50 protein-coding genes, 5 pseudogenes and 1 riboswitch (2 of these 56 cut by a window edge) are annotated in these 56,580 nt (G+C 72.1%); of the genes and pseudogenes, 39 read left to right on the top strand and 16 right to left on the bottom strand.

From position 1 onward, the window contains the following. Positions 1-998 carry the 5' portion of an ABC-F family ATP-binding cassette domain-containing protein gene (locus ACIBBH_RS10095; RefSeq protein WP_399404029.1) on the bottom strand. It extends 628 nt beyond the left edge of the window, so 998 of the gene's 1,626 nt are visible here — the first part of the coding sequence; the start codon lies at positions 996-998; the stop codon falls past the left edge of the window. Between ACIBBH_RS10095 and ACIBBH_RS10090 the strand changes: the two are divergent. Next, positions 901-1,404: pseudogene (locus tag ACIBBH_RS10090) on the top strand (hypothetical protein); the annotation flags it as partial. The gene ACIBBH_RS10095 and the pseudogene ACIBBH_RS10090 overlap by 98 nt on opposite strands. Positions 1,405-1,538: 134 nt before the next feature. Here ACIBBH_RS10090 and ACIBBH_RS10085 read toward each other — a convergent pair. Continuing rightward, a complete protein-coding gene (locus ACIBBH_RS10085; RefSeq protein ID WP_399403775.1) occupies positions 1,539-1,955 on the bottom strand; it encodes an SsgA family sporulation/cell division regulator in 417 nt (138 codons plus the stop codon). Between the two features lie 187 nt (positions 1,956-2,142). Here ACIBBH_RS10085 and ACIBBH_RS10080 point away from each other — a divergent pair, with 187 nt between their 5' ends. From ACIBBH_RS10080 to mmpA, 4 genes are all read left to right on the top strand, one after another. Further along, entirely contained in the window at positions 2,143-3,243 is a 1,101-nt protein-coding gene (locus tag ACIBBH_RS10080; RefSeq protein WP_399403774.1) for a WD40/YVTN/BNR-like repeat-containing protein, read from the top strand. Positions 3,244-3,314: 71 nt separating this feature from the next. Beyond that, complete coding sequence (locus ACIBBH_RS10075; RefSeq protein WP_399403773.1) at positions 3,315-3,644, top strand: plasmid stabilization protein; 330 nt, start codon at positions 3,315-3,317, stop codon at positions 3,642-3,644. A 47-nt stretch (positions 3,645-3,691) separates the two neighbouring features. Next, a complete protein-coding gene (locus ACIBBH_RS10070; protein ID WP_399403772.1) occupies positions 3,692-4,384 on the top strand; it encodes an endonuclease V in 693 nt (230 codons plus the stop codon). A gap of 144 nt (positions 4,385-4,528) precedes the next feature. Beyond that, positions 4,529-4,675, top strand: coding sequence for a morphogenic membrane protein MmpA (gene mmpA, locus ACIBBH_RS10065; RefSeq protein WP_399403771.1), 147 nt, complete (start codon positions 4,529-4,531; stop codon positions 4,673-4,675). 43 nt (positions 4,676-4,718) lie between these two features. On the opposite strand, the gene ACIBBH_RS10060 is transcribed toward mmpA, so the two are convergent. Next, a complete protein-coding gene (locus ACIBBH_RS10060; RefSeq protein ID WP_399403770.1) occupies positions 4,719-5,897 on the bottom strand; it encodes a saccharopine dehydrogenase family protein in 1,179 nt (392 codons plus the stop codon). Between the two features lie 295 nt (positions 5,898-6,192). Here ACIBBH_RS10060 and ACIBBH_RS10055 point away from each other — a divergent pair, with 295 nt between their 5' ends. Genes ACIBBH_RS10055 through ACIBBH_RS10045 form a run of 3 tightly spaced genes read left to right on the top strand, consistent with a single transcriptional unit; the run spans position 6,193 to position 10,832 of the window. Further along, positions 6,193-7,347, top strand: a complete 1,155-nt coding sequence (locus tag ACIBBH_RS10055) for a CaiB/BaiF CoA transferase family protein (RefSeq protein WP_399403769.1) — start codon at positions 6,193-6,195, stop codon at positions 7,345-7,347. A 40-nt stretch (positions 7,348-7,387) separates the two neighbouring features. Continuing rightward, positions 7,388-8,608, top strand: a complete 1,221-nt coding sequence (locus ACIBBH_RS10050; protein ID WP_399403768.1) for an acetyl-CoA C-acetyltransferase — start codon at positions 7,388-7,390, stop codon at positions 8,606-8,608. A gap of 40 nt (positions 8,609-8,648) precedes the next feature. Continuing rightward, positions 8,649-10,832: a 3-hydroxyacyl-CoA dehydrogenase NAD-binding domain-containing protein gene (locus ACIBBH_RS10045; RefSeq protein ID WP_399403767.1), complete on the top strand. Its 2,184-nt coding sequence runs from the start codon at positions 8,649-8,651 to the stop codon at positions 10,830-10,832. On the opposite strand, the gene ACIBBH_RS10040 is transcribed toward ACIBBH_RS10045, so the two are convergent. Then, positions 10,818-11,561: a MerR family transcriptional regulator gene (locus tag ACIBBH_RS10040; protein WP_399403766.1), complete on the bottom strand. Its 744-nt coding sequence runs from the start codon at positions 11,559-11,561 to the stop codon at positions 10,818-10,820. The two genes, ACIBBH_RS10045 and ACIBBH_RS10040, sit on opposite strands and share 15 nt — an antisense overlap. A 210-nt stretch (positions 11,562-11,771) precedes the next feature. On the opposite strand from ACIBBH_RS10040, the gene ACIBBH_RS10035 reads away from it, so the two are divergent. From ACIBBH_RS10035 to ACIBBH_RS10025, 3 genes and pseudogenes are all read left to right on the top strand, one after another. Further along, positions 11,772-13,238, top strand: a complete 1,467-nt coding sequence (locus ACIBBH_RS10035) for an amino acid permease (protein WP_399403765.1) — start codon at positions 11,772-11,774, stop codon at positions 13,236-13,238. Positions 13,239-13,297: 59 nt separating this feature from the next. Beyond that, positions 13,298-13,785: pseudogene (locus ACIBBH_RS10030) on the top strand (Appr-1-p processing protein). Next, a pseudogene (locus tag ACIBBH_RS10025) lies at positions 13,782-14,694 on the top strand (PfkB family carbohydrate kinase). The pseudogenes ACIBBH_RS10030 and ACIBBH_RS10025 overlap by 4 nt, the downstream one beginning before the upstream one ends. A gap of 27 nt (positions 14,695-14,721) precedes the next feature. On the opposite strand, the gene ACIBBH_RS10020 reads toward ACIBBH_RS10025, so the two are convergent. Further along, positions 14,722-16,215 (bottom strand): M1 family metallopeptidase, encoded by a 1,494-nt coding sequence (locus ACIBBH_RS10020; protein WP_399403764.1) that lies wholly within the window; start codon positions 16,213-16,215, stop codon positions 14,722-14,724. A 173-nt stretch (positions 16,216-16,388) separates the two neighbouring features. Between ACIBBH_RS10020 and ACIBBH_RS10015 the strand changes: the two genes are divergently transcribed. Further along, positions 16,389-18,344 (top strand): Xaa-Pro dipeptidyl-peptidase, encoded by a 1,956-nt coding sequence (locus ACIBBH_RS10015; RefSeq protein WP_399403763.1) that lies wholly within the window; start codon positions 16,389-16,391, stop codon positions 18,342-18,344. 18 nt (positions 18,345-18,362) lie between these two features. Here the strand turns inward: ACIBBH_RS10015 and ACIBBH_RS10010 are convergent, their stop codons facing one another. Beyond that, a complete protein-coding gene (locus tag ACIBBH_RS10010; RefSeq protein WP_399403762.1) occupies positions 18,363-19,301 on the bottom strand; it encodes an FAD-dependent oxidoreductase in 939 nt (312 codons plus the stop codon). Between the two features lie 66 nt (positions 19,302-19,367). On the opposite strand from ACIBBH_RS10010, the gene ACIBBH_RS10005 reads away from it, so the two are divergent. Together ACIBBH_RS10005 and ACIBBH_RS10000 are read left to right on the top strand one after the other, a co-directional pair. Beyond that, positions 19,368-20,396, top strand: coding sequence for an oxidoreductase (locus ACIBBH_RS10005; RefSeq protein ID WP_399403761.1), 1,029 nt, complete (start codon positions 19,368-19,370; stop codon positions 20,394-20,396). A 49-nt stretch (positions 20,397-20,445) separates the two neighbouring features. Continuing rightward, complete coding sequence (locus ACIBBH_RS10000; RefSeq protein ID WP_399403760.1) at positions 20,446-22,086, top strand: ABC-F family ATP-binding cassette domain-containing protein; 1,641 nt, start codon at positions 20,446-20,448, stop codon at positions 22,084-22,086. Here the strand turns inward: ACIBBH_RS10000 and ACIBBH_RS09995 are convergent. From ACIBBH_RS09995 to ACIBBH_RS09975, 5 genes are all read right to left on the bottom strand, one after another. Further along, positions 22,083-22,709, bottom strand: a complete 627-nt coding sequence (locus ACIBBH_RS09995) for a DUF664 domain-containing protein (RefSeq protein WP_399403759.1) — start codon at positions 22,707-22,709, stop codon at positions 22,083-22,085. The two genes, ACIBBH_RS10000 and ACIBBH_RS09995, sit on opposite strands and share 4 nt — an antisense overlap. 43 nt (positions 22,710-22,752) lie before the next feature. Next, positions 22,753-23,316, bottom strand: a complete 564-nt coding sequence (locus ACIBBH_RS09990; RefSeq protein WP_399403758.1) for a putative glycolipid-binding domain-containing protein — start codon at positions 23,314-23,316, stop codon at positions 22,753-22,755. A 61-nt stretch (positions 23,317-23,377) separates the two neighbouring features. After that, complete coding sequence (locus tag ACIBBH_RS09985) at positions 23,378-25,753, bottom strand: Tex family protein (RefSeq protein ID WP_399403757.1); 2,376 nt, start codon at positions 25,751-25,753, stop codon at positions 23,378-23,380. Between the two features lie 99 nt (positions 25,754-25,852). Next, the gene (locus ACIBBH_RS09980) at positions 25,853-25,984 is read right to left on the bottom strand and encodes an LPFR motif small protein (RefSeq protein ID WP_260844787.1); all 132 of its coding nucleotides are present in this window, start codon (positions 25,982-25,984) and stop codon (positions 25,853-25,855) included. Positions 25,985-26,080: 96 nt separating this feature from the next. Next, complete coding sequence (locus ACIBBH_RS09975; protein WP_399403756.1) at positions 26,081-26,950, bottom strand: hypothetical protein; 870 nt, start codon at positions 26,948-26,950, stop codon at positions 26,081-26,083. A gap of 111 nt (positions 26,951-27,061) precedes the next feature. Between ACIBBH_RS09975 and ACIBBH_RS09970 the strand changes: the two genes are divergently transcribed. Together ACIBBH_RS09970 and ACIBBH_RS09965 are read left to right on the top strand one after the other, a co-directional pair. After that, on the top strand, positions 27,062-28,021 hold the full coding sequence (locus ACIBBH_RS09970) for a GlxA family transcriptional regulator (protein WP_399403755.1): 960 nt from the start codon (positions 27,062-27,064) through the stop codon (positions 28,019-28,021). A gap of 19 nt (positions 28,022-28,040) precedes the next feature. Then, positions 28,041-28,676 carry a DJ-1/PfpI family protein gene (locus tag ACIBBH_RS09965; RefSeq protein WP_399403754.1) on the top strand — a complete coding sequence of 212 codons (636 nt, stop codon included), beginning with the start codon at positions 28,041-28,043 and terminating at the stop codon, positions 28,674-28,676. Here the strand turns inward: ACIBBH_RS09965 and ACIBBH_RS09960 are convergent. Continuing rightward, positions 28,663-29,418: an enoyl-CoA hydratase/isomerase family protein gene (locus tag ACIBBH_RS09960; protein WP_399403753.1), complete on the bottom strand. Its 756-nt coding sequence runs from the start codon at positions 29,416-29,418 to the stop codon at positions 28,663-28,665. The genes ACIBBH_RS09965 and ACIBBH_RS09960 overlap by 14 nt on opposite strands. A gap of 194 nt (positions 29,419-29,612) precedes the next feature. Between ACIBBH_RS09960 and ACIBBH_RS09955 the strand changes: the two genes are divergently transcribed. Then, positions 29,613-30,107 (top strand): ATP-binding protein, encoded by a 495-nt coding sequence (locus ACIBBH_RS09955; RefSeq protein WP_399404028.1) that lies wholly within the window; start codon positions 29,613-29,615, stop codon positions 30,105-30,107. A 9-nt stretch (positions 30,108-30,116) separates the two neighbouring features. Here the strand turns inward: ACIBBH_RS09955 and idi are convergent, their stop codons facing one another. The 3 genes from idi to galE form a co-directional block, all read right to left on the bottom strand. Further along, positions 30,117-30,710, bottom strand: a complete 594-nt coding sequence (idi, locus tag ACIBBH_RS09950) for an isopentenyl-diphosphate Delta-isomerase (RefSeq protein ID WP_399403752.1) — start codon at positions 30,708-30,710, stop codon at positions 30,117-30,119. Between the two features lie 148 nt (positions 30,711-30,858). Next, positions 30,859-31,800: a cation diffusion facilitator family transporter gene (locus tag ACIBBH_RS09945; RefSeq protein WP_399403751.1), complete on the bottom strand. Its 942-nt coding sequence runs from the start codon at positions 31,798-31,800 to the stop codon at positions 30,859-30,861. Between the two features lie 119 nt (positions 31,801-31,919). Next, positions 31,920-32,930 carry a UDP-glucose 4-epimerase GalE gene (gene galE, locus ACIBBH_RS09940; protein ID WP_399403750.1) on the bottom strand — a complete coding sequence of 337 codons (1,011 nt, stop codon included), beginning with the start codon at positions 32,928-32,930 and terminating at the stop codon, positions 31,920-31,922. A gap of 278 nt (positions 32,931-33,208) precedes the next feature. Here galE and ACIBBH_RS09935 point away from each other — a divergent pair, with 278 nt between their 5' ends. The 20 genes and pseudogenes from ACIBBH_RS09935 to ACIBBH_RS09840 all read left to right on the top strand — a co-directional run bounded on the left by ACIBBH_RS09935 (position 33,209) and on the right by ACIBBH_RS09840 (position 54,286). Continuing rightward, a complete protein-coding gene (locus ACIBBH_RS09935; RefSeq protein WP_399403749.1) occupies positions 33,209-34,996 on the top strand; it encodes a DUF5941 domain-containing protein in 1,788 nt (595 codons plus the stop codon). Then, entirely contained in the window at positions 34,993-35,745 is a 753-nt protein-coding gene (locus ACIBBH_RS09930) for a sugar phosphate nucleotidyltransferase (protein WP_399403748.1), read from the top strand. The genes ACIBBH_RS09935 and ACIBBH_RS09930 overlap by 4 nt, the downstream gene beginning before the upstream one ends. Further along, the gene (locus tag ACIBBH_RS09925) at positions 35,733-36,794 is read left to right on the top strand and encodes an iron-containing alcohol dehydrogenase family protein (RefSeq protein WP_399403747.1); all 1,062 of its coding nucleotides are present in this window, start codon (positions 35,733-35,735) and stop codon (positions 36,792-36,794) included. The genes ACIBBH_RS09930 and ACIBBH_RS09925 overlap by 13 nt, the downstream gene beginning before the upstream one ends. 13 nt (positions 36,795-36,807) lie before the next feature. Continuing rightward, entirely contained in the window at positions 36,808-37,551 is a 744-nt protein-coding gene (locus tag ACIBBH_RS09920; protein WP_399403746.1) for a CDP-alcohol phosphatidyltransferase family protein, read from the top strand. Then, entirely contained in the window at positions 37,548-38,432 is an 885-nt protein-coding gene (locus ACIBBH_RS09915) for a glycosyltransferase family 2 protein (protein ID WP_399403745.1), read from the top strand. Before ACIBBH_RS09920 ends, ACIBBH_RS09915 begins: the two co-directional genes overlap by 4 nt. Before the next feature lie 88 nt (positions 38,433-38,520). Beyond that, entirely contained in the window at positions 38,521-39,450 is a 930-nt protein-coding gene (locus ACIBBH_RS09910; protein ID WP_399403744.1) for an ABC transporter permease, read from the top strand. After that, a complete protein-coding gene (locus tag ACIBBH_RS09905; protein WP_399403743.1) occupies positions 39,443-40,222 on the top strand; it encodes an ABC transporter ATP-binding protein in 780 nt (259 codons plus the stop codon). The genes ACIBBH_RS09910 and ACIBBH_RS09905 overlap by 8 nt, the downstream gene beginning before the upstream one ends. A 331-nt stretch (positions 40,223-40,553) precedes the next feature. Then, positions 40,554-41,483 carry a squalene synthase HpnC gene (hpnC, locus tag ACIBBH_RS09900; RefSeq protein WP_399403742.1) on the top strand — a complete coding sequence of 310 codons (930 nt, stop codon included), beginning with the start codon at positions 40,554-40,556 and terminating at the stop codon, positions 41,481-41,483. Then, complete coding sequence (gene hpnD, locus ACIBBH_RS09895; protein WP_399403741.1) at positions 41,480-42,442, top strand: presqualene diphosphate synthase HpnD; 963 nt, start codon at positions 41,480-41,482, stop codon at positions 42,440-42,442. The genes hpnC and hpnD overlap by 4 nt, the downstream gene beginning before the upstream one ends. After that, positions 42,442-42,519 (top strand): annotated as a pseudogene (locus ACIBBH_RS09890) (DUF6380 family protein); the annotation flags it as partial. The gene hpnD and the pseudogene ACIBBH_RS09890, both read left to right, overlap by 1 nt. Then, on the top strand, positions 42,498-44,015 hold the full coding sequence (hpnE, locus tag ACIBBH_RS09885; RefSeq protein ID WP_399403740.1) for a hydroxysqualene dehydroxylase HpnE: 1,518 nt from the start codon (positions 42,498-42,500) through the stop codon (positions 44,013-44,015). The pseudogene ACIBBH_RS09890 and the gene hpnE, both read left to right, overlap by 22 nt. Next, complete coding sequence (locus tag ACIBBH_RS09880) at positions 44,015-45,148, top strand: polyprenyl synthetase family protein (protein ID WP_399403739.1); 1,134 nt, start codon at positions 44,015-44,017, stop codon at positions 45,146-45,148. The genes hpnE and ACIBBH_RS09880 overlap by 1 nt, the downstream gene beginning before the upstream one ends. 119 nt (positions 45,149-45,267) lie before the next feature. Next, positions 45,268-47,325: a squalene--hopene cyclase gene (shc, locus tag ACIBBH_RS09875; RefSeq protein WP_399403738.1), complete on the top strand. Its 2,058-nt coding sequence runs from the start codon at positions 45,268-45,270 to the stop codon at positions 47,323-47,325. Next, on the top strand, positions 47,325-47,966 hold the full coding sequence (locus tag ACIBBH_RS09870; protein ID WP_399403737.1) for a 1-hydroxy-2-methyl-2-butenyl 4-diphosphate reductase: 642 nt from the start codon (positions 47,325-47,327) through the stop codon (positions 47,964-47,966). Before shc ends, ACIBBH_RS09870 begins: the two co-directional genes overlap by 1 nt. A 5-nt stretch (positions 47,967-47,971) precedes the next feature. Further along, positions 47,972-48,994 carry an adenosyl-hopene transferase HpnH gene (hpnH, locus tag ACIBBH_RS09865; RefSeq protein WP_399403736.1) on the top strand — a complete coding sequence of 341 codons (1,023 nt, stop codon included), beginning with the start codon at positions 47,972-47,974 and terminating at the stop codon, positions 48,992-48,994. A gap of 4 nt (positions 48,995-48,998) precedes the next feature. Next, positions 48,999-50,114 carry a flavodoxin-dependent (E)-4-hydroxy-3-methylbut-2-enyl-diphosphate synthase gene (ispG, locus tag ACIBBH_RS09860; RefSeq protein ID WP_399403735.1) on the top strand — a complete coding sequence of 372 codons (1,116 nt, stop codon included), beginning with the start codon at positions 48,999-49,001 and terminating at the stop codon, positions 50,112-50,114. A gap of 36 nt (positions 50,115-50,150) precedes the next feature. Further along, positions 50,151-52,061 (top strand): 1-deoxy-D-xylulose-5-phosphate synthase, encoded by a 1,911-nt coding sequence (gene dxs, locus ACIBBH_RS09855; RefSeq protein WP_399403734.1) that lies wholly within the window; start codon positions 50,151-50,153, stop codon positions 52,059-52,061. After that, positions 52,058-53,443 (top strand): aspartate aminotransferase family protein, encoded by a 1,386-nt coding sequence (locus ACIBBH_RS09850; RefSeq protein WP_399403733.1) that lies wholly within the window; start codon positions 52,058-52,060, stop codon positions 53,441-53,443. Before dxs ends, ACIBBH_RS09850 begins: the two co-directional genes overlap by 4 nt. 76 nt (positions 53,444-53,519) lie before the next feature. Then, positions 53,520-54,167 carry a helix-turn-helix domain-containing protein gene (locus ACIBBH_RS09845; protein ID WP_399403732.1) on the top strand — a complete coding sequence of 216 codons (648 nt, stop codon included), beginning with the start codon at positions 53,520-53,522 and terminating at the stop codon, positions 54,165-54,167. Further along, on the top strand, positions 54,164-54,286 hold the full coding sequence (locus tag ACIBBH_RS09840) for a DUF6126 family protein (protein WP_399403731.1): 123 nt from the start codon (positions 54,164-54,166) through the stop codon (positions 54,284-54,286). Before ACIBBH_RS09845 ends, ACIBBH_RS09840 begins: the two co-directional genes overlap by 4 nt. An 18-nt stretch (positions 54,287-54,304) precedes the next feature. Here the strand turns inward: ACIBBH_RS09840 and ACIBBH_RS09835 are convergent, their stop codons facing one another. Continuing rightward, positions 54,305-55,102, bottom strand: a complete 798-nt coding sequence (locus ACIBBH_RS09835) for a tyrosine-protein phosphatase (RefSeq protein ID WP_399403730.1) — start codon at positions 55,100-55,102, stop codon at positions 54,305-54,307. Between the two features lie 374 nt (positions 55,103-55,476). On the opposite strand from ACIBBH_RS09835, the pseudogene ACIBBH_RS09830 reads away from it, so the two are divergent. Then, positions 55,477-55,689 (top strand): annotated as a pseudogene (locus ACIBBH_RS09830) (GH36 C-terminal domain-containing protein); the annotation flags it as partial. A 307-nt stretch (positions 55,690-55,996) separates the two neighbouring features. Beyond that, positions 55,997-56,156, top strand: a riboswitch (cyclic di-AMP (ydaO/yuaA leader). Positions 56,157-56,160: 4 nt separating this feature from the next. After that, a protein-coding gene (locus ACIBBH_RS09825) for a peptidoglycan DD-metalloendopeptidase family protein (RefSeq protein WP_399403729.1) crosses the window boundary here: on the top strand, positions 56,161-56,580 show its beginning. Its footprint extends 507 nt past the window's final position; only the first 420 of its 927 coding nucleotides appear in the window; its start codon is at positions 56,161-56,163; its stop codon lies off the right edge, out of view.

Genomic DNA, 56,580 nt, shown 5'->3' with positions numbered 1-56,580 from the left:
ACGGCCGTGTACGGCAGGTCGACGCGGATCTCGTCGTCGTCCCGTACGGCCTCCACCGCCTCGTCCAGCCGCTCCCTGGCCTCGGCGAGCTTCTCCTCGTGCATGATGCGGTGCTTGCCCGCGGACTCCTGCGCCGCGCGCTTGCGCGCCCCCATGACGATCTTGGGTTCGCGTTTGCTGTCCCACATCTTCTGCCCGTACCGCTTGCGGCGGGCCAGCTTCACCTGGGCGTCGGCCAGTTCGCGCTTCTGTTTGCGGAAGTCGGCCTCGGCGACGCGCACCATGCGCCCGGCCGCCTCCTGCTCGACGGCGACGGCCTCCTCGTACGCCGAGTAGTTCCCGCCGTACCAGGTGATCTCCCCGGCGCGCAGGTCGGCGATCTGGTCGACCAGGTCGAGGAGTTCGCGGTCGTGGCTGACGACGACCAGCACGCCCGGCCAGGCCGCGACGGCCGAGTACAGCCGCCTGCGGGCGTACAGGTCGAGGTTGTTGGTGGGCTCGTCCAGAAGCAGTACGTCGGGCCGGACGAGCAGCAGGGCGGCCAGGCGCAGCAGCACCGACTCGCCGCCCGAGACCTCGCCGACACTGCGGTCCAGGCCGAGGTGGCCGAGGCCGAGCTCGCCGAGGGCCGCCAGGGCGCGCTCCTCGACGTCCCAGTCGTCGCCGAGGGTCTCGAAGTGCTCCTCGGCCGCGTTGCCCGCCTCGATGGCGTGCAGCGCGGCCCGCCGGGCGGCGACGCCGAGCGCCTCGTCGACGCGGAGCGCGGTGTCCAGGGTGACGTTCTGGGGCAGGTAGCCGATCTCGCCGGCCACCCGGACGGCGCCGTCGGCCGGGGCGAGCTCACCGGCGATGAGCTTCAACAGGGTCGACTTTCCCGATCCGTTGACGCCGACCAGCCCGGTGCGGCCGGGGCCGAATGCGGCGTCGAGGCCGTCGAAGACGGCGGTGCCGTCGGGCCAGGCGAAGGACAGGGACGTACAGGTGAGGGAAGGAGACATACGGGCCTCGCGGTTGCTGGGTGCGGTCAGGGCGAACGCGGGTCGAGACACCGCGGGGCGGCAACCGTGTGGCCGGGGAGGGGCTCAGCCCTGTGCCGGAGGACGGCTCGGACGCCGAGGTCGCACGCGCGCGTACCCACCTCAGGTGGGGCGCGGTGTCTCAGGACCTCAGACGAGCAACGTCCTTCTCCGATCGACGGCAACAGAACCGCTGTACACCGTAGGAGGGCGGGTGGTGGCCGTCAACGGAATTCCGGGGGCTCACCTGTTCGTCCCCGGGGCCGTCGGCCCGGAGGCGGTAACGGCGCTCGCCGACGGAATCGACGGGCCGCTCAACGTGCTGACGGGCGCGGGCGCGCCCCCGGTCGCCGAGCCGCCCGCGCTCGGCTTCGCCCGGGTGAGCACGGGCTCGGGCCTGGCCCAGGCGGCGTACGCCGTGGCCCGCCGCGCCGCGCGGGAGCTGCTGGACGCGGGGACCCAGGGGTCGCCGGCCGACGGGCTCGACTACGGCGAGCTCGACGCGCTCCTGGCACAGGGGCGTCAGCAGGCGTCCCGCATCAGCTCCGCCAGGCCGTGGTCGAGGTCGAGCTGGAGGTGCTCCAGGCCGGCGGGCACCAGGTCGTTCGTCGCCTGCAGGAAACGGCGGATCTCACCGCTGCGCACGTGCACGACGGCGGTGCCCTCGGGGGCGTGGAACTCCAGGACGGTGCGGTCGTACCCGTACGGCCGCACCCGTACGTCGCCGTGGCCGTCCGGGACCTCGAGGCCGGCTGTCAGCAGCTCGCGGGCGAAGGTCCAGCAGACCTCGACGCCCTCCAGGGTGGCCGGGGCGGGGAAGGTCATGCGGACGGCGAACGGGTCGCGCCGGTCGTAGCGCAGTGTGGCGGGAATGCTCTGCATGCGCGGTGCGGCGGCGACGAGGCGGGCCTCTACGGGCTGCTCGATGACGGTGGACAACGCCTTGCTCCCTCGTGACGGCTGGACGAAGTTCCGGGCTGTGAGACCTGGCACTGGAAGAGACGACGGAATCGGCCACTCCGTGCACACGTGTCTCTAGTGACCTCAGTCACCGCGTTCATTCACGCCCGGGGCGGGACGGGGACCGTCTGGACGCGGCCGGGGGAGTGGGCTAGCTTCGCCCGCCATGAGGCGCTCGGGGAACGCGGGACGGACGGGAGTTACACGTCGACGGCTGGCCGCGGGGGTGTGCGGGGTGGCGCTGGCCGCGCTGACCGCCGTACCGGCCCAGGCGCACACGCCGGAGCAACGGGCGCCGCACTGGGCGCTCAAGGACAGCGGTGCGCCGCAGGCGCGCTTCCGCGGGCTCGCCGCCGTGAACCGCGACACCGCCTGGCTGGCCGGGACCGGCGGCACGGTCCTGCGCACCGCCGACGGCGGGGCGAGCTGGCGGAACGTCTCCCCGTCCGGCGCCGCCGACCTGCAGTTCCGGGACGTGGAAGCGTTCGACGCGCGGCGCGCGGTGGTGCTGGCCATCGGCGAGGGCGAGGCGTCCCGCGTCTACCGTACCGACGACGGCGGCGCGACCTGGACGGAGTCCTTCCGCAACACCGACCCGAACGCCTTCTACGACTGCCTGGCCTTCTTCGACCGCCGCCACGGCCTTGCGATGGGCGACCCGGTGGACGGCAAGTTCCGCATCCTGTCGACCGCGGACGGCGGCCGCAGCTGGCGGGTGCTGCCCGCCGACGGCATGCCGGCCGCGCTGGACGGCGAGGCGGGCTTCGCGGCGAGCGGCCAGTGCCTGGTCACCTCGGGGCCGAAGGACGTCTGGCTGGCCACCGGTGGAGGCGCACGCACGCGCGTGCTGCACTCCGCCGACCGGGGCCTGACCTGGACGGCCACCGACACCCCGATCCCGGCCGGCGACCCGGCGCGCGGCGTGTTCGCGCTCGCCTTCCGCGACCGCACCCACGGCCTCGCGGTCGGCGGCGACTACCGCGCCGACCAGCCCTCCCCGCAGGCCGCCGCGATGACCCGGGACGGCGGCCGCACCTGGCAGCCGGCGGCCACGCCCCCGCCCGCCTACCGCTCCGGCGCCGCCTGGCTCCCGCACGGCCCCACCACCGCCCTCGCCGTCGGCCCCACCGGCACCGACGTCACCACGGACGGCGGCCGCACCTGGAAGACGCTCGACACCGGCTCGTACGACACCGTCGACTGCACCCCCGACCTCGGCTGCTGGGCGGCCGGAGAGAAGGGACGGGTGGCCCGGCTGGAGAGTTGACCCGCGCGCGGGATGCCGCGTGGCGCGCGAACGGGGTACTCGGTCACCGTTACGTGAAAGGAGTGACCGACATGCCACGCGGTTCCAGCCCCAAGCGGGAACGTCAGTACGAGCACATCAAGAAGAGCGCGCAGGACCGTGGCGAGAGCACCGACCGGGCCAAGGAGATCGCGGCCCGGACGGTGAACAAGGAACGCGCCCGGTCCGGCGAGTCGAAGACCGCGAGCCGCACCTCGACCCAGGACATGTCCTCCGGCAAGCGCGGCGGCCAGCGGTCCGGCAAGGGCTCCCAGGGCCCGACCTACGACCAGCTCTACGAAGAGGCCAAGCGCCGCAACATCCACGGCCGTTCCGACATGAACAAGAGCGAGCTGCAGCGCGCGCTGGGCAACAAGGGCTGACCCGCGGCCCGTACGCCCGCCCCGCGGCCCGTACGCTCGTCACCATCATGACGACCGTACGGATTCCGGCGGGCTGGCCCGCCACCGAGGAAGAGGCCCGCGCCGTCCAGGACGAACTGCGCGAGCGGGTGGTCCTGGACGAGCCCGGGCCGCGCCCCGGCACCGGTCACGTCACCGGCGTCGACGTGGCCTACGACGACGAACGGGATGTCGTCGCGGCGGCGGCCGTCGTCCTTCACGCGGCCACCCTGGAGGTGGTCGCCGAGACGACGGCCGTCGGCCGCGTCTCCTTCCCGTACGTGCCCGGGCTGCTCGCCTTCCGTGAGATACCCACCGTCCTGGCCGCCCTCGACGCGCTGCCCTGCCCGCCGGGCCTGGTCGTCTGCGACGGCTACGGACTGGCCCACCCGCGCCGCTTCGGCCTCGCCGGTCACCTCGGCGTACTCACCGGACTGCCCACGATCGGCGTCGCCAAGAACCCCTTCACCTTCACCTACGACGACCCCGCTCCCCGGCGCGGCAGCGGCTCCCCGCTCCTGGCGGGCACCGAGGAGGTGGGCCGCGCCCTGCGCACCCGGGACGCCGTCAAGCCGGTGTTCGTCTCCGTCGGCCACCGGGTGAACCTCGACAACGCCTGCGCGCACACGCTGGCCCTGACCCCGGCCTACCGGCTCCCGGAGACCACCCGCAGGGCGGACGCGCTGTGCCGCCGCGCCCTCCGGGAGGCGACGACGCTTTGAGGCGCCGGCCTCCCGGCAATCCGATCAGCAGGCGCACAGGACGCGGCGGAAGAGGCGGGCCGGGGCGCGTACTCACGCGCCGAGTGCGTCGTCTGAGTACCTGTACGGATGTGGCCGCCCCGGGGCGACGGCAGGCTGTGCCGCATGACGACGCACCGCTCCCCGAAGCCCCTGACCGACCCCGACCGGCCGGTCGAGCGCGCCGTGACGGCCGTGCTCGTCCTGGCCGTGCTCGCAGGGGTCGGGTGGATCGGCGGCATGCTGTACACCGTCCTCGGGTGGTCGCTGTGAGCCCGCCCGCCGAAGGCGCACAGGAGTGCTGTCCGGACAGGCCCTAGAAGAACGCCGCTACCCGGAAGCCGATCCCCGCCCGCTGGAGCCGCTCCGTGAGCGCGTCGCCCATCGCCGCCGCCGTGGTGACCTGGCCGGCCGTCGGCGGCAGGTCGTCGAAGGCCAGGGACAGGGCCGCCTCGGCGAACATCTTGGCGGTCTCGTCGTAGCCGGGGTCGCCGCCCGAGACCTCGGTGAAGACGCGCCGGCCGCCGCCCTCGCCGACGAAGCGGACCGTGAACCAGCTCTTCGCCCGCTTCTCGGCGCTCGGCCCGTCCCCGGGCTTGAGCCGGTCGGACAGCCAGCGCCGGGCGGACGGGAGCTGTGCGGCGGCCGCCACCGCGCCGACGGCCGCGACGCCGCCCAGGGCGACGGGCAGATGGCTCACCGCCGCGTAGTGCCGGTAGCGGAAGTCGGGGCCGTACCGGTCCAGGGCCTTCGCCGACCGGCGGACGATCTGTGGGTCGATGGTCGGCAGCGGCAGCGCCCAGGCGCCGACCTCCTTGGCGAACCGGGGCACGCCCGCCGACGCCGTGACCCGGCGTTCCATCAGCCGCGGCTCGTGCCGGCCACGCTCCCGCGCGGCGGCCAGCAACTGCCGCCCGCGCGCGAACTGGTTCAGCGCCGAGGCGAGGGTACCGCCGGAGAAGGCCGCGTCGGCGCTCACGAACCCGTCCACGGTCAGCGGCACGCCCTCCGGCAGCTGACGGACGGTGAAGTACGCGCCCAGGTCGTGCGGCACGGAGTCGAAGCCGCAGGCGTGCACCAGCCGCGCGCCCGTCTCACGCGCGCGTGCGTCGTGGCGGACGTACATCAGGTCCACGAACTCCGGCTCGCCCGTCAGGTCGAGATAGTCGGCCCCCGCGTCCGCGCAGGCGGCGACCAGGGGCTCGCCGTGGCGGAGGTACGGGCCCACCGTCGAGGCCACCACGCGCGCGTGCTCGGCCAGTCGGCGCAATGCGGCCGGGTCGGTCACGTCGGCCTGCAGGACGCCGACGTCCGCGCCGCCCGGCAGCCGCTCGCGCAGCTTCTGAAGACGGTGCTCGCCGCGGCCGGCGATCGCCCAGCGCAGGTCCTCGGGCGCGTGCGCGGCGAGGTACTCCGCGGTGAGCGTGCCGACGAAGCCCGTGGCTCCGAAGAGCACGATGTCGTAGGGACGGTCCGTCCTGTTCAGCCTGCTCATGACACCCCTCGGTCGTGCAGCCCGCGCCGCTGTCGGTGGCTGAGGCTAGCGTGAGGAGTGCGGAGACCGACGACCAGCCCGGAGGCAGCCGATGGCGGTGCCCAGGAACACCGTGCGCAAGTGGGATGAACGGATCATGGCCGGACTCGATGCGCGCCGACCCGGGCACCGGGACGGCCGCGCCCTCGCCGGATACCTTGGCAAAGCGCTTGCTTGTCAGGCTCTTGTGTCCGGTGGAACGTGTTCTTAGCATCAGCGGTGTTACAGCAGTTGTGTCACAGTGACTGGGGGCGGCATGACCACGGCAGGGACGCCAGGACAGGGCCCGCTCACCGGCGTGCGCGTGGTCGAGCTGGCCGGCATCGGCCCCGGCCCGTTCGCCGCCATGCTCCTGGCCGACCTGGGCGCGGACGTGGTCCGGGTGGACCGTCCGGGCGGTTCCCCGCTCGCCGTCGACCCCGGGTACGACGTCACCAACCGCAACAAGCGCTCGGTGCTGGTCGACCTGAAGGCCGACAGCGGCCCCGCCCGCGTCCTCGACCTGGCCGAACGGGCCGACATCCTCATCGAGGGCTACCGCCCCGGTGTCGCCGAGCGCCTCGGCGTCGGCCCCGACGCCTGCCACGCCCGCAACCCCGCGCTGGTCTACGGCCGGATGACCGGCTGGGGCCAGCAGGGCCCCCTCGCCGACCGCGCCGGCCACGACATCGCCTACATCGCGCCGACCGGCGTCCTTGGCATGATCGGCGACCCGGACGGACCTCCGGCCGTCCCCGCCAACCTGCTCGGCGACTACGCGGGCGGCTCGCTCTACCTCGCCGTCGGCGTCCTCGCCGCCCTGCACCACGCGCGCGCGACCGGCACCGGCCAGGTCGTCGACGCCGCCATCGTGGACGGCACCGCCCACCTCTCCGCGATGATCCACGGCATGCTGGCGGCCGGCGGCTGGCAGGACCGGCGCCGCGCCAACCTGCTGGACGGCGGCTGCCCGTACTACGGCACCTACGAGACCGCCGACGGCACGTACATGGCGGTCGGCGCCCTCGAGCAGCAGTTCTACGAGGAGTTCCTGCGGCTGCTCGGCCTGGAGGAACTCGCCCCGGCCCGCAAGGACTGGACCCGCTGGGGTGAACTGCGCGAACGCGTCGCCGCCCGCTTCAAGTCCCGTACCCGGGAGGAGTGGACGGCCCTTTTCGAGGGCACCGACGCGTGCGTGGCGCCCGTCCTGTCCCTGCGCGAGGCCCCGCATCACCCGCACCTCGCCGCCCGGGGCACCTTCACCGAGCACGGCGGCATCACCCAGCCCGCGCCCGCGCCCCGCTTCTCCGCCACCCCCACCAGCGTCCGCACCGGCCCCGCCAGGCCCGGCGCCGACACCGCGGCGGTGGCTCGGCACTGGGACATACCCGGGCTCGCGCCCCACGAGGACCTCGCCCGGGACGGCGACTGACCCCGCCCCGCCCGGCCCACCACCCGCGAAAGGCATACCAGTGAGCACCGAAGCGTACGTGTACGAGGCGATCCGCACTCCGCGCGGGCGCGGCAAGGCGAACGGTGCCCTGCACGGCACCAAGCCCATCGATCTGGTCGTCGGCCTCATCCACGAGCTCCGCGACCGCTTCCCGGCCCTGGACCCGGCGGCCATCGACGACATCGTGCTGGGTGTCGTCAGCCCCGTCGGCGACCAGGGGTCCGACATCGCGCGGATCGCCGCGATCGCCGCCGGACTGCCGGACACGGTGGCGGGCGTGCAGGAGAACCGCTTCTGTGCGTCCGGCCTGGAGGCCGTCAACATGGCCGCCGCCAAGGTCCGTTCGGGCTTCGAGGACCTCGTCCTGGCCGGCGGTGTGGAGTCGATGTCCCGGGTGCCGATGGCCTCGGACGGCGGCGCCTGGTTCAACGACCCGATGACCAACCTCGCCGTCAACTTCGTGCCGCAGGGCATCGGTGCCGACCTGATCGCCACCATCGAGGGCTTCACCCGGCGCGACGTCGACGAGTACGCGGCGCTGTCGCAGGAGCGGGCGGTGACGGCCTGGAAGGAGGGCCGCTTCGACCGCTCCGTCGTCCCCGTCAGGGACCGCGGCGGCCTGGTGGTCCTCGACCACGACGAGCACCCGCGCCCCGGCACCACCGCCGACTCCCTCGCGAAGCTCAAGCCCTCCTTCGCCGACATCGGCGAGCTCGGCGGCTTCGACGCGGTGGCCCTGCAGAAGTACCACTGGGTGGAGAAGATCGACCACGTCCACCACGCGGGCAACTCCTCCGGCATCGTCGACGGCGCCTCGCTGGTCGCGATCGGCTCCCGGGAGGTCGGCGAGCGCCACGGCCTCACCCCGCGCGCGCGGATCGTCTCCGCCGCCGTCTCCGGCTCCGAGCCCACCATCATGCTCACCGGCCCCGCGCCCGCCACCCGCAAAGCACTCGCCAAGGCCGGGCTGACCATCGACGACATCGACCTGGTCGAGATCAACGAGGCCTTCGCGGCGGTGGTGCTGCGCTTCGTGAAGGACATGGGCCTGTCCCTGGACAAGGTCAACGTCAACGGCGGCGCCATCGCGCTCGGCCACCCGCTCGGCGCCACCGGCGCGATGATCCTCGGCACGCTCGTCGACGAACTGGAGCGCCAGGACAAGCGGTACGGCCTCGCCACGCTGTGCGTGGGCGGCGGCATGGGCATCGCGACGATCGTCGAACGCATCCAGTCGTAGTCCCCAGCGACCCCCTCAGACCTCAACGGAGACCCCTGCCATGACCGAGAGCATCACCATCCGCTGGGAACAGGACGACACCGGCGTCGTCACCCTCGTCCTCGACGACCCGAACCAGTCCGCGAACACCATGAACCAGGCGTTCCGCGACTCCCTCGCCGTCATCGCCGACCGCCTGGAGGCCGAGAAGGACTCCGTCCGAGGCGTCATCCTCACCTCGGCCAAGAAGACCTTCTTCGCGGGCGGCGACCTGCGCGACCTGATCCGGGTCACCCCCGAGACCGCCCAGGAGGTGTTCGACGGCGGCCTCGCCGTTAAGCGCGACCTGCGCCGCATCGAGACCCTGGGCAAGCCGGTCGTGGCGGCGATCAACGGCGCCGCCCTGGGCGGCGGTTACGAGATCGCTCTGGCCTGCCACCACCGCGTCGCCCTGGACGCGCCCGGCGCGAAGATCGGCTGTCCCGAGGTCACCCTCGGCCTGCTCCCCGGAGGCGGCGGCGTCGTCCGCACCGTCCGCCTGCTCGGCATCGCCGACGCCCTGCTGAAGGTCCTCCTCCAGGGCACCCAGTACAGCCCGCGCCGCGCGCTGGACAACGGCCTGATCCACGAAGTGGCCACCACGCCCGAGGAACTCCTCCAAAAGGCCCGCGCCTTCATCGACGCCAACCCCGAGTCCCGGCAGCCCTGGGACAGCCCCGGGTACAAGATCCCCGGCGGCACGCCCGCCGACCCGAAGTTCGCGGCCAACCTCCCCGCCTTCCCCGCCACCCTGCGCAAGCAGACGAACGGCGCCCCCTACCCGGCCCCGCGGGCCGTCCTCGCCGCCGCCGTCGAGGGCGCCCAGGTCGACTTCGAGACCGCGCAGGTCATCGAGGCCCGCTACTTCGTCGAACTGGCCGCCGGACAGACCTCCAAGAACATGATCCAGGCGTTCTTCTTCGACCTCCAGGCGGTCAACTCCGGCGCCAACCGCCCCCGGGGCATCGAGCCCCGCCAGGTCCGTAAGGTGGCCGTCCTCGGCGCCGGGATGATGGGCGCCGGCATCGCCTACTCCTGCGCCCGAGCGGGCATCGACGTCGTCCTGAAGGACGTGTCCCTGGAGGCGGCCGTCAAGGGCAAGGGCTACTCCGAGAAGCTGTGCGCCAAGGCCGTCGCGAAGGGACGTACCAGCCAGGAGAAGGCGGACGCGCTGCTCGCCCGCATCACCCCGGCCGCCGACGCGCAGGACCTCGCGGGCTGCGACGCGGTGATCGAGGCCGTCTTCGAGGACTCCGCGCTCAAGCACAAGGTGTTCCAGGAGATCGAGCACATCGTCGCCCCCGACGCGCTGCTGTGCACCAACACCTCCACCCTGCCCATCACCACGCTCGCCGAAGGCGTCGAACGCCAGGGCGACTTCATCGGCCTGCACTTCTTCTCGCCCGTCGACAAGATGCCGCTGGTGGAGATCATCAAGGGCGAACGGACCGGCGGCGAGGCCCTCGCGCGCGCCTTCGACCTGGTCCGGCAGATCAACAAGACGCCGATCGTCGTCAACGACTCGCGCGGCTTCTTCACCTCACGGGTGATCGGCCACTTCATCAACGAGGGCGTGGCGATGGTCGGCGAGGGCGTCGAGCCCGCCTCCGTCGAGCAGGCCGCCGCACAGGCCGGTTACCCGGCCAAGGTGCTGTCCCTGATGGACGAGCTGACGCTCACCCTGCCGCGCAAGATCCGGGGCGAGTCGAAGCGGGCCGTGGAGGAGGCGGGCGGCACCTGGACGCCGCATCCGGCCGAGGCGGTCATCGACCGCATGGTCGACGAGTTCGGCCGGACCGGCCGCAGCGGCGGCGCGGGCTTCTACGAGTACGGGGAGGACGGCAAGCGGGCCGGGCTGTGGCCCGGGCTGCGGGAGCACTTCACACGGGAAGGCGCCGAGATCCCGTTCGAGGACATGCAGGAACGCATGCTCTTCTCCGAGGCGCTGGACACCGTCCGGCTCCTTGAGGAGGGCGTCCTGACCTCGGTCGCCGACGCCAACATCGGCTCCGTTCTCGGCATCGGCTTCCCCGGCTGGACGGGCGGCGTGCTGCAGTACATCAACGGCTACGAAGGAGGCCTGCCCGGCTTCGTGGCACGCGCGCGTGAGCTCGCCGAGCGCTACGGCGAGCGGTTCACCCCGCCCGCGCTGCTGGTGGAGAAGGCGGAGAAGGGGGAGCGGTTCACCGACTCAGCCCGTCCGTGACCCAGTGAGCCACTCGCCCAGCTCTTCCCTCAGCGACCGCTGGAACGTCGTCAGCAGCGCCTGCACCACCAACGGGTGCATGTGCGCCGACAGGGACTTCACATCCCGGGCGTCACGCTCCGCCACCTCGCCGCGGAAGAGCTGGGAGAGCTCGTGGGCCGCGGCGCGCGAGTGCTCCACGAGCACCTCGCGCGCCGCGAGGATCGCCTCCTGGGACAGCGGTACGCCGAGGAGCTGGAAGCCGAGCCGGAGCAGCCCGGAGTCCACGCGGAAAACGTCCCCGTCCTGCGCCGTGACGACGTTCATCGCCGCCAGCCGCTCCACGTCCTCCTGGGCGAGCGGCCGTCCCGCCCGCCGCTCGAGCTCCCGCCGCGACACCGTCTCCACCGTCTCCGGCGCCCAGGACGCGACCACCGCCCGGTGGATGGCCAGTTCGTGCGGAGTGAGGTCGGCCGGCAGCTGCCGCAGGTACCGCTCGATCGCCGCCAGCGTCATGCCCTGCTGTCGCAGCTCCTCGATCAGGGCCAGGCGCGCCAGATGCCCGGGCCCGTAGTGACCCACCCGGCGCGGACCGATCACCGGCGGCGGCAGCAGGCCCTTGGTCGCGTAGAAGCGGACCGTGCGGACCGTGAGGCCGGCGCGGGCGGCCAGCTCGTCGACGGTGAGGGTCGGCTCCCCGGCACCCGTGTCGGTGCCGGTTCCCGCGTCGGTCTCGGCGTCGGTCGTCATGTGCAGCAGTATCGCTGTCTCACCAGTGCTGTGAAACATGTGACGACCATGTGAGAAGTGCCGCTCTGTGAGGTGGACCACCGCATATGGGGTGATCCGTCTGGGAAGCTGCTGCCTTGGTCTGTGCCGCGTCACAAGGGTGGTGCGGGCCGAGGCACGTTCGGACACCCGGGTCACGAATCCCGGGCGCACCAGAAAGTGGAACCACCCGTGAGCAAGGACGCCGTGCATTCGGCACACGTCGCCACCCACCCCCGGGCGACCGGAACGCCCGCGGACGCGGGCGACGCCGGCTACAGCAAGGACCTCAAGGCCCGCCACGTCAACATGATCGCCATCGGCGGGGCCATCGGCACCGGACTCTTCCTGGGCGCCGGCGGCCGCCTGCACAACGCGGGCCCGGCGCTCGCCCTGGCCTACCTGGTCTGCGGCGTCTTCGCCTTCTTCGTCGTACGGGCGCTGGGCGAGCTGGTGCTCTACCGGCCCTCGTCCGGATCCTTCGTGTCCTACGCGCGCGAGTTCCTCGGCGAGAAGGGCGCGTACGTCGCCGGCTGGATGTACTTCCTGAACTGGTCGACGACCGGTATCGCCGACATCACCGCGATCGCGCTGTACACGCACTACTGGAGCATGTTCACGTCCGTCCCGCAGTGGGTGCTCGCGCTGATCGCCCTCGCGGTGGTGCTGGCCGTGAACCTGATCTCGGTGAAGATATTCGGCGAGATGGAGTTCTGGTTCGCGATCATCAAGGTCGCCACCCTCGTCGCCTTCATGCTGGTCGGCATCTTCCTGCTGGCCACCCAGCACGACGTCGGCGGCCGGATCCCGGGCGTGAGCGTGATCACCGACAACGGCGGCATCTTCCCGCACGGCCTGATGCCGGTCGTCCTCGTCATGCAGGGCGTGATCTTCGCCTACGCCGCCCTGGAGCTGGTCGGCGTCGCCGCGGGCGAGACCGCCGAGCCCGAGAAGGTCGTCCCGCGCGCGGTGAACTCCATCATGTGGCGCGTGGGCCTGTTCTACGTCGGCTCGGTCGTCCTGCTGGCCCTGCTGCTGCCCGGCTCGGTGTACTCCGCCGACGAGAGCCCCTTCGTGACGGTGCTGTCGAAGATCGGCGTCTCGGGCGCGGGCGACGTGATGAACCTGGTCGTGCTCACCGCCGCCATGTCGTCGCTGAACTCCGGCCTGTACTCCACCGGCCGCATCCTGCGCTCCATGGCGGTGGCCGGGTCGGCGCCGAAGTTCACCGCCCGCATGAACCGCAGCCAGGTCCCCTACGGCGGCATCCTGCTGACCTGCGCGGTGTGCGTGGCCGGTGTCGTCCTGAACTACCTCATGCCGAGCGAGGCCTTCGAGATCGTGCTGAACGTCGCCTCCCTCGGCATCATCAGCACCTGGGTGATCATCATGGTCTGCCACCTGGTCTTCGTCCGGCGCGCCCGGGCGGGCGAGGTCACCCGGCCGCACTTCCGCCTGCCGTTCAGCCCGGTCACCGAGATCGCCACGATCGTCTTCCTGCTGGCCTGCCTCGGCATGATGGGGAACGACCCGGAGGTCGGCCGCAAGACCCTGTTCCTCATCCCGGTGATCGCCGTGCTGCTGGTCGCCGGCTGGTTCGGGGTGCGCCGCCGGGCCGGGCGGACCGCGGACCGGGAGCTGAGCGACCTCACGCAGTAGGCCCGCACGCGAAGCAGCAGGTCAGGGCCGCTGTCAGGGGCAGCGTCCAAGGTGGCGTCATGTCGGGGATCTCGTATGTCCGGGGTGACGCCACCGTGCCGTCGGTCGAGGGCGTCAAGGTGTCGCCCATGTCTGCAACGCCATCGGCGGCTGGGGGAAGGGCTTCGTGCCGGCGCTCTCGCGGCGTTGGCCGGAGCCGGAGGCGGCGTACCGCGCCTGGCACCGTGACCGCGCGGCGAACGACTTCGCCCTGGGCGCGGTGCAGCTCGTCCGGGCCGAGCGGTACGAGTGGGTGGCCAAGATGGTCGGCCAGCGGGGGCATACGGACCGGCAGCAAGGGCGTCCCCGTCCGCTACGAGACGATCGACACGGCGCTGGGCGGCTCGCGGACGAGGCGACGGAACCCGGCGCGTCCGTGCGCATGCCCCGCACAGGCTGCGGGCCGGCGGGCGGAAAGTGGTCCCGGATCGAGCCGCTGATCGAGGAGCGGCTGGTGCGGCGGGGGATCGCGGTGACGGTGTACGACCACGGGGAGGGGCCGGGATGAGCGGCGAGGCCGAGGTACTGGTCCTGGGCGGTGCGGGCGTGGACACCATCGTGCAGGTCCCCGAGCTGCCCCTGCCCTAGCCGACAGCTACCCGATCGACTCCGGGATCCGCACCCGGGCCGGGCAGACCGGCGACTTCGTCGCGCTGGGCCTGGCCGCGCTCGGCCTGCGCACCCACCACCTCGACCTGCTCGGCGACGACCCCGAGGGCGACCTGGTCCGCGCGCTGCACGAGGAGCGGGGCGTCGCGCTCACCGCACTCCCGCAGCCCGCCGGCACCAAGCGGGCGGTCAACCTCGTCGGCCCGGACGGGCGGCGGCTGTCCCTGTACGACACCAGCCGCGCCCACCCCGGCGACCGGTTCCCGGAGCCGCTGCTCCGCTCCCTGGCCGGGGCGAGCCGGCACGTTCACGTCACCCTCACCCATCCGGGCGCCCACGCCCTGCCCGTGCTGCGCGAGACGGGCGTGACCCTCTCGACCGACCTGCACGACTGGGACGGCGACAATCCCTACCACGAGCCGTTCGCCCACGCGGCCGACACGTCTTCCTCTCGGCGGCCGCCCTGCCCGACCCGGAACGGACCATGCGCCGCGTCGCCGAGCGCGGCCGGGCCGAGGTGGTCGTCGCCACCGCCGGGGCCGCGGGCGCGTATCTGCTGACCGGCGGCGAACTGACCCGCATACCGGCCGCCGTGCCGCCCGCGCCGGTGGTCGACTCCAACGGCGCGGGCGACGCGGCCGCCGCGTTCCTCTTCGGCCGCCTGACCGGCGAGCCGCCCCCGCGGTGCGCGCTGTACGGCGCGGTGGCCGGGGCGTATGCCTGCACCGTGCCGTCGACGCGAACGGACGCGATCAGCCGCGACGAACTCCTGGGGCGGGTGGCCGGGCCGGAGTCCGCCGCCCGCTGAGCCGGGCGTCAGCCGCTGAGCCGGTGGTCAGTGGCCGTGCACGTCGTTCGTCGCCTCGATCTTCTTCCACGACTCCGGCCGCACAGGAGCCGCCGAATACTTCGCGATCGACGCGGTACGCGCCGCGGACGCCGCCGGCTTCGAGGGCTGGAACAGCCAGGTGTCGAAGAGCGCCGCGAGGGGCTTGCCGGAGACCTGCTCGGCGTACTTCTGGAAATCGGCCACCGAGGCGTTGCCGTACGCGTGCTCCTTCGGCCAGCCCTTGAGGATGGCGAAGAACGCGTCGTCGCCGACCTCGCCCCGCAGGGCCTGGACGGCGAGGGCACCCCGGTCGTAGACGGCGATGTCGAACTGGTCGTCGGGGCCGGGGTCACCGGGCTTCACCGTCCAGAACGCGTCGTCGGCCGGGTGCGAGGCGTACACGTAGTCGGCCAACTCCTGCGTGGTGCCCTCGCCCTCGTGCTCGGACCACAGCCACTGCGCGTACCGCGCGAAGCCCTCGTTGATCCAGATGTCCTTCCAGCCCTTCAGCGACACGTCGTCGCCGTACCACTGGTGGGCCAGCTCGTGCACCACCACCGAGGTGTTGGAGCCGTTGGCGAACTGCTTCGGGCTGTAGTACACCCGGGTCTGCGTCTCCAGCGCGTACCCCGTGGTGGTGTTGGGCACGTATCCGCCCGCCGAGCTGAACGGGTACGGCCCGAAGCAGCCGCTGAGCCAGTCCACCAGCTCGCCGGTCCGCTCCACGCTCGCCCGCGCCGCCCCGTCGTTGTCGCCGAGGTCCTTGCTGTAGGCGTTGACGACGGGGACGCCGCCCTCGGAGGTGCTGGTCGTGATGTCGAACTTCCCGACGGCCAGGGTGGCCAGATACGTCGCCTGCGGCTTGTCCTCCCGCCAGTTGTAGCGGGTCCAGCCGAGCTTCGAACTCGTCGACCGCAGCGTGCCGTTGGAGATCGCCTGGGTGCCGTCCGGCACGGCCACCGACACGTCGTAGGTGGCCTTGTCCAGCGGGTGGTCGTTGCTGGGGAACCACCACCAGGCCGCCTCGGGCTCGTCCGCCGCGACGGCCCCGTCCGGGGTGCGGTGCCAGGTCGAGAAGCCGTACGCGCTCTTCGCCGACGGCACCCCGCTGTAGCGCACCACGACGGTGATCGGCGTGCCCTTCGCCAGCGGGGTCTTCGGGGTGATCTCCAGCTCGTGCTGGCCGGACCTGGCGAAGGCGGCCCGCACGCCGTTGACCCGCACCTCGCTCACGTCCAGCAGGAAGTCCAGGTCGAAGCGGGACAGGTCCTGCGTGGTGCGCGCCAGGACGGTCGCCGTGCCCTCCAGCTCGTCCGTCGCGGGCTGGTACTTCAGCCTCAGGTCGTAGTGCGAGACGTCGTAACCGCCGTTGCCGTAGTACGGGTGGTAGGGGTCGCCGATGCCCGGTGCGCCGGGTGCGTAGCTCGCGGCCGATGCCGGGATCGCCAGCAGCAGGGAGGCCGTCGCGAGGACACCCGGGGCGAGGATTCTGCGGTGCACGTCAGCTCCAAGTCGTAGGGACACGAAGTCTGTTCGGAGCCTATTCAGTCCCTGTGACCCCTGGCGTGTCCACGGCACCCGTTGTCACACGATCGCCATTCGGCCGTCATGAACCCTACGGCCACTCATATGCCCCCTTCTGCAGGAGAGTTGGCCGGGGGTACCGTCCGCGCATGCCCAAACGCATGCGCTTCACGATCTGGAGAACGTTCGCGACCGCGGCCGTCGCCGTCCTCCTGGCCGCCTTCCTCACCCCGGCGGCGGCCCGGGCCGCCCCCGCCCCGAAGGAGAGCCGGCCGGTCTACTCCTACGCCGACGCCATCCGCGAGTCCGTCTGGGTGGACACCGGCCTCGACGGCGACGGCGACGGGAAGTCCGACCGCGTCGCCGCCGACATCGTCCGGCCCCGCGAACCGGCGCGGCAGGGCCGCAGGATCCCCGTCATCATGGACGCCAGCCCGTACTACTCCTGCTGCGGGCGCGGCAACGAGAGCCAGAAGAAGACGTACGACGCGAGCGGTCACGTCCTGCAGATGCCGCTGTTCTACGACAACTACTTCGTACCCCGCGGCTACGCCTTCGTCGGCGTCGACCTCGCCGGCACCAGCCGCTCCGACGGCTGCGTGGACGTCGGCGGCCGCAGTGACGTCCAGTCCGCGAAGGCGGTCATCGACTGGCTGAACGGGCGCGCGAAGGCCTACACCAGCCGCAGCGGCACCACCACCGCCGAGGCGACATGGACCAACGGCCGCACCGGCATGATCGGCAAGAGCTGGGACGGCACCATCGCCAACGGCGTCGCCGCCACCGGCGTCAAGGGTCTGGAGACGATCGTGCCGATCAGCGCCATCTCCTCCTGGTACGACTACTACTTCGCCAAGGGCGCCCCGCTGTACGACTCCGGCCCCGACTGGCTGTCCGACGCGGTGGAGAGCGACGACAGCCACGCGCATTGTGCGGCCGTACAGCGAAAACTCGTCGACGGGGCTCCGCGCACCGGCGACTGGACCTCCCTGTGGACCGGGCGGAACTACGTCAAGGACGCGGCCAAGGTGAGGGCGAGCGTCTTCCTCGTGCACGGCCTGCAGGACCTCAACGTCCGCACCAAGCACTTCGGCCAGTGGTGGGACGCCCTCGCAGGGAACGGCGTCGAGCGCAAGATCTGGCTGTCCCAGACCGGGCACGTCGACCCCTTCGACTACCGGCGCGGGGCCTGGGTCGACACCCTGCACCGCTGGTTCGACCACGAACTCCTCGGCTACGCCAACGGCATCGACCGCGAGCCGATGGCCGACATCGAACGCCACCCCGACCAGTGGGTCACCTCGGCGGTCTGGCCCCCGCGCGCCACGCGGACGACCACCCTGCGCCCGGCCGCCGGCACCCAGGCGGGCGTCGGCAGCCTCGGCCTGCGGCGGGGCTCGGGCACCGAGACCTTCACGGACGACCCGCGGCTGAGCGAGACCGACTGGGCCGCGCGGATCGCCGAGCCGACACCGGAGAAGGCCGGTTTCGTCACCCGCCCGCTCACCCGTGACCTGCGCCTGTCCGGCTCCTCCAAGGTCACCGTCACCGCCACCCCGACCGCCCCGACGGCCCACCTGTCCGCCGTCCTCGTCGACCTCGGCCCCGACACCATCCGGGACTACGCGGACGATGCCGAGGGCATCACCACCCTCACCGACCGGACCTGCTGGGGCGAGAGCACGGCCGGGGACAGCGCGTGCTTCAAGGCCACGCGGGCCAGGACGAAGGCAGTCGGCTTCACGGTCTTCAGCCGCGGCTGGGCCGACCTCGGCAACCACGCCTCCGACCTGAAAGGCGTCCCGCTCACCCCGGGCAAGTCGTACACCATCACGCTCGACCTCGCGGCCACCGACCACGTCGTCCCGAAGGGACACCGCCTGGTGCTGATCGTCGCGGGTACGGACAAGGACCTCATCGACCCTCCGTCCAGCAGGCCGACGCTCACCCTGGACCTGGCCCGTACATCGGCCAGGGTGCCGCTCGTCGGCGGCGCCGCCGCGTTCACCCGCGCCACCTCGGGCGGCACGTCCGCCGCACCCACGGTCACGGATCTGGACGGCGTGCGGGTACCCCGCACCGTCCAGCGCGTCCCCGGCAGCTGACCGGCTCGGCCGACCGGTTCAGGCGGCCGGGCAAGCCCGCCCGGCCGCTTCTCGCGCGCACCCCCACGCCACCGTGACCCCCGCCCCGCCGTGCCCGTAGTTGTGCACCAGCACCCGTCCGCCCGGCAGCGGCCGCCGCTCCAGCCGTACCGCGTTCCGCGCAGGCCGCAGCCCCACCCGGTGCGCCAGCACCCGCGCGCCGGCGATCTCCGGCCGCACCGCCGCGCACCGCGCGACGATCGCCTCCGCCACCGCCGGATCGGGCACCGGGGACCAGGCGTCCTCCTCGGCCGTACCGCCCAGGACCAGTCCGCCCGGCTGCGGGAAGAAGTACGTCGAGACGCCCGAGGAGTGATCGACGGACGTCAGCCAGGTCGTGATCCCCGGGTTCTCCACGACCACCAGCTGCCCGCGCACCGGCCGCACCGCCGGATCGGGCACGAGCCAACGAGCGCCGATGCCCGTGCAGTTGACCACGACGGGGGCGGGTACCGCCGCCAGGTCCGTCACCACGCGCTTCTCCACCGTCCCGCCCGCCTTCAGCAACCGCTCCCGCAGCCACGGCAGATGAGTCGACATGTCGATGAGCGGCAGCCGCGCCCGCAACCCGTCGGCGTCCTCGCGCAGCCCCGGCACCCGCGTCGCCCACGGACCCAGCCCGTCCAGCCGCATGTGGGCGTGTAAGCCCTCGACCATGCGTACGCCGGTTTCCTCGGCACGCCCCGCCAACTCCACGTACACGGCCAGGGACTCCAGGGCCCACGCACCCACGAGCGGCTCCGGCTCGATGCGGTACGGCCACCACAGCGCGCCCGCGACCGCCGAGGTCGAGCGCTCGGCGGGCTCCCGCGCCCACACCCGCACCCGCCTGCCACCCTCGGCCAGCAGTACGGCGGTCGTCAGCCCGACGACCCCGCCGCCGACCACGATCACCTCGTCGCCCGGACCGTGCTCCATGCGGCGACGGTAGCGGAATATGTCATGCCGCGCTCACATCCGTCCCGTTCTGGGAATACTCACCGCATGTCTGCCGCACACGCGACCTTCGGCCTGGCACCGGCGACACGCGTCGGCGGTGTCCTCGCCGACGGCGGCTACCAGGTCCACCGGGACTTCATGGACTTCGTCGTCGACGGCCGTCCGCTGCTCTACCAGCTCTCCGACCTGGACGCCGTCTCCCCGCTCGCCTCCGACGTGCCGCCCGCGATCCTCACCGCGCAGGTCCGCAGCCTGCTGCTGGAGACCGAGGCGCCGTTACCGGCTGGCCGGTACGTCATCTACGCCTGCCCCGAGTGCGAGGACCTGGGGTGCGGCGCGGTCACCGCCGTCATCGAACGGGACGGCGAGGACTACATCTGGCGGGACTTCGCCTGGCAGACGGACGTCTGCGCCGACCCGGAGCTCAACGGCTACCACGGCATCGGCCCCTTCCGCTTCCACGGCCCCGAGTACCGCGCGGCCCTGGGCGCCCTGCTCGACGGCGCCGCCGCCCCGCCCGCGACCGGCCGCCGCGTCCTGCTGATCGGCGCCCGCGTCGCCCTGCTCGCCAAGCTCGCCGCCGCCCTGCGCACCACCGGCATCGGCGCCGACATCACCCGCGACGCCGACGACGTGCCCGCCGAGGAACTGCGCCAGTACGGCGCCGTGGCCTTCGGCCCCACCGTCGGCGAGGGCGAACGAGCCGCCGTACGCCGGGCGTTCGAGCAGGCGAGAGCCGACGCGGCCTTCGTCGACGGCCTCGCCCCGATCGTCCCGCTCCTCGTCGCGCAGATCGAACACGCCCTGGACCGCAGCCCGCTCCAGCAGCGCCGGCTCACCCGGCTGGTCGCCGCCGACGGCGAGGCGTGCGTCGAGGTCACCTCGCCCTGCCGGGTGCGCCTGACCGCGTACCGGCTCGACCGGCTCTCCCGCACCCGGGCCCAGGAGGTCTTCGACGGGGTGCTGGAGCCAGGGCGGCACCGCATCGCCCTGGACGCGAAAGCGGTGAAGGGGGAGTCCTTCCTGATGGCCCGGACCTCCGGGAGCGTGCTGGTGGAGGCGATGGCGCGCTGAGAAACCCGGCTGAGCGGCGGGCGGCCCGGCCGTTAGGATCGGCGTCCTGATGACTGCCACTCTCGTCGCCAAGAACCTCGCCGCCGGCCACGGCGACCGCTCGCTCTTCTCCGGCCTCGGCCTCGTCGTAGCCCCCGGGGACGTGATCGGGCTGGTCGGTGCCAACGGCGCGGGCAAGTCCACGCTGCTGAGGATGCTCGCCGGACTGGCCGCACCGGAACAGGGCGAGCTGAGGCTCTCCCCGCCGACGGCGACCGTCGGACACCTCCCGCAGGAGCCGGAACGCCGCCCGGGCGAGACGGTGCGGGAGTTCCTCGCCCGCCGCACCGGCGTCGCCGAGGCCCAGCGGGTCATGGACGAGGCCACCGAGGCGCTGGTCGAGGGCGCCCCCGGCGCCGACGACGCCTACGCGGCGAGCCTGGAGCGCTGGCTCGGCCTGGGCGGCGCGGACCTGGACGAGCGGGCCGAGGAGGTCGCCGACTCCCTGGGCCTGGCCGTCGACCTGGACCAGCCGATGACCTCCCTCTCCGGCGGCCAGGCGGCCCGCGCCGGCCTCGCCTCGCTGCTGCTGTCCCGCTACGACGTCTTCCTGCTCGACGAGCCCACCAACGACCTGGACCTGGACGGCCTGGAGCGTCTCGAACGCTTCGTCACCGGCCTGCGCGCCGGCACGGTCGTCGTCAGCCACGACCGCGAGTTCCTCACCCGCACGGTCACCAAGGTCCTCGAACTCGACCTAGCCCAGGGCGAGATCAACCTCTACGGCGGCGGTTACGCGGCCTACCTGGAGGAGCGCGAGGTGGCCCGCCGGCACGCCCGGGACGACTACGAGGAGTACGCCGACAAGAAGGCGGCCCTGCAGGACCGGGCGCAGACGCAGCGCTCCTGGATGGACAAGGGCGTGAAGAACGCGCGCCGCAAGGCCGGCAACGACAACGACAAGATCGGCCGCAAGTTCCGCAGCGAGGCCAGCGAGAAGCAGGCCGCGAAGGCCCGGCAGACCCAGCGCATGATCGAACGCCTCGAGGTCGTCGACGAGCCCCGCAAGGAGTGGGAGCTGCGCATGGAGATCGCGGCGGCCCCGCGCTCCGGCGCGGTCGTGGCCACCCTGCGGGACGCGGAGGTACGGCGCGGCGACTTCACCTTCGGCCCGGTCTCCCTGCAGATCGACTGGGCGGACCGGGTCGCGGTCACCGGGGCCAACGGTGCCGGCAAGTCCACCCTGCTCGGCGCTCTGCTCGGCCGCGTCCCGCTGGACGCCGGGCACGCCGCGCTCGGCTCGGGCGTCCTGATCGGCGAGGTCGACCAGGCCCGCGAGCTGTTCCACGGCCCGGAGCCCCTGCTGGACGCCTTCCGCGCGGCCGTCCCCGGCACCGAGCCGGCCGAGGTGCGCACCCTGCTCGCCAAGTTCGGCCTGAAGTCGGACCACGTCCTGCGCCCGGCCGCGACCCTCTCCCCGGGCGAACGCACCCGCGCCGCCCTGGCCCTGCTCCAGGGCCGGGGCGTCAACCTCCTCGTCCTCGACGAGCCGACCAACCACCTCGACCTGCCCGCCATCGAACAGCTGGAGTCGGCCCTCGACTCCTACGAGGGCACCCTGCTCCTGGTCACCCACGACCGGCGGATGCTCGACGCGGTACGGGTGACCCGCCGCCTGGAGGTCGCCGACGGCAAGGTGACCGAGCGCTAGGAGCTCTCGGACCGGCCCCCGGCCCCCAAGCCCTCGGCCCCCGGGCCCCCGGCCTCCTTCGCCGCGCGTTCCACGCGGTCGACGTGCGCCTGACGCGAAGCCGCGTCGCCCGGAGCCACGTTGGGGCTCGCCGCGCGCTGCCCCACCGCCCCGTCGATCAGCTCCCGGACGATGTCGGCGTGCCCGGCGTGCCGCTGGGTCTCGGCGATCATGTGCGCGAGGCTGTGGTGCAGGGTCAGCCCGTTCCGGGCACCCGGCACCCGGCCGACCGCGTCCAGCGGCAGCGAGGCGATCGTCTCGTCCGAGTGGACCCACACCCGCCGGTAGAGGCCGGTGATCTCCTCCCGCGTCTCGTCGGGCCGCGCCCACAGGTCCGCGTCCGGCTCGGCGTCCCCGGCGATCCACAGGGCGGGCCCGTCGTCGAAGGGCCGCCCGAAGGTCGTGCCGAAATACAGCGCCTCCGCGCCGGTCAGGTGCTTGACCAGCCCGAGCAGGTTCGTACCCGTGGGGGTCATGGGGCGCCGGATGTCGTACTCCGGCAGGCCCTCCAGCTTCCACAGCAGCGCGTCGCGGGCATCCTGCAGGTACACCTGGAGGTCCGCCTTGGGATCAGATCCGATCATGGGAGCAGTCTGCTGACAGCCTGCGCCCTGTGCATCCGTTTTCCTACCGCAGGCGCCTGGCCAGCCCCGGGTAGTCGGCCACGAAGCCGTCCGCGTCGAACTCCAGGTCGGCGCTGAACCCGCCGGAGGCGTAGCGGACGCGCGCGCCGTGCCGGGTGCGGCCGAGGTGGGTGTACGTCTGCCGCGACGGCCGTACGGTCAGCTGCGGCACGGACACCCACGCCATGACGAACTCCCGCTCGCCGGGCATCCGGTGCAGCCCGTGCCGGAGCACCGGCATGGTGTGGGTGAGCGGGCACAGCCCCAGGTCGCAGTCGAGAGCGCCGTCGACGTCGGGCAGCGGCACGCCGCCGGTGGTCCACCGGCCTCCGCCGTCGTGCCGCAGGTCCAGCGTGCGGGTCCCGCTCGCGGAATCGGCCGTCACGGTCAGCCGCCGGGTCACAAGGCCGTCGGCCGTGTCGAGCTCGTAGGCGATCCAGTACGGCTCCGGCACGGTCCCGACCGCCCGGCCGCGCGCCCGCAGCACACCTTCGCCGCGCTCGACCCAGGCGGTCTCGTACCCCCTGCTCGCGATGACGTCCCACGTGATGACGTGTGTCGTCGTCATGCCACCACCCTACGGGCGAACCAGGGCCCCGGTACCGTACCGGAGCCCGGACCCTGATGCCTCAGCGCCGCCCGTTCTTCGGGTCGACCAGCCCCGCCCGCCGCAGCGCGTCGGCCATCGCGTTGTTGGCCGGCGGGGGAGCCTGGCGGGAGCCGCCGCCCCCGCCGCCGCGGCCCTGGCGCTGCTGCGGCGGACGCCCGCCGCGCTGCCGCCGCTCGCCACCGCCCTGCTGCCGGTCCTGCGGGGCCGCCTCGTCGTCCAGGCGCAGCGTGAGCGAGATCCGCTTGCGCGGGATGTCGACGTCGAGGACCTTCACCTTGACGATGTCACCGGGCTTGACGACGTCCCGCGGATCCTTGACGAACGTCTTCGACATCGCGGAGACGTGCACCAGACCGTCCTGGTGGACGCCGACGTCGACGAACGCCCCGAAGGCCGCCACGTTCGTGACCACGCCCTCCAGGATCATCCCGGAGGAGAGGTCGGAGATCTTCTCCACGCCCTCCCTGAAGGTGGCCGTCCTGAAGGCGGGACGCGGGTCGCGCCCGGGCTTCTCCAGCTCCTTGAGGATGTCGGTGACGGTCGGCAGACCGAAGGTGTCGTCCACGAAGTCGGCCGGCCTCAGCGACCGCAGCACGCCGGTGTTGCCGATGAGCGAGGCCACCTCCTGCCCCGTGGTCTTCACCATGCGGCGCACGACCGGGTACGCCTCCGGGTGCACGCTGGAGGCGTCCAGCGGGTCGTAGCCGCCGCGGATCCTGAGGAAGCCCGCGCACTGCTCGTACGCCTTCGGGCCCAGCCGGGCCACCTTCTTCAGTTCGGAGCGGGACTTGAACGGGCCGTTCGCGTCGCGGTGCGCCACGATGTTCTCCGCGAGACCGGAGGAGATACCGGACACTCGCGAGAGCAGCGGCACGGACGCGGTGTTGACGTCCACGCCCACGCCGTTCACACAGTCCTCGACCACCGCGTCCAGCGAGCGGGACAGCTTCACCTCGGACAGGTCGTGCTGGTACTGGCCGACACCGATCGACTTCGGATCGATCTTGACCAGCTCGGCCAGCGGGTCCTGCAGCCGGCGCGCGATGGAGACCGCGCCGCGCAGCGACACGTCCATGTCGGGCAGTTCCCGGGAGGCGAAGGCGGAGGCCGAGTACACGGACGCGCCCGCCTCGGACACCATCACCTTGGTGAGCTTCAGCTCCGGGTGCTTCGCGATGAGTTCGCCGGCGAGCCTGTCGGTCTCCCGGGAAGCCGTGCCGTTGCCGATCGCGACCAGCTCGACCGCGTGCTCCTTCGCCAGGCGGGCCAGCTTGGCTAGGGCCTCGTCCCACTTGTTGGCCGGGACGTGCGGGTAGATCACGTCGGTGGCCACCACCTTGCCGGTCGCGTCGACCACGGCCACCTTCACGCCCGTACGGAAGCCGGGGTCCAGACCGAGCGTCGCGCGCGTGCCGGCCGGGGCGGCCAGCAGCAGGTCCCGCAGGTTCGCCGCGAACACGTTCACCGCCTCGTCCTCGGCGGCCGTACGCAGCCTCAGGCGCAGGTCGATGCCGAGGTGCACCAGGATGCGGGTGCGCCAGGCCCAGCGGACGGTGTCCAGCAGCCACTTGTCGGCCGCGCGCCCGCGGTCGGCGATCCCGAAGCGGTGCGCCACCATCCCCTCGTACGACGAAGGACCCTCCGTGGGCTCCTCCGGCTCCAGGACGAGGTCCAGGACCTCCTCCTTCTCACCGCGCAGCATGGCGAGGACGCGGTGCGAGGGCAGCTCGGTGAACGGCTCGGCGAAGTCGAAGTAGTCGGCGAACTTGGCGCCCGTCTCCTCCTTGCCCTCCCGCACCTTGGCCGCCAGCCGGCCGCGCACCCACATCCGCTCGCGCAGCTCGCCGATCAGGTCGGCGTCCTCCGAGAACCGCTCGGTGAGGATCGCCCGGGCGCCGTCGAGGGCGGCCTGCGGATCGGCGACACCCTTGGCGGCGTCGACGAACGCGGCGGCCGCCGCGAGCGGCTCCACGGCCGGGTCGCCGAGCAGCCCCTCGGCGAGCGGCTCGAGCCCCGCCTCGCGCGCGATCTGCGCCTTGGTGCGCCGCTTGGGCTTGTACGGGAGGTAGATGTCCTCCAGGCGCGCCTTCGTCTCGGCGCCCCGGATCCGCGCCTCCAACTCGCCGGTGAGCTTGCCCTGCTCGCGCACCGACTCCAGGATCGCCGTCCGCCGCTCCTCCAGCTCCCGCAGATAACGCAGCCGCTCCTCGATCGTGCGCAGTTGCGCGTCGTCGAGCATCTCGGTCGCTTCCTTGCGGTAGCGGGCGATGAAGGGCACCGTCGAACCGCCGTCGAGCAGCTCCACCGCGGCCTTCACCTGCCGCTCCCGCACGCCGAGCTCCTCGGCGATCCTGCCTTCGATGGACCCTACTTCGAGGGACCCGGGTGTCGTCACGATCCCGTACCGCCTTCTCCACTGAGGTTGCGCGGCAATTGTGGCAGGTGGCACCGGCAACCGGGGATCTGGGCGGCCGGCGGGGCGGGCGCGGCGCCGTCAGGCCCGGTGGCCCCGCGCCGAGCCCGAGGCACCGCCGAAGAGCCGGGCCAGGGCCCGGAACGGCAGCGTCACAACGGTGGCGATGGCCCCACCGATCTGGCGCAGTACGTCTGCGATCGCACGGAACACGAACTTTCCCCTTTCGTCTCCCGGCCGCGCCGGCCGGGAGAGCGCGGGTACCTCGGCGGCGGCCCGGCATGCCTGCTCCCGGGCCCCGCCCGCGGCTCAGCCCTTGCCGATCAGGTCCGCCGGGAAGGCGCCGGCGGCCAGCGCCGCGCCGGCGAGCGCCTTGCCGAGCTCCGTCAGCCGCGCGACGCCCTCCGCGCCCAGGTGCTCGTACGGGGCCCGGTCGAGCCGGTCCGTCTCGCGCTCGATCTCCTCGCGCAGCGCCACGCCCCGCCCGGTCAGCTCGCCCTCGCCGTCCAGCAGCCCGCGCTCCCGGAGCCGCCCGGTCGCCGCGTCCCACTCCTCCCGGCTCCAGCCGCGGGTGCCGAAGACCCACTCCGGCGTCATGCCCTTGCCGGTTGCGGTGTGGGTCACCAGCGCCTCCAGCCCGTCGAGCCCGGCGGCCGTCAGAACCGCCAGGTGCCCGTCGCCCCGGTGTTCGCGCAGCAGTGTGGCCGCGTGCCAGTAGGCGAGGTGCGGCTCCTCGGGGACCGGCTGGTCGGCGTGGGCGGCGTACAGCGGGCGACCGGCGCGGCAGCAGGCCTCGGCGGCACGCAGGGCCAGCCGCGCGGCCTCGCCCATCTCCGCGGAGGTCACGGCCTCCTCGCCGAGCAGGCGGCGCAGCGTCGCGTCGACGGCACGCGCGCGTGCCGCCAGCACCTGTCCGGGCGTGGCGGTCTCCCACACGGCGGGCACGTGGCGCACCACGAGCTCGTACTTGTAGTTGTAGAAGGTCGCGGTCACCGTGCCGGCGCCGACCGGCCCCAGGGCGGCGGCCCGCACCGCGAAGTTCACCGCCCGGGGGTCGGTGATTCCCAGTGTGCCCAGCTCACGCCCCAGGTCGGGCGAGAAGTAGTGGGTGGCGTGCAGGGTGTTGAGCACGGCGTGGCAGCGGCGGCCCGCGCGCGGGTCGAGGGCGACAGTAGTCATGACCGCAGGGTACCGACCGGTCGGTACCTCGGGCAGGCGGTCGGGTACATGGCAGAAAAGGTGGGAAGCTCGTCATTGCGGCCATCGGCGCGCCCCCGAAGAATCGACGGCATGACCCAGCGATCCGTTCTCGTGCTCCTCTTCGACGGTGTCCAGAGCCTGGACGTCACCGGCCCGGTGGAGGTCTTCGCCGGGGCCGAGAAGCACACTGCGGGCAGTTACCGCATCCGGACCGCCTCCCTGGACGGCGCGCCCGTGCGCACCACCAGCGGCCTGACCGTCGTACCGGACCAGGCTCTTCCGGAGGTGGCCGAGGCGCACACCCTGCTCGTGCCCGGCGGGCAGGGCACCCGCGAGCCCGATCCGCGGCTGACCGGCTGGCTGCGGGAGAACGGACCGCGCGCCGCACGCCTGGTCTCCGTGTGCACCGGCGCGATCCTGCTGGCCCGCGCGGGCCTGCTGGACGGCCGCCGCGCTACAACGCACTGGGCGTACTGTCACAAGCTCGCCCGCGACCATCCGGCCGTGCGGATCGACCCCGAGCCCATCTACGTGCGCGACGGACAGGTCTCCACCTCCGCCGGCGTCACCTCCGGCATCGACCTCGCCCTCGCCCTGGTCGAGGAGGACCTGGGCCGGGAGACGGCGCTCGTGGTCGCCCGCCATCTGGTGGTCTTCCTGCGCAGGCCCGGCAACCAGGCCCAGTTCAGCGCCCAGCTCGCCGCCCAGACCGCACAGCGCGAGCCGTTGCGGGAGGTCCAGCGGTGGATCACCGAGCACCCCGCCGACGACCTCACCGTCGAGTCCCTCGCCGCCCGCGCCCGCCTCTCGCCCCGCCACTTCGCCCGCGCTTTCCGGCACGAGACCGGCGCGACTCCCGGCCGCTACGTCGACCGCGTCCGCCTCGAACACGCCCGCCGCCTGCTGGAGGACACCGGCGACGGCGTCAAGGAAATCTCCCGCGCCAGCGGCTACGGCACCCCCGAGGCCATGCGCCGCGCCTTCGTCAGGGCCCTCGGCGTGTCCCCGGCCGAGTACCGCCGCCGTTTCCGGCCCGTGCCCGCGTCCTGAGCCTCCCGAAAGGAATGCCATGCGCATAGCCATGGTCGTCTACGACCGTTTCACCGCCCTGGACGTCGTGGGGCCGTACGAAATCCTCAGCCGCCTCCCGGACGTGCGCGTCGACTTCGTCGCCGAGCGGCCGGGACCCGTGCGCACCGAGACGGGATTCCTCGCCGTCACCGCGGACAAGGCTCTGCACGAGGTACCCCGCCCCGACGTCATCGTGGTGTCGGGCGGTCCCGGCACCCTCGCCCAGATCGGGAACGAGGCCCTCCTCGCCTGGCTGCGGGCCGCCGACGCGACCAGCACCTGGACGACCTCCGTCTGCTCGGGCTCCCTGCTGCTCGCCGCCGCGGGTCTCCTCGACGGCCGCCGCGCCACCTCCCACTGGCTCACCCTCGACTTCCTGCCGCAGTACGGCGCCGAGCCGACCGGCGAGCGGGTGGTGACCGACGGCAAGTACGTCACCGCCGCCGGGGTTTCGTCCGGCATCGACATGGGCTTCACTCTGCTCGGCCGGATGGCGGGCGACGAACACGCCCAGGCGGTCCAGCTGCTGACGGAGTACGACCCACAGCCGCCCTACGACGCGGGATCGCCGGCCAAGGCGCCCGCCCACCTCGTCGAGGAGTTCCGCACCGGCAGCCGCTTCACCCTGACGTAGGCACACTCCAGGTGAAGCGCGGCGGCCGGCGCTCCAGGAACGCGGCGACCCCCTCCGCGGTGTCCCCGCTGCCGCGCATCCGTTCGGTCCAGTACGCGTCGCGGTCCGTGCGCCCGTCCGCGAATTCCTTCGCCGCGGCCTGCGTCAGCTGCGAGCGGGAGACCAGGGTCCGGGTGAACTCCGCAACCCGCTTGCCCAGTCCGCCCTCCGGCAGCACCTCGTCGACCAAACCCGTACGCAGTGCGCGCTCCGCGCCGATCAATTCGCCCGAGAACAGGAGGTATTTGGCGGTGGCCGGACCCACCAGCGACACCAACCGCCGCGTCGCCGAGGCCGAGTAGACGATGCCGAGCTTCGCGGGCGTCACCCCGAACAGCGCCCCTTCCTCGGCGAACCGCAGGTCGCAGGCCGCCGCGAGCTGCGCCCCGCCGCCGACGCAGTGCCCGCGGACCGCGGCCAGCGTCGGCTTCGGGAACGCCGCGAGGGCCTCCTCGGCGCGCACGGCGAGCCCCTGCGCCTCCTCCGGCGAGTCCCGCAGCGTGGAGATGTCCGCCCCGGCGCAGAAGGTGCCGCCCTCGCCGGTGAGCACCAGGGCCCGTACGGCCGGATCGGCGGCCAGGGCGTCCAACAGTGGCGGCAGCGCCCGCCACATCGCGGCCGTCATGGCGTTGCGCTTGGCGGGGTGGTGGACGACGACGGTGGCGACCGAGTCGGTGACGCCGTACAGCAGCTGGGGCTCCATGCGCCGGATGCTATCCAGTCGCGGCGCACCAGCTTCTTCCGGCTCCGCCCCGTCAAAGACGTACAGCGTGGCTAACCCAACGGTCAGAAAGCATCCGAAATCCGCTGACTTGTGTTCAGTTCCGCGGGTCGGAGCGGATCGTTACCAACACTCGACGTGTGGTGACAATCGAGCGCAAGGGTGGCGACCGGACGATGGAGAACCACGGGCGTGGGGCGGCCCCGCGCCCAGAGGGAGGCGACCGGCGTCCGCCGGACCCGCTGCCGTACGAGGGAGTCTGGCGGTTCACCGCGGCCGCCGTCGACGCCTCGGTCCCGCAGGCGCGGCACGCCGTACGGGACCTGCTCCACCGCCAGGGCGTGCCGGTCCCGGACGACCTGGTCCACGGGCTGTTACTGATCGTCTCCGAACTGGTCACCAACGCGGTCAAGCACGCGGCGCTGCTGTCGCCGGTGCTCGCCGTGGAGGTCGCCGTCGGCGCCGAGTGGGTCCGGGTGTCCGTGGAGGACAACCATCCCTACCGCCCGACCGCCCTGGAAGCCGACCACGGCCAGACCGGCGGCCGGGGACTGCTCCTGGTCCGCGAGGTGGCCCGGGAGGCCGGCGGGGTGGTCGACGTGGAGCACACGGCGACCGGCGGCAAGGTGATCTGGGCCGCCCTGCCGCTCAAACCCGCGCGGCTCCCGTGAGCCGCCGTCTCACCAGCCCGCGGACGGCCCCGTCAGCTCCCTGATCGCCGGGCGGGCCGCGTCCAGCACGGTCATGAACCAGGCCGAGAACGCGTCCGCCGCGTGCCGCTCCCTCAGCTCGCCCGGGGTCACGAAGGCGGTCGAGCCGACCTCCTCCGGGTCCGGCGCGGGCGGGGTCTGCACCAGGCCGACGAACAGGTGGTTGTACTCCTGCTCGACCAGCCCCGAGGCCGGGTCCGGGTGGTTGTAGCGGACCGTGCCCGCCTCGGCCAGCAGCGACGGGGAGACGCCGAGCTCCTCGTACGTCCGCCGGGCCGCCGCCGCGAAGGGCGCCTCGCCGGGGTAGGGGTGGCCGCAGCAGGTGTTGGACCACACGCCGGGGGAGTGGTACTTGCCCAGCGCCCGCTGCTGGAGCAGCAGCCGGCCTCGGGAGTCGAAGAGGAACACCGAGAACGCGCGGTGCAGCTGTCCCGGCGGCTGGTGGGCGGCGAGCTTCTCCGCGGTGCCGATCGTCACGCCGTCCTCGTCGACCAGTTCCAGCAAAATCGCCTCTGCGGTGCCGTTCGACGAACTGTGCGTCGCGGTGGCAGGTGTGATCGGCATACCCATCCTTCGCCTCGGTCTTGGCACCCCAAGTCTGCCGTACGGCTCCGGCACTCCCGTCACTTCCCGGCACGTCCGCATGTCCCGCGCGCGGCGCGGCCCCCGGTCGCCCCGGCCGATCACCGGAGGCGGGACCTCGCAGGTGCCGTCAGTGGCACAGCCGCGCCTCGTGCTCCGCGTGCCCGCCCGGCTCCAGCTGGAAGGTGCAGTGCTCGACGTCGAAGTGGTCGCCCAGGCAGTGCTGCAGCTCGTGCAGCATCTTCTCGTGCCCGATGGCGCTCAGCGCGTCCGAGCGGACGACCACGTGCGCGGAGAGCACCGGCAGCCCGGAGGTGATCGTCCAGGCGTGCAGGTCGTGTACGTCCTCCACACCGTCCAGGGCCAGGATGTGGGCCCGCACCTCGGCCATGTCGACGTCCTTCGGCGCCGCCTCCAGCAGCACGTCGAGGGTCTCGCGCAGCAGCTTGACGGTGCGCGGGACGATCATCACCCCGATGGCCAGCGAGGCGATCGGATCGGCGGCCTGCCAGCCGGTGGCCAGGATCACCACCGCCGAGACGATCACCGCTCCCGAGCCCAGCGCGTCCGCGGCCACCTCCAGGAACGCCCCGCGCACGTTCAGGCTCTCCCGCTGGCCCCGCATCAGCAGCGTGAGCGAGATCATGTTGGCGGCCAGGCCGATCGCGCCGAACACGACCATCAGCCCGCCGTCGGTGCCGGCGGGGGTGAGGAACCGCTGGACCGCCTCGTACAGCACGTAGCCGCCGACGCCGAGCAGCAGCAGGCAGTTGGCCAGGGCGGCGAGGATCTCGGCGCGGGCGTAGCCGAAGGTGCGGTTGGTGCTCGGGGGACGGTTCGCGAAGTGGATGGCCAGCAGGGCCATGCCCAGGCCCAGCGCGTCCGTGGCCATGTGCGCGGCGTCCGCGATGAGCGCGAGGGAGTCGGCGACCAGACCGCCGACGATCTCGACCACCATGACGGCGAGCGTGATCGACAGCGCGACGCGCAGCGTGCCGCGGTACGCCGCTGCCGCCGTCCCGGTGGGCGGCGCATGCGTGTGCGCGTGCCCGTGATCGTGCCCTGCCCCCATGGCGTCAGCCCTTCCGTGTGTCCGCCCGGGCTCACAGTCAACTACGGGTGGGGGGTATCCGGCAACGCGGCACTGAACACCGTTGTCATGTGCCCTGACCTGCGGAAACGATTCCCAGCTCAGGGCACCCTCAGTTCACCGGCAGCGGAGGTCGCCCGTTCGCCGCCGCGGTGCAGCTGCCAGCCCTGCCAGGCCGACTCCACCATCGCGCGCACCCCGAGCCGCGCCCGCCAGCCCAGTACCTCGGCGGCCCGCTCGGCCGAAGCGACCGCGCGCGGCGCGTCCCCGGGGCGCCGCCCCTCCACGACGGGCGGTCGCCGGTCGCCGGTGACCTCGCCGATGAGGGAGACCAGTTCGCGGACCGAGACACCCTCGCCGCGGCCGATGTTCACCGTCAGGTCGCCGGCCAGGTCCCCGTCGGCGAGCCGCCGGGCCGCCGCGAGGTGCGCCTCGGCCAGGTCGGCGACGTGGATGTAGTCCCGGACGCAGGTACCGTCCGGCGTCGGGTAGTCGTCGCCGAAGATCCGCGGGGCCTCGTCGCGGGTGAGCCGGTCGAAGACCATGGGCACGATGTTGAAGACGCCGGTGTCCGCCAGCTCCGGCGCGGCGGCGCCCGCCACGTTGAAGTAGCGCAGGCACACGGTCGCGATGCCGTGCGCCCGTCCCGCCGCCCGCACCAGCCACTCCCCGGTGAGCTTGGTCTCGCCGTAGGGGTTCACCGGCGCGCACGGGGTGTCCTCGGTGATCAGGCCGACGTCCGGGTTGCCGTAGACGGCCGCCGAGGAGGAAAACAGGAACCGCTCGACACCGGCCTCGGCGACCGCCTCCAGTAGCGTGGCGAGACCGCCCACGTTCTCCCGGTAGTAGCGCGTCGGCCGGGCCACGGACTCGGCGACCTGCTTGCGCGCCGCGAGGTGCACCACACCCGTCACCGCGTGTTCGGCGAAGACCCGCCCCAGCAGGTCCCGGTCCGTCACGCAGCCCTCGACGAGCGGCACGTCCGCCGGGAGCCGCGCGGGCACCCCGGCCGAGAGGTCGTCCAGCGCGACGACGCGCTCCCCGGCGCCGGTCATGGCCCGCGCCACATGAGCCCCTATGTATCCGGCCCCGCCGGTGATCAGCCACGTCATGGTTGCCCACCCTATGCCGACGCCCCGCGGCCCATCCCCTGTGTCCCGGATGCCCGGGCCGGCCCGGACGCGGTTTGTGGGCCGGCCCCCGGATCACCGATGATGACCGCGGCAAAGGCCGGTGCAGCCCGCGTCGACCGGCCCGTGAACGGGCGGTGAACACGGGCTTGTCGTCATCCGATAGCCTCTGCCGACATGCCGCCCGGGTGCCAGGCAAGCGGTGCCCCACCATGCAGACGACCGGCGCTCACGCGTCGGCACCCAGGGAGTGAGTTCGGTTGTCGACCGCCATCGTGACCGGTCAGCCGGTCCCCGGATCGTCGCTCGAGAGCGATCTGCGGTCCCTCGGCTTCGAGGTGCGGACGGCCACCGACGCCTCCGACACCGAGACGCTCCTCGCGGCCGTCCCCGCCCAGGAGCGCGTGGCCGTCGTCGACGCCCGCTTCGTCGGCCACCCGCACGCCCTGCGCCTCGGCCTCACCGACCCCCGCTTCCCGCTCGCCGCGGTCCCCGGCGCGGTCACGGCCCAGCCCGCCGGCCGCCAGGCGCTGACCCGGGCGGTGGCGCGCGAGACCTCCGCCGGCGGCGGCACCGCCCTCGCCGTGGACAGCCTCGCCGACCGGCTCGCCCTCGCCCTCGACGCCGACGGCGCCGAGGTGCACCGGCCCGCACTCGGCAGCCTGGTCGCCACCGTCCCCGCCGGGCCACAGGCCCGCAACGAGGCACGGCAGGCCGTCGCCGCCGTCGACGACGAGGCCGTACGCCTGAAGTCCGCGGTGAAGGCCCGCGACGGCTTCTTCACCACCTTCTTCATCAGCCCCTACTCGCGCTACATCGCCCGCTGGTGCGCGCGCCGCGGCCTGACCCCCAACCAGGTCACCACCGCATCCCTGCTCACCGCACTGATAGCGGCGGGCTGCGCGGCCACCGGCACCCGCGCAGGATTCATCGCCGCGGGCGTGCTGCTCATCGCCTCCTTCGTCCTGGACTGCACGGACGGGCAGCTCGCCCGCTACTCCCTGCAGTACTCCACGCTCGGCGCCTGGCTGGACGCCACCTTCGACCGGGCCAAGGAGTACGCCTACTACGCCGGCCTCGCCCTCGGCGCGGCCCGCGGCGGCGACGACGTATGGGCCCTCGCGCTCGGCGCCATGGTCCTGCAGACCTGCCGGCACGTCGTGGACTTCTCCTTCAACGAGTCCAACCACGACGCCACCGCCAACACCAGTCCCACCGCCGCCCTCTCCGACAAGCTCGACAGCGTCGGCTGGACGGTCTGGGTACGGCGGATGATCGTCCTGCCGATCGGTGAGCGCTGGGCCATGATCGCCGTCCTGACGGCGGCCACCACCCCCCGCATCACCTTCTACGCCCTGCTCATCGGCTGCGCCTTCGCGGCGACGTACACCACGGCCGGCCGCGTCCTGCGCTCGGTGACCCGCAAGGCACGGCGCACCGACCGGGCGGCGCAGGCGCTGGCGGACCTCGCGGACAACGGGCCGCTCGCCGCCTTCGTGGCGCGGGTGACGCGCGCCCGCCTCGGATTCCCTCTCCTGGTGGCGCTGGCCGGCGCGGTGGTCCTCGCCGTGTCCCTCTTCTCCGGCGTGACCTGGGCGCCCGTCGCGGGCGCCGTCGTCTACGCCGTCACCTCCGGCCAGGCGCTGTACCGGCCCCTCAAGGGCGCCCTCGACTGGCTGGTCCCCCCGCTGTTCCGGGCCGCCGAATACGGCACCGTCCTGGTACTGGCGGCCCACGCCGACGTGAACGGGGCGCTTCCTGCGGCTTTCGGGCTGGTGGCCGCCGTCGCCTACCATCACTACGACACGGTGTACCGCATCCGCGGAAACGCCGGAGCGCCCCCGGCCTGGCTGGTGCGCGCCATCGGGGGGCAGGAGGGACGGACGCTGCTGGTCGCGGTTCTGGCCGCGCTGCTCACCGCCTCGCAGTTCAAGGTCGCGCTCACGGTCCTCGCCGTGGCCGTCGCCCTGGTGGTGCTCGTCGAGAGCATCCGCTTCTGGGTGTCCGCAGGGGCGCCCGCCGTACACGATGAAGGAGAACCCGCATGATCGGCCTCGTGCTGGCGGCCGGCGCCGGACGGCGCCTGCGCCCCTACACCGACAGCCTTCCCAAGGCTCTGGTGCCGGTGGGGCCCGCGGGCATAGAGGGCGAACCCACGGTCCTGGACCTGACGCTCGGCAACTTCGCCGAGATCGGTCTGACCGAGGTAGCGATCATCGTCGGCTACCGCAAGGAGGCCGTGTACGAGCGCAAGGCGGCCCTGGAGCAGAAGTACGGGCTGCAGCTCACCCTGATCGACAACGACAAGGCCGAGGAGTGGAACAACGCCTACTCCCTGTGGCGCGGCCGTGACGCCCTCAAGGACGGCGTGATCCTCGCCAACGGCGACACCGTCCACCCGGTCTCCGTCGAGAAGACCCTGCTCGCCGCCCGCGGCGACGGCAAGAAGATCATCCTGGCGCTGGACACCGTGAAGTCCCTCGCCGACGAGGAGATGAAGGTCGTCGCCGACCCCGCCAAGGGCGTCCAGAAGATCACCAAGCTGATGGATCCCGCCGAGGCGACCGGCGAGTACATCGGCGTCACCCTCATCGAGGGCGACGCGGCCCCCGAGCTGGCCGACGCGCTGAAGACCGTGTGGGAGACCGACCCGCAGCAGTTCTACGAGCACGGCTACCAGGAACTGGTGAACCGGGGCTTCCGGATCGACGTGGCACCGATCGGCGACGTGCCGTGGGTCGAGATCGACAACCACGACGACCTCGCCCGGGGACGGGAGATCGCGTGCCAGTACTGACCCGGCTCATCCCCTCGCCGGTCGTCGTGGACATCCGCCCGGGTGCCCTCGACGACCTGGCGTGCGTGCTCGCCGACGAACGCATCTCGCAGTCGGGCAAGCTCGCCATCGCCGTCAGCGGCGGTTCGGGAGCCCGTCTGCGCGAGCGGATCGCTCCCTCGCTGCCCGGCGCCACCTGGTACGAGGTCGACGGCGGCACCATCGACGACGCGGTCCGGCTGGCGAGCGACATAAAGGCCGGCCACTACGACGCGGTCGTCGGCCTGGGCGGCGGAAAGATCATCGACTGTGCCAAGTTCGCCGCGGCACGCGTCGGCCTGCCGCTGGTCGCCGTCGCCACCAACCTCGCGCACGACGGCCTGTGTTCGCCGGTCGCGACCCTCGACAACGATGCGGGCCGCGGCTCGTACGGTGTGCCGAACCCGATCGCGGTCGTCATCGACCTCAATGTGATCCGTGAGGCTCCCGTCCGTTTCGTGCGCTCCGGCATCGGCGACGCCGTCTCCAACATCTCCGCGGTCGCGGACTGGGAGCTGTCCAACCGCGTCAACGGAGAGAAGATCGACGGCCTCGCCGCCGCCATGGCCCGGCAGGCCGGCGAGGCGGTGCTGCGGCACCCGGGCGGAGTCGGCGACGACGGCTTCCTGCAGGTCCTGGCCGAGGCCCTGGTCCTCACCGGCATCGCCATGTCCGTCTCGGGCGACTCCCGCCCGTCCTCCGGGGCCTGCCACGAGATCAACCACGCCTTCGACCTGCTCTACCCGAAGCGGGCGGCCGCCCACGGCGAGCAGTGCGGGCTCGGCGCCGCCTTCGCGATGTACCTGCGCGGTGCGCACGAGCAGTCGGCGTACATGGCCGAGGTGCTGCGCCGGCACGGACTGCCGGTGCTCCCGGACGAGATCGGCTTCACGACCGAGGAGTTCGTCAAGGTCGTCGAGTTCGCCCCGCAGACCCGGCCCGGCCGCTACACGATCCTCGAACACCTCGACCTCAAGACCGAACAGATCAAGGACATCTACGCCGACTATGTCAAGGCCATCGGTAGCTGAACTCCGTCCGGTCGTGCACCCCGCGGGGGTGAAGGACCGGCGCAGCGGTGAGCACTGGATGGGACGCCTCTACATGCGTGAGGTGTCCCTGCGGGTCGACCGCTACCTGGTGAACACCAGGGTCACGCCCAACCAGCTCACGTATCTGATGACCGTCTGCGGTGTCCTCGCGGCCCCGGCCCTGCTGGTGCCGGGGATCACGGGCGCCGTCCTCGGCGTGGTCGCGGTCCAGCTGTACCTGCTGCTGGACTGCGTCGACGGCGAGATCGCGCGCTGGAAGAAGCAGTACTCGCTCGGTGGCGTCTACCTGGACCGGGTCGGCGCGTACCTGACCGACGCGGCCGTCCTGGTCGGGCTCGGCCTGCGCGCCGCCGACCTGTGGGGCTCCGGGCGGATCGACTGGCTGTGGGCCTTCCTCGGCACCCTGGCCGCCCTGGGCGCGATCCTGGTCAAGGCCGAGACCGACCTCGTCGGCGTCGCCCGGCACCAGGGCGGGCTGCCACCGGTGAAGGAGGCCGCGGCGGAGCCGCGCTCCTCCGGCATGGCGCTGGCCCGCCGGGCCGCCGCGGCGCTGAAGTTCCACCGGCTGATCCTCGGCATCGAGGCGTCCCTGCTGGTCCTGGTCCTCGCCATCGTGGACCAGGTCAGGGGCGACCTGTTCTGCACGCGGCTCGGCACCGCCGTACTGGCCGGGATCGCCCTGCTGCAGACCGTGCTGCACCTGGTGTCCATCCTCGCCTCGAGCAGGCTGCGATGAGCGCGGGCACGAAGGTCGGCGCGGTGATCATCACCATGGGCAACCGCCCCGACGAGCTGCGCGCGCTGCTCGACTCGGTCGCCAAGCAGGACGGCGACCCGGTCGAGGTGGTCGTCGTCGGCAACGGCTCGCCGGTGCCGGACGTCCCCGAGGGCGTGCGGACCATCGAGCTGCCGGAGAACCTCGGCATCCCGGGTGGCCGGAACGTCGGCGTGGAGGCCTTCGGACCGAGCGGCCGCGATGTCGACATATTGCTCTTCCTCGACGACGACGGCCTGCTCGCCCGCCACGACACCGCCGAGCTGTGCCGCCAGGCCTTCGCCGCGGATCCGAAGCTCGGCATCATCAGCTTCCGCATCGCCGACCCGGAGACCGGCGAGACCCAGCGCCGGCACGTGCCACGGCTGCGGGCCTCCGACCCGATGCGCTCCTCCCGGGTCACCACCTTCCTCGGCGGCGCCAACGCCGTCCGTACCCAGGTGTTCGCCGAAGTCGGCGGACTGCCGGACGCATTCTTCTACGCCCACGAGGAAACCGACCTGGCATGGCGGGCCCTCGACGCGGGCTGGATGATCGACTACCGGTCCGACATGGTGCTGTACCACCCGACGACCGCGCCCTCCCGGCACGCGGTCTACCACCGCATGGTCGCCCGCAACCGCGTCTGGCTGGCCCGCCGCAACCTCCCCGCCCTCCTGGTCCCGGTCTACCTCGGCGTCTGGATGCTGCTCACCCTGCTGCGCCGACCGTCCCGCCCGGCCCTGAAGGCCTGGTTCGGCGGGTTCAAGGAGGGCTGGAGCACGCCGTGCGGCCCCCGTCGGCCAATGAAGTGGCGTACCGTGTGGCGGCTGACGCGACTGGGCCGGCCCCCGGTGATCTGACAAGCTCGACCGTGAGAGGTCGCGCGTCTGTGACACGCGCCCCGAAGACGCACCCTGAAGACGAACTCGAGGACGAAAGCTTCCACCTGTGAGTGAGACAACGCACGACGGCGGCATCGCGGTGAGCGCGGCCCCGTCGCCCGACGAGGGACTGACGGCGGACCGGCTCGCCGCCAAGTACGGGCTGACCGTCAGCGGCGCCCGGCCCTCGCTCGTCGAGTACGTCCGTCAGCTGTGGGGGCGGCGGCACTTCATCCTCGCCTTCTCCCAGGCGAAGCTGACCGCCCAGTACAGCCAGGCCAAGCTCGGCCAGCTGTGGCAGGTGGCCACCCCGCTGCTGAACGCGGCGGTGTACTACTTCATCTTCGGCGTCATCCTGCACGCCAGCCGCGGCATGTCCAAGGACGTGTACATCCCGTTCCTGGTCACGGGGGTGTTCGTCTTCACCTTCACGCAGAGCTCGGTCATGTCCGGCGTCCGCGCGATCTCCGGCAACCTGGGCCTGGTGCGTGCGCTGCACTTCCCGCGCGCCTCCCTGCCCGTCTCCTTCTCGCTGCAGCAGCTGCAGCAGCTGCTCTTCTCGATGATCGTGCTGTTCGTCGTCGCGATCGGCTTCGGCAGCTACCCGGGCCTCTCCTGGCTGCTCATCGTGCCGATCCTGCTGCTGCAGTTCCTGTTCAACACCGGGCTCGCGCTGATCGTGGCCCGCACGGGCGCCAAGACACCGGACCTCGCCCAGCTGATGCCGTTCGTCCTGCGGACCTGGATGTACGCCTCCGGAGTCATGTTCTCCATCAACAAGATGATGGAGGGCCGTCCCGAGTGGGTGGTCCGCCTGCTGCAGGTCAACCCCGCCGCGATCTACATGGACCTGATGCGCTTCGCGCTGGTCGACGGCTACGGCGCCTCGAACCTGCCGCCGCACGTGTGGGCCATCGCCCTGTTCTGGGCCGTGGTCGTCTTCGCCGGCGGTTTCGTGTACTTCTGGAAGGCGGAGGAGCGGTACGGCCGTGGCTGAGCAGCACACCGGGGAACGCGTCCCCACCGTCATCGCGGACGACCTGCACATCGTCTACCGGGTCAACGGCGCCAAGACCGGCAAGGGCAGCGCCACCGCGGCCCTCAGCCGCATCCTCAAGCGGGGCGAGGAGCGCGGGGTGCGCAAGGTGCACGCCGTACGGGGCGTCTCCTTCGTCGCCTACCGGGGCGAGGCCATCGGACTGATCGGCTCCAACGGCTCCGGCAAGTCGACGCTGCTGCGCGCCATCGCCGGCCTGCTCCCGGCGGAGAAGGGCAGGGTCTACACCGACGGCCAGCCCTCGCTGCTCGGCGTCAACGCGGCCCTGATGAACGATCTCACCGGTGAGCGGAACGTCATCCTGGGCGGTCTCGCCATGGGTATGACCCGCGAGGAGATCAAGGAGCGCTACCAGGACATCGTCGACTTCTCCGGCATCAACGAGAAGGGCGACTTCATCACCCTGCCGATGCGCACCTACTCCTCCGGCATGGCGGCCCGCCTGCGCTTCTCGATCGCCGCCGCCAAGGACCACGACGTCCTGATGATCGACGAGGCACTGGCCACCGGCGACCGCAAGTTCCAGAAGCGCTCCGAGGAACGCATCCGGGAGCTGCGCAAGGAAGCCGGCACCGTGTTCCTGGTCAGCCACAACAACAAGTCCATCCGTGACACCTGCAATCGCGTCCTGTGGCTGGAGCGCGGCGAGTTGCGCATGGACGGACCGACGGACGAGGTCCTCAAGGAGTACGAGAAGTTCACGGGCAAGTAGCGGCGACTCGGCCCGGGCCCCGCCGGAACCTTCCCGGCGGGGCCCTGCGTCCGCAAAGGAAACGTCAACTCCGGTCGGCGTCAGGAATCTTGACGCCAATCGGTGTGTTGTTGTGATGTGCAGGACACCCCGACGGCCCTCGCTGCGTTGTACAACGTAAGCTGTACCGGTCCCGGAAAGCGGCAAGTGGGGCGATAATGCGCGACGCCCCCCACCAGGGCCGCCCTGCGGACGGCAGGGCGGCGTGTCCGAAATAGTGAGTTTTGGGTCGGCGGTGTAGAACGGGAGATGTGACGGCAATGGCTACGGAAACTCCCCAGCTCAACGCAGCATGTGCCGTCCCCGCCACGGGCAGCGCACGGTGACGGGAACCGACACGACGGCGCGCGGGACCGAGCGCGCCACACTCGACAAGGCCGCGGGCGAGAACTTCCCCGTGGCACCGTTCTTCCTGCCCCGGGCCTGGCGCGACGACCTGATGGCCGTCTACGGCTTCGCCCGTCTCGTCGACGACATCGGCGACGGCGACCTCGCACCGGGCGGCGCCGACGCCCGGCTGCTCGGCGTGTCGGCCACCGACGCCGAGGACCGCCTCGTCCTCCTCGACGCCTTCGAGACCGACCTGCGCCGGGTCTTCGGCTCCACCCCTCGCCACCCCCTGCTGCGCCGCCTCCAGCCGACCGTCCGCCGCCGCTCGCTCACCCCCGAGCCGTTCCTCGGACTGATCGCCGCCAACCGCCAGGACCAGCTCGTCGCGCGGTACGAGACCTACGACGACCTGCTCGCCTACTGCGAACTGTCCGCCAACCCCGTCGGCCGTCTCGTCCTCGCCGTCACCGGTACCTCCACCCCCGAGCGGATCCGTCTCTCCGACCGGGTCTGCACCGCTCTCCAGATCGTCGAACACCTCCAGGACGTCACCGAGGACCTCGGCCGCGACCGGATCTATCTGCCCGCCGCGGACATGAAACGCTTTCACGTCCAGGAGGCGGATCTCGCCACGACGACCGCGGGCGCATCGGTGCGCGCACTGGTTGCGTACGAAGCGGAACGCGCCCGCGATCTGCTGAATGAAGGCGCCCCCCTGGTGGGTAGCGTCCACGGCAGGCTGAAGCTGCTGCTCGCGGGGTTCGTGGCGGGAGGAAAGGCGGCGATCCGCGCGATCGCCGCCGCCGAATACGACGTACTTCCCGGCCCGCCCAAGCCCGGCAAGGCTCAGTTGCTGCGTGAGGTGGGCGTGACTCTGCGAGGAGAGGGGTGATCCGGACCGTGGAGTCTGTGCCGCACGTGTCCGCACCGGTACTCGCCGCCTACCGCTACTGCGAGGCCGTCACCGGGCAGCAGGCCCGTAACTTCGCGTACGGCATCAGGCTGCTGCCAACGCCCAAGCGCCGCGCGATGTCGGCGCTGTACGCGTTCTCCCGGCGTGTCGACGACATCGGCGACGGCGCGCTGGCGGACGACGTCAAGACCGCGCGGCTGACGGACACCCGGGCGCTGCTGACCCGGGTCCGCGAGGGCGCGGTCGGCGAGGACGACACCGACCCGGTCGCGGTCGCCCTCGCCCACGCCGCCCGGTCCTTCCCGATCCCGCTCGGCGGCCTCGACGAACTCATCGACGGCGTCCTGATGGACGTGCGCGGCGAGACCTACGAGACCTGGGACGATCTGAAGGTGTACTGCCGCTGCGTGGCCGGCGCCATCGGCCGGCTCTCGCTCGGCGTGTTCGGCACGGAACCGGGGGCGCGCGGCGCCGAGCGTGCACCCGAGTACGCCGACACCCTCGGGCTCGCCCTGCAGCTCACCAACATCCTCAGAGACATCCGCGAGGACGCCGAGGACGGCCGCACCTACCTGCCCGCCGACGACCTCGCCAAATTCGGCTGCTCGGCAGGCCTCGGCGGACCGACGCCACCGGAGGGCTCCGACTTCGCGGGCCTCGTGCACTTCGAAGTGCGACGGGCCCGCGCTCTTTTCGCCGAGGGCTACCGGCTGCTGCCCATGCTCGACCGGCGCAGCGGCGCCTGCGTCGCCGCCATGGCCGGCATCTACCGCCGTCTGCTCGACCGCATCGAGCGCGACCCGGAGGCCGTGCTGCGCGGCCGGGTCTCGCTGCCCGGACGCGAGAAGGCCTACGTCGCGGTGCGCGGCCTGTCCGGGCTCGACACCCGGCACGTGACCCGGCACGTGTCCCGGCGGACCGTCAGGAGGCGCGCCTGATGGACCCCATGGGTGAGGAGGCCTCCACCCCCGGCATGCGGCACGCAACCCTCCGGTGCGCCGCGGCGTCCCTGACTGCGACGGCCGGCCGTGCACCGTTCCAGCAGCTCGGCGGGCCTGCACAGGAAGGCGCACGATGACCGACGGCACGCGGTCCGACCGACCGTCCGCTGACAGCCACGCCACACCGGGACACGCCGGGCGCACCGCCGTGGTGGTCGGCGGCGGGCTGGCCGGGATCACGGCGGCGCTCACGCTCGCGGACGCGGGCGTCCGCGTCACCCTGCTCGAGGGCAGGCCGAGGCTGGGCGGCCTCGCCTTCTCCTTCCAGCGCGGCGAACTGACCGTCGACAACGGACAGCACGTGTACCTGCGTTGTTGCACCGCCTACCGATGGTTCCTCGACCGGATCGAGGGCGCGGCCCTGGCACCGCTGCAGGACCGTCTCGACGTGCCCGTCCTCGACGTCACCAGGCCCGAGGGCCGGCGGCTCGGCAGGCTGCGGCGCGACGCGCTGCCCGTGCCCCTGCACCTGGGCCGGAGCCTGGCCACCTACCCGCACCTGTCACTCGCCGAACGGGCCGGGGTCGGGCGTGCCGCGCTCGCGCTCAAGGGGCTCGACCTCGCCGATCCGAGCCTGGACACACAGGACTTCGGCAGCTGGCTGGCCGCCCACGGCCAGTCGGCGCGTGCCGTCGAGGCCCTGTGGGACCTGGTCGGGGTCGCCACCCTCAACGCGGTCGCGGGCGACGCCTCGCTGGGGCTCGCCGCGATGGTGTTCAAGACCGGTCTGCTGTCCGACCCGGGTGCGGCCGACATCGGCTGGGCCCGAGTGCCGCTGGGCGAACTGCACGACCGGCTGGCCCGCAGGGCGCTCGACTCCGCGGGCGTGCGTACCGAGGTCCGTACACGCGTCACCTCCGTCTCTACCAACGAAAACGGGACCTGGAGCGTTCAGGTTCCCGGCGAGACGCATCAAGCCGACGCGGTCGTGCTCGCCGTACCGCAGGGCGAGACGCACGGCCTGCTGCCGCCCGGCGCCCTCGACGCCCCCGAGCAACTGCTGGCGATCGGCACCGCGCCGATCCTCAACGTGCACGTCGTCTACGACCGCAAGGTGCTCGGCAGGCCCTTCTTCGCCGCCCTGGGCACGCCCGTGCAGTGGGTCTTCGACCGCACCGGGACATCCGGACTGCGCGAGGGCCAGTACCTCGCCCTGTCCCAGTCGGCCGCGCACGACGAGATCGACGAGCCGGTCGCCGCACTGCGCGAGCGCTACCTGCCCGAGCTTCAGCGGCTGCTGCCCCTCGCGCGCGGCGCCGAGGTGAAGGACTTCTTCGTGACCCGGGAGCGCACGGCGACGTTCGCCCCCGCCCCCGGCGTCGGGCGGCTGCGGCCCGGTGCCCGCACCAAGGCCCCCGGCCTCTACCTGGCCGGAGCGTGGACCGCCACGGGGTGGCCCGCGACCATGGAGAGTGCGGTCCGCAGTGGAGTGAGCGCGGCCGACGCCGCGCTGAGCGCCCTCGGCCGGCCCCGCCCCCGCCACCTCTTCGAGTTCGAGGAGGCGGCCTGATGCCCGACCGGCACGCGGCAGGCCCCCGCACCCCCGGCACCGCAACAAGAGGAGATTCTGTGCCCACTGTGCCCCCGGCCGAGACGGCCGCTCGAGAGACCGCGGTGGACGTGACCGCGCTTCTGGAGCGCGGCCGGACCCTGGCCACACCGGTGCTGCGGGCGGCCGTCGACCGCCTGGCCCCTCCCATGGACACGGTCGCCGCCTACCACTTCGGCTGGATCGACGCGCAGGGCAACCCGGCCGACGGCGACGGCGGCAAGGCCGTACGTCCCGCCCTCGCCGTGCTCTCCGCCGAGGTCACCGGCGCCACGCCCGAGACCGGCATCCCCGGCGCGGTCGCCGTCGAACTGGTCCACAACTTCTCGCTGCTGCACGACGACCTGATGGACGGCGACGAACAGCGCCGTCACCGCGACACCGTCTGGAAGGTGCACGGCCCCGCCCAGGCCATCCTCGTCGGCGACGCGCTGTTCGCCCTCGCCAACGAGATCCTCCTGGAGCTCGGCACGGCCGAGGCGGGCCGCGCCACCCGCCGTCTGACCACCGCCACCCGCGCCCTGATCGACGGTCAGGCGCAGGACATCTCCTACGAGCACCGCGACCGGGTCAGCGTCGAGGAGTGCCTGGAGATGGAGGGCAACAAGACCGGTGCCCTGCTCGCCTGCGCGTCCTCCATCGGCGCGGTGCTCGGCGGCGCCGACGAGCACACCGCCGACACGCTGGAGAAGTACGGCTACCACCTCGGCCTCGCCTTCCAGGCCGTCGACGACCTCCTCGGCATCTGGGGCGACCCGGAGGCCACTGGCAAGCAGACCTGGAGCGACCTGCGCCAGCGCAAGAAGTCGCTGCCGGTGGTGGCCGCGCTCGCGGCGGGCGGAGAAGCCTCCGAGCGGCTCGGCGAGATCCTCGCCGCGGACGCCAAGAGCAGCGGCTTCGAGAACTTCTCCGAGGAGGAGTTCGCGGCCCGCGCCGCCCTCATCGAGGAGGCGGGCGGCCGCGAGTGGACGGCCGAGGAGGCGCGCCGTCAGCACGCCATCGCCGTCGAGGCGCTCGACGCCGTCGACATGCCCGAGCGGGTCCGGGCCGCGTTCACGGCGCTCGCCGACTTCGTCGTCGTACGGAAGAGATGATCACTATCGCTCGAACAGCCCTCGCGTAGTCGCCGGCCGGTGCCCCGCACAGCACCCGCGCACCGGCCGACGGCGGACCCACAGCAGCACGACGCGCACGACTGCACGAAGGGGAAGCCATGACAGCGACGACCGACGGAAGCACCGGGGCCACACTGCCGTCCCGCGCTGCCGCGGCCAGCGACACCGACATCACCACCCCCGTGGCGGCCGGGGTGCACGAAGCCGCCGCACGCGCCGCCCAGCGCGCCACCGACTTCCTGCTGTCCCGGCAGGACGCCGAGGGCTGGTGGAAGGGCGACCTCGAGACCAACGTCACGATGGACGCCGAGGACCTGCTGCTGCGTCAGTTCCTCGGCATCCGCGACGAGGCGACCACCCGGGCCGCCGCCCTCTTCATCCGCGGCGAGCAGCGCGAGGACGGCACCTGGGCCACCTTCTACGGCGGCCCCGGCGAACTCTCCGCCACCATCGAGGCCTACGTCGCCCTCCGCCTGGCCGGTGACGAGCCCGACGCGCCCCACATGGCCCGGGCCTCGGCCTGGATCCGCGAGCGGGGCGGCATCGCCGCCTCCCGTGTCTTCACCCGGATCTGGCTGGCCCTGTTCGGCTGGTGGAAGTGGGAGGACCTGCCCGAACTCCCGCCGGAGCTCATCTACTTCCCCAAGTGGTTCCCGCTCAACATCTACGACTTCGGCTGCTGGGCCCGGCAGACCATCGTGCCGCTCACCATCGTGTCCGCGAAGCGCCCGGTGCGTCCCGCGCCCTTCCCGCTCGACGAGCTGCACACCGACCCGGCCGACCCCAACCCGGCCAAGCCGCTTGCCCCGGCCGCGAGTTGGGACGGTGCCTTCCAGCGCCTGGACAAGGCGCTGCACCGGCTGCGAAAGGTCGCGCCGCGCAGACTCCGGCGGGCCGCCATGAACTCCGCCGCCCGCTGGATCATCGAACGGCAGGAGAACGACGGCTGCTGGGGCGGTATCCAGCCGCCCGCCGTGTACTCGGTCATCGCCCTCTACCTGCTGGGCTACGACCTTGAGCACCCCGTGATGCGCGCGGGCCTGGAGTCGCTGGACCGTTTCGCCGTCTGGCGGGAGGACGGGGCCCGGATGATCGAGGCCTGCCAGTCGCCGGTGTGGGACACCTGCCTGGCCACCATCGCGCTCGCCGACGCAGGGCTCCCCGCGGACCACCCGGCGCTCGTCAAGGCCGCCGACTGGATGCTGGGCGAGCAGGTGGTGCGGCCCGGCGACTGGTCGGTCCAGCGGCCCCAACTGCCTCCGGGGGGCTGGGCGTTCGAGTTCCACAACGACAACTACCCGGACATCGACGACACCGCCGAAGTCGTCCTCGCCCTGCGCCGGGTCAGGCACCACGACCCGGAGCGCGTGGAGAAGGCCATCGGGCGCGGGGTGCGCTGGAACCTCGGGATGCAGTCGAAGAACGGGGCGTGGGGCGCCTTCGACGTCGACAACACCAGCCCGTTCCCCAACCGGCTGCCGTTCTGCGACTTCGGTGAGGTCATCGACCCGCCCTCGGCGGACGTCACCGCGCACGTCGTCGAGATGCTCGCGGTCGAGGGTCTCGCCCACGACCCGCGCACCCGGCGCGGCATCCAGTGGCTGCTGGCCGAACAGGAGCCGGACGGCTCGTGGTTCGGGCGCTGGGGCGTCAACTACGTCTACGGCACCGGGTCCGTGGTGCCCGCCCTGACCGCGGCGGGGCTGCCGGGCTCGCATCCCGCGATCCGGCGGGCGGTCGCCTGGCTGGAGTCGGTGCAGAACGACGACGGCGGCTGGGGCGAGGACCTGCGCTCCTACAAGTACGCCAAGGAGTGGAGCGGCCGCGGCGCCTCCACCGCCTCCCAGACCGCATGGGCGCTGATGGCGCTGCTCGCGGCGGGGGAGCACGGCTCTAAGGCCGTCGAGCGCGGCATCGCGTGGCTCGCGGCCACCCAGCGGGCGGACGGCTCCTGGGACGAGCCGTACTTCACCGGCACCGGCTTCCCCTGGGACTTCTCCATCAACTACCACCTCTACCGGCAGGTCTTCCCGCTCACCGCACTCGGCCGCTACCTGCACGGCGAGCCGTTCGCCGAGAAGCCGGCCCAGCAGTCCGCCGCACAGTCCGCGGCGCAGTCCGTCAAGGTGCCGCTCGCCGAGGCCGAGGGGAGCTGATGAGCACCCAGCCCGCCCCGGCCCCGCTGCTGATCGCCTGCGCGCTCGGCATCGAGCACCTCGCCCTGCGCAGGCGCGACCGCGGCGGCGCCGGCGGGCCGGTCACCGTGCTGCGCACGGGCATGGGGCCGAAGGCGGCGGAACGGTCCGTCACCCGCCTCCTGGCCGCACCCGAATGCGCCGGGGCCGCCGTCCTGGCCACCGGTTTCTGCGCGGGACTCGCCCCCGGTATGCACCCCGGCGACCTGGTCGTCGCCGAGGAGACCCGGGACCCGCGCGGGACCGTCCCGTGCGTCGGCACCGATCTGCTCGTCAAGGAACTCGCGCGCACCCTGCCCGGGCGTCCCGTCCACACCGGCCCGCTCACCGGCTCCGACCACGTCGTCCGTGGTCAGGAGCGGTCCGATCTGCGCGCGACCGGCGCAGTCGCGGTCGACATGGAGTCGGCGGCCACACTCCTGAGCGCCGTCCGCGCGGGCGAGCGCCCCGTTGCGGCCGTACGAGTGGTCGTGGACGCTCCAGAACATGAACTCGTCCGGATCGGCACGGTGCGCGGTGGAATATCAGCTTTCCGCGTTCTTCGTTCCGTACTTCCCGCTTTCTACGAATGGCACCGTTCGTTACTGCTCCCCCGGAGGTGAGCCAGATGGCCATGCCGCTGCGTCAGTCCATCAAGGTCGCTACATACCTGGCCGAACAGAAACTCCGTAAGCGGGACAAGTTTCCGCTGATCGTGGAGCTGGAGCCGCTCTTCGCCTGCAACCTGAAGTGCGAGGGCTGCGGCAAGATCCAGCACCCGGCCGGGGTGCTCAAGCAGCGCATGCCGGTCGCGCAGGCCGTGGGGGCGGTGCTCGAATCCGGTGCGCCCATGGTGTCCATCGCCGGCGGCGAGCCGTTGATGCATCCTCAGATCGACGAGATCGTGCGTCAGCTGGTGGCGAAGCGGAAGTACGTCTTCCTGTGCACCAACGCCATGCTGCTGCGCAAGAAGATGGACCTGTTCAAGCCCTCCCCCTATTTCGCGTTCGCCGTGCACATCGACGGGCTGCGGGAGCGGCACGACGAGTCCGTTGCGAAGGAGGGCGTGTTCGACGAGGCGGTGGAGGCCATCAAGGAGGCCAAGCGGCGTGGTTTCCGGGTGACCACCAACTCGACCTTCTTCAACACCGACACCCCGCAGACCGTCATCGAGGTGCTCAACTTCCTCAACGACGACCTCAAGGTCGACGAGATGATGATCTCGCCCGCCTACGCCTACGAGAAGGCGCCCGACCAGGAGCACTTCCTGGGCGTGGAGCAGACCCGCGAGCTGTTCAAGAAGGCCTTCGCGGGCGGCAACCGGCGCCGCTGGCGGCTCAACCACTCCCCGCTCTTCCTGGACTTCCTGGAGGGCAAGGTCGACTTCCCGTGCACCGCCTGGGCGATCCCGAACTACTCGCTCTTCGGCTGGCAGCGGCCCTGCTACCTGATGAGCGACGGGTACGTGCCGACGTACCGTGAGCTCATCGAGGAGACCGACTGGGACAAGTACGGCCGCGGCAAGGATCCGCGCTGCGCCAACTGCATGGCGCACTGCGGGTACGAGCCCACTGCCGTGCTGGCCACCATGGGATCCCTGAAGGAGTCCCTGCGCGCCATGCGCGAGACCGTCAACGGAAACCGCGAGTAGTGCCATGACCGCCATTCCCCTGGGCGTTCCCGAGGTGCCGGTCCGGCCGGTGGCGCCGCGGCGTGAGTCGCGGCGGATCCAGGTCGGTCCGGTGGCGGTGGGGGGCGGGGCTCCGGTGTCGGTGCAGTCGATGACGACGACCCGTACGTCCGACGTCGGGGCCACGCTCCAGCAGATCGCCGAGCTGACCGCGTCCGGCTGCCAGATCGTGCGGGTGGCCTGCCCGACGCAGGACGACGCGGACGCGCTCGCGACGATCGCCCGCAAGTCGCAGATCCCGGTGATCGCGGACATCCACTTCCAGCCCAAGTACGTGTTCGCGGCGATCGAGGCGGGTTGCGCGGCGGTCCGCGTGAACCCGGGCAACATCAAGCAGTTCGACGACAAGGTCAAGGAGATCGCGAAGGCGGCCAAGGACCACGGCACGCCGATCCGCATCGGTGTGAACGCCGGCTCGCTGGACCGGCGGCTGCTGCAGAAGTACGGCAAGGCCACGCCGGAGGCGCTGGTCGAGTCGGCCCTCTGGGAGGCGTCCCTCTTCGAGGAGCACGACTTCCGGGACATCAAGATCTCGGTCAAGCACAACGACCCGGTCGTGATGATCGAGGCCTACCGGCAGCTGGCCGAGCGGTGCGACTATCCGCTGCACCTCGGGGTGACGGAGGCGGGCCCCGCCTTCCAGGGCACGATCAAGTCGGCCGTGGCCTTCGGCGCACTGCTCAGCAGGGGGATCGGTGACACGATCCGGGTGTCGCTCAGCGCGCCGCCCGCCGAGGAGGTCAAGGTCGGCATCCAGATCCTTCAGTCCCTGGGCCTCAGACAGCGCCGGCTCGAGATCGTCTCCTGCCCGTCCTGCGGGCGTGCCCAGGTGGACGTCTACAGGCTGGCCGACGAGGTCACGGCCGGCCTGGAGGGCATGGAAGTGCCGCTGCGCGTCGCGGTGATGGGCTGTGTCGTCAACGGTCCCGGAGAGGCCCGCGAGGCCGACCTCGGCGTCGCCTCCGGCAACGGCAAGGGCCAGATCTTCGTCAAGGGCGAGGTCGTCAGGACCGTACCCGAGTCGAAGATCGTGGAGACCCTCATCGAGGAAGCAATGAAGCTCGCCGAGCAGATGAAGTGAGTCCGAAGCCAGGCACGGACCTAGAGGGGGCCCGACGTGACGATTCTGGAGACGATCCGGCAACCACGCGACCTGAAGGCGCTGTCCGAGGCGGATCTCGGTGAACTGTCGGAGGAGATACGCGAGTTCCTGGTGCACGCGGTGGCACGCACCGGCGGCCACCTCGGGCCCAACCTGGGGGTGGTGGAACTGACCATCGCGCTCCACCGGGTCTTCGAGTCACCGGTGGACCGCATCCTGTGGGACACCGGCCACCAGAGCTATGTGCACAAGTTGCTGACCGGCCGTCAGGATTTTTCCAAGCTGCGCGGCAAGGGCGGCCTGTCCGGCTATCCCTCGCGCGAGGAGTCCGAGCACGACGTCATCGAGAACAGCCACGCCTCCACCGCGCTGGGCTGGGCGGACGGGCTCGCCAAGGCCCGCCAGGTGCAGGGCGGGAAGGGCCACGTCGTCGCGGTCATCGGCGACGGCGCGCTCACCGGCGGCATGGCCTGGGAGGCGCTCAACAACATCGCGGCCGCCAAGGACCGGCCGCTGATCATCGTCGTCAACGACAACGAGCGCTCCTACGCGCCCACCATAGGCGGCCTCGCCAACCACCTGGCCACCCTGCGCACCACGGACGGCTACGAGAGGGTCCTGGCCTGGGGCAAGGACGTCCTGCTGCGCACCCCGCTGGTCGGCAACACGCTGTACGAGTCCCTGCACGGCGCGAAGAAGGGCTTCAAGGACGCCTTCGCCCCGCAGGGCATGTTCGAGGACCTGGGCCTGAAGTACGTCGGGCCGATCGACGGCCACGACATCATGGCCGTCGAGTCGGCGCTGCGCCGGGCCAGACGCTTCCACGGCCCCGTCCTCGTCCACTGCCTCACCGAGAAGGGGCGCGGCTACGAACCAGCCCTCGCCCACGAGCAGGACCACTTCCACACCGTCGGCGTGATGGACCCGCTGACCTGCGCGCCCCTCACGCCCTCCAACGCGCCTTCCTGGACCTCGGTGTTCGGGGACGAGATCGTGCGGATCGGCGAGGAGCGGGACGACGTCGTGGCGATCACGGCGGCCATGCTCCACCCGGTGGGGCTGGCAAAGTTCGCCGAACGCTTCCCGGACCGGGTGTGGGACGTCGGCATCGCCGAACAGCACGCGGCCGTGTCGGCGGCGGGCCTGGCGACCGGCGGCCTGCATCCGGTCGTCGCCGTCTACGCCACCTTCCTCAACCGCGCCTTCGACCAGCTCCTGATGGACGTGGCCCTGCACCGCTGCGGGGTGACGTTCGTCCTGGACCGCGCGGGCGTCACCGGAGTCGACGGTCCCTCCCACAACGGCATGTGGGACATGTCGGTCCTGCAGGTCGTCCCCGGCCTGAGAATCGCCGCCCCGCGCGACGCCGACCAGCTGCGCGCCCAGCTGCGCGAGGCCGTCGCCGTCGACGACGCGCCCACGCTGGTCCGCTTCCCGAAGGAGTCGGTCGGCCCTCGGATCCCGGCCGTCGGCCACGTCGGCGGCATGGACGTCCTGCACCGCGCCGAACGCCCCGAGGTGCTCCTGGTGGCCGTCGGCGTCATGGCACAGGTGTGCCTGCAGGCCGCCGAGCTGCTGGAGGCCCGCGGCATCGACTGCACGGTGGTGGACCCGCGCTGGGTCAAGCCCGTCGACCCGGCGCTGCCCGGCCTGGCAGCCGGACACCGCCTGGTGGCCGTCGTGGAGGACAACAGCCGCGCGGCCGGTGTCGGCTCCGCCGTGGCGCTGGCCCTCGGGGACGCCGACGTGGACGTACCCGTGCGGCGGTTCGGGATCCCCGAGCAGTTCCTCGCGCACGCCAAGCGCGGCGAGGTGCTGGCCGACATCGGCCTCACGCCGGTCGAGGTGGCCGGACGGATCAGCGCGAGCCTGGCCGCCAGGGACACCGCCGGCCCGGGCAGGGAGAAACAGGAGACAACTGAATGACCACGGAGTTCGACCTCGGCGCACTCCTGGCCGAGCGCGGAGCCGAGCGCTACGAGCTGCACGCCAGGTACCTCAACCACCAGCTCCCGCGCATGCTGCACACCATCGGCTTCGACAGGGTCTACGAGCGGGCCGAGGGCGCCTACTTCTGGGACGCGGACGGCGACGACTACCTGGACATGCTCGCCGGGTTCGGGGTGATGGGCCTGGGCCGCCACCACCCCGTCGTCCGCAAGGCGCTGCACGACGTCCTCGACGCGTCTCTCGCCGACCTGACCCGCTTCGACTGCCAGCCGCTGCCCGGCCTGCTGGCCGAGAAGCTCCTCGCGCACAGCCCGCACCTGGAGAGGGCGTTCTTCGGCAACAGCGGGACGGAGGCGGTGGAGACCGCGCTGAAGTTCGCCCGGTACGCCACCGGGAAACCCAGGATCCTGTACTGCGACCACGCCTTCCACGGCCTGACCACCGGATCCCTGTCGGTCAACGGCGAGGACGGCTTCCGGGACGGCTTCGCCCCGCTGCTGCCCGACACGGCCGTACCCCTCGGCGACCTCGACGCCCTGGCCCGGGAGCTGAAGAAGGGCGACGTCGCCGCCCTGATCGTCGAGCCGATCCAGGGCAAGGGCGTCCACGAGGCCCCGCCCGGCTGTCTGCGGGCCGCGCAGGAACTGCTGCACCAGCACAAGGCCCTGCTCATCGCCGACGAGGTGCAGACCGGCCTCGGCCGCACCGGGGACTTCTACGCCTACCAGCACGAGGACGGCGTCGAACCGGACCTGGTGTGCGTCGCCAAGGCCCTGTCCGGCGGGTACGTCCCGGTCGGCGCCACCCTCGGCAAGGACTGGATCTTCAAGAAGGTCTACTCGTCCATGGACCGGGTGCTGGTCCACTCGGCGAGCTTCGGCTCCAACGCCCAGGCCATGGCGGCCGGGCTCGCCGTGCTGTCGGTCATGGAGAACGAGCAGCTCGTGGCCAACGCCCGCGCCACCGGGGAGCAGCTGAAGTCCCGGCTCGCGGACCTGACCGGCAAGTACGAGCTGCTCGCCGACGTCCGTGGCCGGGGCCTGATGATCGGCATCGAGTTCGGCAGGCCGAAGTCGCTGAAGCTGCGCAGCCGCTGGACCATGCTGCAGGCCGCGCGCAAGGGCCTGTTCGCCCAGATGGTGGTCGTCCCGCTGCTGCAGCGGCACCGGATCCTCACCCAGGTCTCCGGTGACCACCTGGAGGTGATCAAGCTGATCCCGCCGCTGGTCATCGGCGAGCGGGAGGTGGACCGGTTCGTCGACGCGTTCACCGCCGTGATGGACGACGCGCACAACGGCGGCGGCCTGATGTGGGACTTCGGCAAGACGCTGATCAAGCAGGCGGTGGCCAACCGCTGAGCCGGAGGACCCGAGGCCGTTTTGCCTGGCGGGCAAGAAATTTGCCGCCGGGACAAGGCCGCGGGTCAATGGAGGCATGAACTCCTCCGCAGCCGAGCACCCGCACGAACACGGACCCGAGCCGTCGGCCGGGCCGGTCGGCGACCTGCCCGCCGTCGCTCCTCAGCTCCGCGCGCTGCGCCGCCGCGCCGGCCTCACCCTGGAGGCGGCGGCCCGCGCGGCCGGGCTCTCGCCCGCCCACCTCTCCCGCCTGGAGACCGGGCAGCGCCAGCCCTCTTTGCCGATGCTGCTCGCTCTGGCCCGTACCTACGGTACGACCGTTTCGGAGCTGCTCGGCGAGACGGTCGCGGACCGGGACGCGATCGTGCGCGCCGCCGACATGGAACCGACCCGGGCGGGCGGCTGGACGTACTGGCAGTCCGGCGCACCCGGCCGCGGGATGCAGGCCCTGCGCGTCCGCGTGCCGTACGGCTCCCAGGGCGACATGGTGCGCGTGCACCCGGGCGAGGAGTGGCTGTACGTCCTCAAGGGCCGGCTCAGGCTGCGCCTCGGGGACACCGCTCACCTGCTCGCGCCCGGCGACAGCGCGCACTTCGACTCGCTGACCCCGCACCGCCTCGCCGCCGAGGACCACGACGGCGTCGAGCTCCTCTTCGTCCACACCCTGCTGCAGAGCCCCACGGCCGCCCTGTGCCTGGGCCCCCTGACCGGAGACCTGACATGACCGACCTGGAGGAGAAGTTCCCCCGCGCCCTGTGGGTCCGGCTGATCATCTACATCGCCGTCGGCCACATCCTGGCAGCCTTCGTCTACCTGCTGTTCGCGGTGGGCGCGAAGGGCTGACCGCCCTGCGGAACTTCGTCAGTCGAGCAGCCGCTCCCGCAGCCGTTCCCGGATCTCCGGCGTGACCCCGAGCCCCTGCTCCAGGTAGGCGTCCACGCCGCCCCACGTCTCCTCGACCGTCTCGAACGCCGCCGTCAGGTACTCGGCACGCGCGTCGAACAGCGGGCCGAGGAGCTCCATGACCTCGGAGGAGTACGCCGAGTCGGAGCTGCCGCTGCGGCGCACCTTGTAGCGGCGGTGCTTGGCGTTCGACTCCAGGTAGTCGGCCAGGATCGCGTCCCGCTCCACGCCCACGGCGAGCAGTGTGACGGCGATGGACAGGCCTGCGCGGTCCTTGCCGGCCGCGCAGTGCATCAGGGCGGGGACGCTGTCCTCGGCGAGCGCGTGCAGCACCCGGGAGTGCTCGGCGGTGCGCTCCTTCATGATCTTGCGGTAGGAGGCGATCATCCGGTTCGCCGCCTTGCCGTCCGCGAGGAGCGCGCGCAGCTGGTCGAGGTCGCCGTCGCGGACCATCGTCCAGAACTCGGCGCCGTCCGCCGGGTCGCTCAGCGGCAGGTTCACGTTGCGCACGCCGGGCAGTTCGACGTCCGGTCCCTCGAGCCTGTGGTCGGCCGCGTTGCGGAAGTCGAAGATGGTGTGCAGCCCGAGGGAGGCGAGGAACGCCGCGTCCTCGTCGGTCGCGTGCGCGAGGTGCCCGCTGCGGAACAGCACCCCGTAGCGCACCCGCCGTCCGTCCACCGTGGGCAGACCGCCCACGTCCCGGAAGTTGCGCACTCCGGTCAGCTCCGGTTCGGTCGACGGGATCTGCTGCGTCACGGGGGCTCCTCCCAGCCGTTCCCGCCGTCGCGGCTCGTCGGCGGGCACCCTGTCGACGATACGACATCGGTTTTCCCGGGCAATGAGTTGTCCACAGGCGTTGCCTCCGCGGCCAAGAGCGCTTGATGATGTTGGCTCCACTGGGGCCCCAGGATCGCGCTCGCCGACGCCGAGGCCCTCGCCGAGCACCCGCTGCCCGGCTACCGGCCCTTCGAGTCCCCGCTCGACGGCCGCGAGGAGTATCCGGTCGAGGGCGGCCCCCGCTTCGTCAGGCCCGCCCCGTCCTTGCGCGCCGGACAGCGGCGCGATACCGAGTGGGCCTCGAGACGTACGACACCGACGACGGCGAACTCCGGCTGCGCTTCCGCGAGCTCGGGGACGAGGCCGTCGTCCTCGCCTGGCTCCAGGCGCAGCGGTACGGCGAGCCGGTCCCGGCGCTGCGGCTGCGCGGCCTCGACCCCACGGCGTCGTACGAATGCCGCGAAACGGGCGAAGTTCACCGGGGTGCCGTGCTGCTGCACCACGGGCTGCGCACCGGGCTGCGCGGCGACTTCGATGCGACGGTTCTCCGCCTGTGTCGCATCTGAGCTTTCTGTCCGAATTAGACCCTTCATTCCAAGTCGCTGTGAATTAGGGGGCCATGGGGATGGGGTGCGTGAGGAGCGTCATATTCGTGACCGTCCGTCGCGCGTCATGTCCACGTAATCCGCGGGATCTTCCTGGGATTTGATGCAACGAAGACGCATCGAATTCACGGAGGGTGACCGGGAATTCCCGTAACGGATCACGTGAAACGCGGACAGAGGGAACCATCTGGTTGTCCCTTCGCGTCCTGCTCGCTTACGTTCGCCATCAATCCGGACGGAACGCCGAATCCTGCCGCCGCCCGGAGCCCGCACACACTCACCCGTGCACGGCAGGAGCGGGGGACCCACCAGGTACGACTGCCTGTTCCGGTCTCCGGGACGGCTAGGGGTGAAGCCGCGCCCCGCGCGCGGCCGGGCAGCTCCAGCCCGAACCCGACAGCTCACCTCGCAGGCGTCGGAGAGGAATTCGCCATGCCCGCGAAGGGTAAACACCGCCGTCCCAAGACCCGGCGTTTCACGCGCTCGATCGCCGTCGCCGGCACGGGCGGCGCCGCGCTCGCCCTGCCTCTCATGGGCGCCACCGGTGCCCACGCGGCCACCGCAAAGGATTCCGTTTCGGAAAAGGCCGTCCAGACCGTACCGGTGGCCGGGAAGAAGGTCTCCGCGGCACAGCCGGGCGCACGCACCTACACGGTGAGGACCGGCGACTACCTCTCCAAGATCGCCGACGAGCAGCACGTCAGCGGCGGCTGGCACCGGCTCTACGAGGACAACCGCGAGGCCGTCGGCAGCGACCCCTCGCTGATCCACCCCGGCCTGAAGCTCACGCTCGGCAAGAAGGCCGCGCAGACGGGCGGCAAGTCCTCCGCCTCCGCCGGGTCTTCGTCGTCC

The sequence above is a fragment of the Streptomyces sp. NPDC051636 genome (genome assembly GCF_044453765.1).
Lineage (GTDB): Bacteria > Actinomycetota > Actinomycetes > Streptomycetales > Streptomycetaceae > Streptomyces.
The sequence above is the reverse complement of the archived record's forward strand: the minus strand, read 5'-3'. Positions and strand labels throughout refer to the sequence as shown.

Coding starts and splice junctions, on each gene's coding strand:
- ACIBBH_RS10080 (WP_399403774.1), top strand. CDS start 2,143: ATGAGGCGCTCGGGGAACGCGGGACGGACGGGAGTTACACGTCGACGG.
- ACIBBH_RS09960 (WP_399403753.1), bottom strand. CDS start 29,418: ATGGAGCCCCAGCTGCTGTACGGCGTCACCGACTCGGTCGCCACCGTC.
- ACIBBH_RS10075 (WP_399403773.1), top strand. CDS start 3,315: ATGCCACGCGGTTCCAGCCCCAAGCGGGAACGTCAGTACGAGCACATC.
- ACIBBH_RS10015 (WP_399403763.1), top strand. CDS start 16,389: ATGCCCAAACGCATGCGCTTCACGATCTGGAGAACGTTCGCGACCGCG.
- ACIBBH_RS09955 (WP_399404028.1), top strand. CDS start 29,613: ATGGAGAACCACGGGCGTGGGGCGGCCCCGCGCCCAGAGGGAGGCGAC.
- ACIBBH_RS10055 (WP_399403769.1), top strand. CDS start 6,193: ATGACCACGGCAGGGACGCCAGGACAGGGCCCGCTCACCGGCGTGCGC.
- ACIBBH_RS10000 (WP_399403760.1), top strand. CDS start 20,446: ATGACTGCCACTCTCGTCGCCAAGAACCTCGCCGCCGGCCACGGCGAC.
- ACIBBH_RS09850 (WP_399403733.1), top strand. CDS start 52,058: ATGACCACGGAGTTCGACCTCGGCGCACTCCTGGCCGAGCGCGGAGCC.
- ACIBBH_RS09995 (WP_399403759.1), bottom strand. CDS start 22,709: ATGATCGGATCTGATCCCAAGGCGGACCTCCAGGTGTACCTGCAGGAT.
- ACIBBH_RS10060 (WP_399403770.1), bottom strand. CDS start 5,897: ATGAGCAGGCTGAACAGGACGGACCGTCCCTACGACATCGTGCTCTTC.
- ACIBBH_RS10045 (WP_399403767.1), top strand. CDS start 8,649: ATGACCGAGAGCATCACCATCCGCTGGGAACAGGACGACACCGGCGTC.
- ACIBBH_RS09845 (WP_399403732.1), top strand. CDS start 53,520: ATGAACTCCTCCGCAGCCGAGCACCCGCACGAACACGGACCCGAGCCG.
- ACIBBH_RS10070 (WP_399403772.1), top strand. CDS start 3,692: ATGACGACCGTACGGATTCCGGCGGGCTGGCCCGCCACCGAGGAAGAG.
- ACIBBH_RS09945 (WP_399403751.1), bottom strand. CDS start 31,800: ATGGGGGCAGGGCACGATCACGGGCACGCGCACACGCATGCGCCGCCC.
- ACIBBH_RS09930 (WP_399403748.1), top strand. CDS start 34,993: ATGATCGGCCTCGTGCTGGCGGCCGGCGCCGGACGGCGCCTGCGCCCC.
- ACIBBH_RS09975 (WP_399403756.1), bottom strand. CDS start 26,950: ATGACTACTGTCGCCCTCGACCCGCGCGCGGGCCGCCGCTGCCACGCC.
- ACIBBH_RS10010 (WP_399403762.1), bottom strand. CDS start 19,301: ATGGAGCACGGTCCGGGCGACGAGGTGATCGTGGTCGGCGGCGGGGTC.
- ACIBBH_RS10040 (WP_399403766.1), bottom strand. CDS start 11,561: ATGACGACCGACGCCGAGACCGACGCGGGAACCGGCACCGACACGGGT.
- idi (WP_399403752.1), bottom strand. CDS start 30,710: ATGCCGATCACACCTGCCACCGCGACGCACAGTTCGTCGAACGGCACC.
- ACIBBH_RS09840 (WP_399403731.1), top strand. CDS start 54,164: ATGACCGACCTGGAGGAGAAGTTCCCCCGCGCCCTGTGGGTCCGGCTG.
- ACIBBH_RS09915 (WP_399403745.1), top strand. CDS start 37,548: ATGAGCGCGGGCACGAAGGTCGGCGCGGTGATCATCACCATGGGCAAC.
- ispG (WP_399403735.1), top strand. CDS start 48,999: ATGACCGCCATTCCCCTGGGCGTTCCCGAGGTGCCGGTCCGGCCGGTG.
- ACIBBH_RS09870 (WP_399403737.1), top strand. CDS start 47,325: ATGAGCACCCAGCCCGCCCCGGCCCCGCTGCTGATCGCCTGCGCGCTC.
- ACIBBH_RS09970 (WP_399403755.1), top strand. CDS start 27,062: ATGACCCAGCGATCCGTTCTCGTGCTCCTCTTCGACGGTGTCCAGAGC.
- ACIBBH_RS09880 (WP_399403739.1), top strand. CDS start 44,015: ATGCCCGACCGGCACGCGGCAGGCCCCCGCACCCCCGGCACCGCAACA.
- hpnH (WP_399403736.1), top strand. CDS start 47,972: ATGGCCATGCCGCTGCGTCAGTCCATCAAGGTCGCTACATACCTGGCC.
- hpnC (WP_399403742.1), top strand. CDS start 40,554: ATGTGCCGTCCCCGCCACGGGCAGCGCACGGTGACGGGAACCGACACG.
- ACIBBH_RS09965 (WP_399403754.1), top strand. CDS start 28,041: ATGCGCATAGCCATGGTCGTCTACGACCGTTTCACCGCCCTGGACGTC.
- galE (WP_399403750.1), bottom strand. CDS start 32,930: ATGACGTGGCTGATCACCGGCGGGGCCGGATACATAGGGGCTCATGTG.
- shc (WP_399403738.1), top strand. CDS start 45,268: ATGACAGCGACGACCGACGGAAGCACCGGGGCCACACTGCCGTCCCGC.
- mmpA (WP_399403771.1), top strand. CDS start 4,529: ATGACGACGCACCGCTCCCCGAAGCCCCTGACCGACCCCGACCGGCCG.
- ACIBBH_RS09990 (WP_399403758.1), bottom strand. CDS start 23,316: ATGACGACGACACACGTCATCACGTGGGACGTCATCGCGAGCAGGGGG.
- ACIBBH_RS10005 (WP_399403761.1), top strand. CDS start 19,368: ATGTCTGCCGCACACGCGACCTTCGGCCTGGCACCGGCGACACGCGTC.